Here is a 56,355-nt window from a genome sequence, read left to right on the forward strand (position 1 = left end):
CCGTGTTCTGACACCGCGCGCAGCCGCGACCGCGGCAGAGCCTCACCTCCGGCGGGAGCGCGGGGAGCCCGAGCGAGGCCAACTCCGACGCGCTCACCTCGTGCGGCTCGGCGCACTCGGTGCACACCTTGCGAACGAGCCGCTGCGCGACGACTCCCATCAGGGCCGGAGCGACGAGGCATGGCTCGATCCCCATCTCCGTCAGGCGCATGATCGCGCTCGGCGCGTCATTGGTGTGCAGGGAGGCCATGACCAGGTGGCCGGTGAGCGAGGCCTCGACGGCGATGGCCCCCGTCTCCCGATCCCGGATCTCCCCCACCAGGATCACGTTCGGATCCTGGCGGAGGATGGAGCGCAGCGCGAGCGCGAAGGTCAGCCCACGCCGGGTGTTCACCTGGACCTGGTTGATCCCCGGCAGCTGGTACTCGACCGGATCCTCTACGGAGACGATGTTGACCTCCGGGCTGCGCACCGTGTTGAGCGCCCCGTACAGCGTGGTGCTCTTGCCGCTCCCGGTGGGGCCGGTGACGAGGAGCAGCCCGAATGGCATCCGCAACAACCGCTCGAAGGTGGCCATCTGGCCCGGCTCGAACCCGAGCTCGCTCAGGGGCAGACAGGCCCTCGAGTTGTCGAGGATGCGGCAGCAGACCTTCTCGCCGAAGTAGGTCGGCAGGATCGAGACGCGCAGGTCGATGTCGTTGGTGGTCCGCTGAAGCTTGATCCGACCATCCTGCGGCACGTTGCGCTCGGAGATGTCGAGCTGCGCCATGACCTTGATGCGCGAGACGATGGCCGCGTGCCGCTCCAGGGGGATGGTCTGATCGACGCGCAGCATTCCGTCGATGCGGTAGCGGATGCAGGTCTCCTTCTCGCCAGCCTCGATGTGGATGTCGCTGGCGCGCAGCTCCACCGCCCGGAGGATGACGTGGTTCACGAAGGCCACCGCCTGCTGGGCGGCCACCAGGCTGACGCTGAGCGCCTCTTCCCTGGCCTGCTCGAGGACCCGAAGCGGCTCGTAGAGCCGCTTGATGCCACGGACGATCTCCTGCGGAGACGAGACGACGGTGATGACCTGCCGCTTCAGCTCGTGGGAGAGCCAGTCGAACAGCTCGAGGCGGGCGGGCTCCGCCGTGGCGATGGTGACCTCGTCCTCGGAGACGAAGACGGGAACCAGCTTGTGACGCTCCGCGAGCGGGCGCGGGATGACCTCGGCCAGCGAGGGCACCAGGTCCACCTGATCCAGCTCCAGCCTTGGCAGCTTGAGCTGCTCGGCGACGTAGCGCGCTACCTCTTCCGTGCTCTCGAACCCCAGGGAGCGCAGATCCGCGATGGGGATCTCGTCGCACCGCTTCAGCAAGGCGAGCGCCGTCGCCTTCGCGGAGGTGGCGCTCACGGCTCATCCCCGAAGAGCTTGTCCAGCTCGCTCTGGGACACCTCCCCCTGGAGGGGCTGTGGAGGCTGGGGTGTCGACGTGACCAGCAGATCGCGCATCTCGAGGAAGCTGAGATTCCGGATGGCTTCCATCTTCTCGGAGCCCGAGCGGAGCTCGGCCGGAGCCTGACTCGCTCGCACCTCCACGATCTTCTGGCCGCAGCCCCCACAGAAGAGGTCCGAGGGCGTGTTGAAGAAGGAGCAGCGCGAGCAGGCACTGGCGAGCGTGCCCCCACACCGGCCGCAGTAGCGGCGGGAATTGGCGTTCTGAGCCTGACAGCCGCGACAGGTGATCATGAGCTCAGTCCTCCGCCAGCTGGGGCTGAGCGAGCTCCAGGCCGAAGACCCTGCGCACCATGGTGGCGAGGCTCTCGGCGGTGAAGGGCTTGAGGATGAAGTACTTCACCCCGGCGGCCCGGCACGCGAGGATCTTGTCGCGCGCGGTCAGCGAGCTGCACATGACCACGGTGGCCTCGGGGTGCTTCTGGAGCAGCTGGGTGGCGGCCGTCACCCCGTCCATCTCCGGCAGGATGATGTCCAGCATCACCAGGGCGGGGCGATGCTTCTCGTACAGCTCCAGCGCCTGGTCTCCCCTCTCGGCCTCGGCGACGACCTGAAAGCCCAGATTCGTCAGCTCGGTCCTGAGGCGAATCCGAATCACCCTGGAATCATCGATCACGACGGCGGTGCGTCTCATGTGCAGGCTCCATCGTTGTGGTATCAAGCACGACCTGTCCCAATGCCTTGCATCGAGCAAGCCAGTCTCGGAACAGCGACTCCCGAGCGGTTGGCCACCACGGAGCAGACGGAGCGCGTCGCGAAACACGACACCGTGGCGGAACCCCATGCGGCTGCGGGGCTCGGCGGACGAGCCCCGGCCGCCGCCGTCACGGACAGAGGGTGCGCTCGTTCAACGGCTTGATGCGACCCGCGGCCGTGCCCGTCAGCGAGACGGCATAGACGGCACCTTCCCAGTTGCCGTTGCTGAACGACATCCGGGCATAGGGCGCCAGCACCGTCCCCTGGAAGCCGAAGCTGGAGGCGGAGATCGCCGTGGTGTCCACGAAGTTGTAGAGGATGTTGGACGCGTCGACGCCGCTGAGCGAGTAGCCGAAGTTCTGGAACGTGGCCGAGGCGCCGCGGATGTTGATCAGCACGAACGAGCCGGCCGGCACGTCGATGGTGAACCGCGCCGCGCCCGTGAATCCGCTGGCGGGCACGTTGAAGACGTTCACCCCCGTACGCGTGCCGGTCAGCTTGATGCCGCCCCAGGACTCACGCGTGTAGGTGCCATTGGCCGTCAGGCCGGCGAGCTGCGCGGACAGACTGCGCAGCTGGGTGAACCGGGCCGCGAAGTCGATGGGCGTGCCCCGGGACGCGGCGCCGCGAACGAAGGAGACGGTCTGGTTGGTGGTGTAGGTGCCCCCATAGTGGGCGTTGCCATAGACGCTGCCGTTGGAGAGCGTGAGGTTCTTGCCGGCCACCAGCACGTTGGAGGTGTCGCTGGCCAGCAGGTGGCTGCCCACCGAGAAGCTCTGCAGGGAGATGTTGCCTCCCGCCGCCACCTTGCCCCGCACGTCCGGGCCCAGGTTGTAGTCCTCGAGGAGGAAGAGGTTGTAGTCGTTCAGCCGCACGGAGACGCAGGTGGTGCAGGGGCCGACCACCGAGAGCGGGCGGGTCGCGGTCCCGACGTTGCCGGCGGCATCCGTCACCCGGTAGGTGACCGTGTACTGGCCGATGCGCGTCTGGTCCAGGTTGCTGGAGGCCGTGATGCTCGAGGTCAGGGTGCCCGCGCACGTATCAGTGGCCGTGGCTCCCGGGTCCACGTACGGCGTGCCATTGCACTGCACGGAGGACGGCCCCGAGACCACCTGGATCCGCGGCGCCACCGTATCGCGCACCGTCACGATACGCTCGGCCGTGGCGGAGCGCCCCCGCCCGTCGTCGACACTGTAGCGGAGCGTCTGGGCGCCGAGCGCCTTGTTGTTGAGGGTCCCCGTCTTCACGATGGAAGCAGTGCGGCTGCCAGCACACTGATCCGTGGCCGTGGCTCCCGGGTCGGTGAACAGCAGGCCGCACTCCAGGGTCTGCGTGGCCGAGCCATTGAGCGTCAGAACCGGATCCAGAGTGTCGGCCACGGTCACCGTGCGCGTCATGGGCTGTGACACGTTGCCGAACGCGTCGGTCGCGACGTAGGTGAGCGGATAGGAGCCCGGCGTCCCGATGGTCACCGCTCCGCTCCGCTGGACACTGCCTGCCGACAGCGGCCCCTCGCATGAATCGCTCGCGGTCGCGCCCGGATCGGCATAGGAGCCCCCCGCCATGCACTCCAGCTGGAGGGCAGCCGGGCCGTTGAGGGCCACCACCGGCGGCACGACGTCCGTCACCGTCACCACGCTGGTACATGAGGCCACGTGGTTGGCTTGGTCCAGGCACGTCAACATCACCGTCGTGCTGCCGATGTCGTACGGGCCGGCCGGGCTCTGCGTGCACTCCACCAGGTCGCCATCTGGATCGAAGGAGCCGTCGTTGATGCTGGCGGAAGCACCACAGGCCAGATCGGCGACCACCGTCACGTCCTGGCAGCGCGCCTCCGGCGGCTGGCCGGAGCCGGCGGGCGACAGATTGGGAATCTTGCAGAACGCGGTGCAGGTGCCCAGGGAGCCGGCGCTGTCCTGGGCGCGGCCGTTGCCGATTCCGAGATCGCACTCCTCCCCCCACTCCGCATCCACATGGCCATCGCCACACCACTGGCGGTGGCACGACCAGGAGCAGGTGTTCGCGCCTTGTTCCTGCCTCATCGCGGGCTGGCCGTTGAGCCAGTCCCCGTTGTCGCACTCCTCACCCTCCGGCGGAGCTTCGGGGTAGCCACACCCCGCTCCCAGCGGCATGGCCCCACTCACGAGAATGTATGGGGTGCCCACGAAGTGCGTCTCCTCCTCCGGAATGAAGGTGAAGTCCGAGTAGCTCCGCTGGCCAGGAACCGACGCCACGGAGGAGTTCATCGCGATCGCCGCGAACGAGAAGTTGCGGCGCGGATAGGAGGTGAAGACCGAGCGTGCCGCGCACCCTCCGGAGCCAACGAGCAACTCATCCCAGAAGTCGCGCGAGAGCATGTTGTTGTTCATCTCGAACATGTGCGCGGAGTCGGCGCAGCCCGGCAGGCCCTGGACCTTGAAGGTGCCGAACGGCTCCAGCAGCGGCACGGGCGTGTCGGCCGGGGCGTTCTGGTACGCGCATCCCAGGGCGATGTACATGCCGGTCCGCCACTGCACGGAGTTGAGCGCGTATCGGACGCCATTCTCCACCAGCACAGGCGTGTCACTGGAGGTGGGATCCGAGGCGATGATGACGACATCGCCATCGACGACCGCGCCCCAGGTATCGCGGGTGTCGATGGCGGCCTGGAAGGCGGCGGTGCCACTCTGGCAGGCCGCGTCGCCGATGATGATGGCGCGGTAGGCCATGAACTGCTCGGCCGTCATCGCCTTCCAATGAGCCGGAGAGACCACGTCGATCTGCGTCTCCGGGCTGTAGGCCACCACGGCCTGCGCCTCGCGGCTGTTGCGTCCTCCCGAGACGCTGCTGGCCAGGATCAGCACCTTGTTGGAGCTTCGACTCGCCTGGTCAATCCCACCCGCGCCCGGAGTTGGCCCCCTGCCCCGTGCCTCTGCCTCGCCACAGCCCAGAATCACCGCCAGGGCAATTCCCAGCATCGAGAAACCTGCATACAGCCGTGACAAAGACATACCTCTCGGGTCAGCCCTCATCAGAACTCCTTGATAATTCTTTAGAAAATCAGTGGCCCCACCCCCTCCGGTGACTCACGAAAAGAAATGTCCGTGAGGCAGTAGAAATTCAACATGAATCAAAAAACATGTATCGGCAGATGTCTCAGCGTGAGACATGGTCGGACGACCACTTGTCACAGGCTCACGAATGCGTGGGAGGGCTTCAGGAGAGCGCCATGAGCTCACTCACGAGGCGCTTCGCAGAGACCCGGCGGACATGACACGGCCCTGCCTCGGGGCCATGGGCTCCGAGTGCAGGGCCGCTTGAAGCGAGATGCGTGGTCCGGCTACCCCGGACCCGAGGCGCGCTTGTGCTCCTCTTCCTTGAAGAAGATGTCCTTCACCAGCACCTTGGTCACCTCGCGGTTCATCACCGCGATGGACGAGGTGAGGGGGATCTCCTTCGGGCACACCTTCACGCAGTTCTGTGCCTTGCCGCAGTCCTGGATGCCACCCGGCCCCATCAGCGACCGGGTGCGCTCCTCGGCGTTCATCTTCCCCGTGGGGTGCATGTTGAAGAGCCGCGCCTGGCTGATCGCCGCCGCTCCCACGAAGTCGTTGTCGATCGTCACCTGCGGGCACGCCTCCAGGCAGCTCCCGCACGTGATGCACGTGGACAGCACGTACGTCGTCGCCTGATCGTGCGGAGACTGCCGCGGGCCCGGCCCCAGGTTGTGCGTGCCGTCCACCGGGATCCACGCCTTCACCCGCTTGAGCGCCTCGAACATCCGGTGGCGGTCCACCGTGAGATCCCTCACCACCGGGAACTTCTTCATCGGCTCCAGGGTGATGGGGTGCTCCAGCTTGTCGATCAGCGCCGAGCAGGCCATCCGCACCCGCCCGTTGATGTTCATCGCGCAGCTGCCGCACACCTCCTCGAGGCATGCCGCGTCCCACACCACCGGGGCTACCTTCTTGCCCTGCACGGTGGTGGGGTTGCGCTGGATCTCCATCAGGCACGAAACCACGTTCGCGCCCTTGGTGTACGGAATGCGGAACTCGTCATAGTGGCCCTCCCCGTTCGGCCCATCCTGGCGCCAGATGCGGAAGGTCACGGTCTTGGTGGTAGCGCTTGCCTGTGCGGTGTCCATGATGAGTTCCCCTGACTACGCGTACCAGCGCGGCTCCGGATCCAACACCGGCGTGGCGATGGGCTCGTAGGAGATCTTCGGCCCCTCTCCGGTGTACGCCGCCATCGTCGTCTTCGCCCACTTCTCGTGGCGCTTCTTCCACAGCTCCATCCACGCCGGATCCTCGGTCGGGTTCACCGTCTTCGGCTCCGGCAGCGAGAACTCGGGCTTGTAGTGCGCGCCCCGGCTCTCGTCGCGCAGCAGCGCGCTGGTGGCGATCACCTCGCCCAGCTCCAGCATGTTCCACAGCTGGTTGGTGAAGGACAGCGAGCGGTTCGCCAGGTTGCCCGTGTCGAGCACGTTGCAGTTCTTCCAGCGCTCCTTCATCTCGCGGATCTTCTCGACCGACTTCTTCAGCCTGTCGTTGTAGCGGACGACGGTGCAGTTCTCCGTCATCAGCTCGCCCAGCTCCTTGGAGATCTGGTACGGGTTCTCCGAGCCGGCCATCTTCTTGATGGTGGCGAAGCGGTCCTCCCAGTACTTCTTCGCGTCGTTGAAGTACTTGTCCGCCCGGTCCGCCGCCTTGGCCTCCTTGCTCTTGGCGTAGTTCGCCATGGCCGGCCCGCCGATCATCCCCGAGTAGATGCAGGACAACAGCGAGTTCGCACCCAGCCGGTTGGCGCCGTGGAAGGCGTAGTCCGCCTCGCCCGCGGCGTACAGGCCCGGGATGTTGGTGGACTGGTTCTTCGGGCTGCCCTCGGCCGGCGTCTGCGTCTTCGAGTCCGCCTCGAACGTCACATACAGGCCGCCCATCGAGTAGTGCATGCCCGGGAAGATGATCATCGGCGTGTGGCGCGGATCGTCTCCCACGAACTTCTCGTAGATCTCCATCACGCCCTTGATCTTCGCGTCGAGCGTGGGCGCGGGGATGTGCGTCACGTCCAGGTACACGCCGTCCCGGCCGCCGATGCCCATGCCCAGATCCCGGCAGACCATGAAGATCTCACGGGTGGCCACGTCGCGCGGCACCAGGTTCTTGTACTTGGGGTACTTCTCCTCGAGGAAGTACCAGCGCTCGCTCTCGGGGATGTCCCGCGGCCCGCGCGTGTCGCCCTTCTTCTTCGGCACCCACACGCGGCCGCCCTCGCCACGCACCGACTCGCTCATCAGGCGCAGCTTGTCCTCACCCGGAATCGAGGTGGGGTGCACCTGGATGAACTCGCCGTTGGCGTAGATGGCGCCCTCCATGTAGGCGCGACCCGCCGCGGTGCCCGTGTTGATGATGGAGTTCGTCGAGCGCCCGAAGACGATGCCCGGACCACCCGTGGCCAGGCACACCGCCTCGGCCGGGAACGTCCGGATCTCCATGGTGCGCAGGTCCAACGCCACGCTGCCGATGCAGCGGCCGTCCGAGTTCTTCACCGTCCCGAGCCACTCCCAGTACTCGTACTTGGTGACCTTGCCCTCGGACTCGTAGCGGCGCACCTGCTCGTCCAGCGCGTACAGGAGCTGCTGGCCGGTGGTGGCGCCCGCGAAGGCCGTGCGGTGGTGGAGCGTGCCGCCGAAGCGCCGGAAGTCCAGCAGGCCCTCGGAGGTGCGGTTGAACGTCACCCCCATGCGGTCCAGCATGTAGATGATGCCCGGGGCCGCGTAGCACATGCCCTTCACGGACACCTGCTCGGCCAGGAAGTCGCCGCCGCGCAGCGTGTCCTTCACGTGGATGTCCGGGTGGTCACCCTCGCCCTTGGTGTTCACCGCGCCGTTGATGCCGCCCTGGGCGCAGACCGAGTGAGAGCGCTTCACCGGAACGATCGAGAGGACATCGACCTGGTGGCCGGCCTCGGCCAGCTTGATGGTCGTCATCAACCCCGCCAGCCCACCACCCACCACTGTGAACCGCGCTGCTGCTGCCATGCATCGTCTCCTTCACTGCCAGGAGCCAGGGGGCCGCCGGCTCACCAGGAGCGGCGAGCGCACCACCCCGACCCCCGGTGCGGGTTCTTCAGGCTAGATAACTTGGCGGAATTCCGCCGCAATCTCGGAGGCACGCGCGATAAGCGCACGCCATTCCGGACATAAGGCCCGCCCTACCCAGGAAGTCCCGGGCGGGCAGGCCTCGGCTGCTGGACTACAGCTTCACGCTGTCGACCGTCTTCTTCACGGACTGGAAGGACTTCTCCAGGCCCGCCTTCTCCGTGTCATCCAGCTGCACGGTGATGACCTTCTCCACGCCGCCCGCGCCGATCTGCAGCGGAGCGCCGAAGAAGTAGCCGTTGATGCCGTACTGGCCCTCGAGCAGGGCGGCGCCCGGCAGGACGCGCTTGCGGTCCAGCAGGAAGCTCTCCGCCATGGCGATGGAGCTGGCCGCCGGGCCGAAGTAGGCGCTGCCCGTCTTGTAGAGCGCCACCAGCTCGGCGCCGCCCTCGCGGGTGCGCTTGACGATGGCCTCCAGCTTGTCCTTGGCGATGAGCTCGGTGAGGGGCACGCCGCCCACGGTGCTGTGGCGCACCAGGGGCACCATGTCGTCACCGTGGCCGCCGAGCACCAGGGCCTCCACGTCACGGATGGAGCAGTTGAGCGCCTCGGCGACGAAGCACTTGAAGCGGCTGGTGTCCAGCACGCCGGCCATGCCCACCACCATGTGCTTGGGCAGCTCGGCGATCTTGTAGAGCGCGAACACCATCGCGTCGAGCGGGTTGGCCACGTTGATCACGAAGGCGTTGGGGGCGTGCTGCTTGATGTTGGCCGCCACGTCCTTCATGATCTTCAGGTTGATGTCGAGCAGGTCCTCGCGGCTCATGCCCGGCTTGCGGGGCACGCCGGCCGTGATGATGATCACGTCCGAGCCCGCCACGTCCTTCCAGTCCGTGGAGCCGGTGACGCGGCAGTCATAGCCGTCCACCGCGGACAGCTGGTTGATGTCCAGCGCCTTGCCCTTGACCAGGCCCTCCTGCTGGGGGATGTCGTAGAGCACCACGTCGCCCAGGTTCTTCTGCACGGCGAGCAGGGCCAGGTTGCCGCCGATCTGGCCACCGCCGATGAGACCAATCTTCTTCTTGCGCGTCTGAGCCATTTGAGTCGTCTCCCGAATCACTACATGTTCTTGATGATGGCCTGACCGAACTCGGAGCACTTCACCTCGGTCACGCTGCCCTGGTTCTCCAGCTTCATCAGGCGGGCGAAGTCGTAGGTGACGGTCTTCTGGGCAATGGCCTTGTCCATGCCCTGGATGATGAGGTCCGCCGCCTCGTTCCAGCCCAGGTGGCGGAACATCATCTCACCCGAGAGGATCACCGAGCCCGGGTTCACCTTGTCCTGGTCCGCGTACTTGGGCGCCGTGCCGTGAGTGGCCTCGAAGACGGCGTGGCCGGACACGTAGTTGATGTTGCCGCCCGGCGCGATGCCGATGCCGCCCACCTGCGCCGCCAGCGCGTCCGACAGGTAGTCGCCGTTGAGGTTCAGCGTGGCGATCACGTCGAACTCGTCCGGACGCGTGAGCACCTGCTGCAGGGTGATGTCCGCGATGGAGTCCTTGATGAGGATCTTCCCACCGGCCAGCGCGGCCTTCTGCTCGGCGTTGGCGGCCTCCTCACCCTTGGCGGCCTTGGTGGCCTCCCACTGATCCCAGGTGTAGACCTTGTTGCCGAACTCGCGAGCCGCCAGGTCGTAGCCCCACTTGCGGAAGGCGCCCTCGGTGAACTTCATGATGTTGCCCTTGTGGACGAACGTCACGCTCTTGCGCTTCTGGTCCACGGCGTACTGGATGGCGGCGCGGATGAGCCGCTCGCTGCCCTCCTGCGACACGGGCTTGATGCCGATGCCCACGTTCTTCGGGAACCGGATCTTCTTGAAGTCCTTCTCGTACTCCTTCTGCAGCAGGCCCAGGAACTTGTCGGCCGCCGGGGTGCCCGCCTCGAACTCGATGCCGGCGTAGATGTCCTCCGTGTTCTCACGGAAGATCACCATGTCCACCTTCTCGGGCGCCTTCACGGGGCTGGGCACGCCCTTGAAGTAGCGGACCGGACGCAGGCACACGTACAGGTCCAGCAGCTGGCGCAGCGCCACGTTGAGCGAGCGGATGCCGCCACCCACCGGCGTGGTCAGCGGGCCCTTGATGCCCACCAGGTACTCGCGGAACGCCTCGACGGTGGCGTCCGGCAGCCAGTTGTTCACCTGCTTGAAGGCCTTCTCGCCGGCCAGCACCTCGTACCAGGCGATCTTCTTCTTGCCCTTGTAGGCCTTCTCCACCGCCGCGTCGAAGACGGCCTGCGAGGCACGCCAGATGTCTCGGCCCGTTCCGTCTCCCTCGATGTAGGGGAGGATCGGGTTGTCCGGCACGTTCAGCTTGCCGTTCTGAAGGGTGATCTTCTGGCCAGACGGAGGCGCCATCTTGGAGAGCTCCTGGATAGGTGTGACCGTGTATGCAGGGGGGCGGATAGTCCGGAACCCGCCCCCTCCAGTCAAGCTGTTTGGCCGCTGACCAGACGGCTCTGGCTTATCGAAGCCAGAGCCCTGACGCAGGTTGACCGGGTCCCCCCGGGCCGGCCGTGGTTTCATGCCGCCGGGAGGATGGTTCATGACACGTACGGCTTCGAAGGCGCTGTTCCTGGCTCTGGCGATGGCTCTCGGGGCGCTGCCCACCTCGAGCGAGGCCCTCTCGCCCGCCATCCCGGATGAGACGTTGATCCGCCAGCTCATCGATCAGCAGACCCGCGCCTGGAACGACCATGACGCGACGGCCTGGAGCAAGGACTTCGCCCCGGACGCGGACTTCGTGAACATCGTCGGGACCGTCTTCTCGGGACGGGCAGAGATCGAGAAGCGTCACGCGGGCATCTTCGCCAGCATCTTCAAGACCAGTCAGTCGCGGGTGACGGTGCGCCGGCTCGTGTTCGTGGGGCCCGACGTCGCCGTGGTCGACATGGACCACGAGGTGACCGGGCACAGCGGGCTGCCTCCCGGCGTGCAGAACACGGATGAGTCCGGAGTGCTGCGTACCCGGATGAAGTACGTGCTGCGCAAGAGCGACGGGAAGTGGCAGATCGTCTCGGGACAGAACACGGACGTGAAGCCCGCTCCCAAGAGCCCGAAGAAGTAGCCGCCCGGCACCGCGACGCGTCATGGGCCGTGCCGAGGATGCGTTCGATTGCCTGCAGGGAGAACGTCCGGAAGACGTCAGGCCCCCCGTGTATCAACGCGAGGCGTCGTGATTTCTGGAGATCCCTGAATCATCATGCCGCGCTCACGTGTTCTCAAACGGGGGTGCTGTCCCATGGAATGGCTCGAGTTCAATCGGTGGTCACAGGAAGTGCAGAAGCGCCTCGCGGCCCAGGCCGCTCGCCTGCACGAAGTCTCGCAGCACCTGCCCACGCCGCACGTCACCGCGGCGCAGGCCTACCACCTGCAGTCCATGCTGCGGCGGCACTCGCCCACCAATCCCTGGGGACACCCGTCCGCCGAGTGCTGAGTCGTGGCACCCCAGCGCGCCTCAGCCGTTCGTGGCGCGCTGCCGGAGCACCGTGCGCTCCACCTTGCCCATCGCGTTGCGGGGCAGTGCATCGATCGCCAGGAAGCGCGCGGGGACCTTGAAGCCCGCGAGTGAGCGCCGGCACCAGCCGTCGAGATCCGCCGGGAATGCGTGCCCGGCACGGAGCGCGACGAAGGCCACGGGCACCTCGCCCCAGCGCGCGTCCGCCACTCCCACCACCGCGACCTCCTGCACCGCCGGGTGCGCGGCAATCACCGTCTCGATCTCCATCGGGTAGAGGTTCTCCCCTCCCCGGAGGATGAGGTCCGTGCGGCGGGAGAGCACCGTCAGGCGCCCGCGCTCGTCCAGCATCCCCACATCCCGGGTGCGCAGCCAGCCGTCCCGGAACGCCTCGCGCGTTGCCTCCGGGCGGTTCAGGTAGCCCGCCATCACCGTGGGGCCGTGAACTTCGATGTCCCCTTCCCTCCCTGTTCCCAGTACTTCTCCCTCGGGACCGACGATGCGCACCGACAGGCCGGGCAGCGGTGGGCCCGCCGTGCGCCCGTCGGCCTCGGAAGGACGCTCGGTCGTCACCTGGGAGCAGGCCTCCGTCAGCCCGTAGGTCTGCAGTGCCAGCAGCCTCGCCGCGCGGGCCCGCTCCAGCAGCGGCGTTGGCACCGGGCCTCCGCCAATCAGTGCCAGTCGGAAGGACTCGGGAAGCGGTCGGTCCTGGCGATCCTCGAGGACCCGCTCCAGCGTGGTGGCCACGAAGCTGGCATGCGTGGCGCCCTCGGCGTCGATGGCCCGGTTCACGGCCGTCGCGTCGAAGCGGTCGTGCAGCAGCAGGCAGCCTCCGTCGTAGGCGCAGCGCGTGAGCATCGCCAGGCCTCCGACGTGGAAGAGCGGCAGCGTGCCCAGCCAGCGTGGCGCGGGGTGGGCTCCCAGGTTCGCCGCCGAACAGCGAGCGGACGCGCGAAAGTTTCCCTCCGTGAGCACGGCCCCCTTGGGGCGTCCCGTCGTCCCGGAGGTGAAGAGCACCACACGCGGAGCCGAGTCCTCCAGCGGCTCGCACGTTGGCGAGGGTTCACGCACGGACTCCGCCCAGGTCTCCAGGGGCTCGGCACCGGGGAGCCGCTCCTTCAGCGAGCTCAACGCCAGCGTCAGACGTGGAGAGATGTCCTCGATCAGCGGCGCGAGCTCCGCGGCGGTCAGCCGGGCATTGAGCGGCGCGAGCAGCGCTCCCAGCCTGCCGAGGGCGAAGAACAGGAACACGCAGCTCGCGTGATTGCTCGAGAGCAGGGCGACTCGATCCCCCGCTCCGATGCCGCGAGCCTGGAGCGCGGCCACCCAGCGACCGATCTCCGCGTCCAGCGTCCGGTACGTCCAGCTTCGGCCGGCGAAGGTCAGGGCCTCGGTGTCGGGCCAGCGCGAGGCGCCTTCGCGGACGGGACAGCTTCCCTTCATCTCGGAAGCCCAAGCCCGGGCGCGTCCGGCAGTTGGATGCGGCCTCCCACGGGGCGGTAGAGCGCCTCCGCCGGATCCTCCGCCTTGAAGAGCTTCCCCACCCCGAGCCCCGCGGCGAGCTTCCCTGACGGCAGCGCCGCCGCCAGGTGGGCCGCGCCCGCGCGCGAGACGATCCCATCGAGCGAGCTCGTCACGAACGCCTCCAGGCCTCGCTGGTGCGCCTGGCGGGCGAACATCAGCGCGGGCAGCAGCCCTCCGAGCACCATCGGCTTGAGGACGAAGGCCCTGGCGGCCGGCATCCGCTCCTCGGAACCTCCCAGCAGGACGGGGATGGCCTCCGGATTCGCGAGCGCCTCATCGGCGGCAAGGGGGAACGGGGCGCGCCGCTGCAGCCGCCACAGCGCTCGCAGATCCCCCGGCGCGACGGGCTGCTCGCACAGCTCGAGCCCGTACCAGCCCAGCCGATCCACCGCGAGCAGGGCCTCCTGCTCCGACCATCCACCGTTGGCGTCCACCCGGATGTTCACCTCGGGGCCCACGGCCTCGCGGACCGCACGAAGGCGCGCCTCGTCCTCATCGAGCGGCCGGCCCGCCACCTTCAGCTTGAGCGTCCGATAGCCCTCGGCCACGGCCTTGCGGGCCTCTTCGGCCAGCTCCCGCGGGTCCTCCGCCGTGAGCAGCGCGTTGACCTGGACCTCCGAGCGCGCGGCCCGGTTGAGCAGCCGGCTCAGCGGAATCTCCCGGCGCTGCGCGAGCAGATCCAGCAGCGCCAGCTCCACCGCGTGATCCGCCGCCGGAGCCTCCGGGAGATCGTCCTCCACGCGCAGGCAGACGCCCCGCCACTGCGACGGCTCTCCCCGGGGAACGGCGAAGGCATCCTCGATGGCGTCCAGGCTGTCGCTGAGCACCTGATCCCTGAGCGCCTTGAGGTGGCTGCGTATCACCTGCTCGCTCGTCTCGAGCGACTCGGTGCCGAACTCCGGCAGAGGCATCGCCTCGCCCAGCCCCACCCGCCCCTCTTCGTCCACGAGCTTGACGAGGAAGCCCTGCCGCTCCGTGTAGGTGGCTCGAGCCGTCTTGAGTGGACGGATGAGTTCCAGCCTCGACGGCGTCAGCCTCGTCTCGGTGATGTGCATCCGCTACTCACCTCAGGTAGAGACCCAAGGCGAAGAGTAGCCCGAACACGAGCTGAAGGCGCGCCGTTCCCCCGAGCGCCGCGTTCAGCGCCGCCCCCTCGGCCCTCAGCACGAGTTTCAACGGACCCACCCCCAGCGGAGCACTGAGGAGTGCGAGAAACACCCACGCGCTGGCCAGCCCGAGCCCGAAGAGGATGAACGGGGTGGCGAACGAGGCGGCCAGCAGCACCAGGTACTCCACCTTCCCCGCCCGGGTGCCCAGGCGCACGATCAGGGTGCGCTTGTTGGCCTTCACGTCCGTGTGCGCGTCGCGCAGGTTGTTGACGACGAGCAGCGCCGTGCCCAGCGCGCCCACGGGGATGGCGGCCCACCACGCCGCCGGGCTCACGGTGAGGGCCTGCACGTAATAGGTGCCCGTCACCGCCACGAGCCCGAAGAAGACGAAGACGAACACGTCTCCCAGCCCGTGGTAGGCCAGGGGCACCGGCCCGCCCGTATAGGCATAGCCGCACAGCACCGACGTCAGGCCGATGGCCACGATGGGCCACCCTCCCACCCACACCAGGTAGATGCCCGAGAGGATGGCCAGCCCGAAGCAGGCCATCGCCCCCGCCAGCACCGTGCCCGGGGAGATGAGCCCGCTCTGCGTGACGCGCACGGGCCCCAGGCGCTCGGCGGTGTCCGCGCCCTTCTTGAAGTCGTAGTAGTCGTTGGTGAGGTTGGTGCCGATCTGGATCAGCAGCGCCCCCACGAGCGCCGCGATCGCCGGCAGCCACCGCCCCACCTGCTCGCCGAAGGCCAGCCCCGTGCCCACCGACACCGGCATCAGCGAGGCCGTCAGCGTCTTGGGGCGGACAGCCATCACCCATGCCTTGAGCGTGGGGCGAGGACGGCCCTCGGATCCCAGCACGGGGGCGGTCGGGCTCAGGGAGGGCGCGGCGGCGTCGGGCTTCATGGGGTGACTCACAGGTGGACTTCGAAATCGGGCGCTTCGTACCAGGGGGTCTGCAGGAAGGAGCGCACCTCGCGCGCGTAGTCCTCCGGCGCCTCCAGGTGCGGCGCGTGCCCGCAGTTCGGGAAGGTGTGCCGCCAGACCACGGGCAGCTCGGTCGCCATCTTGCGCGCGATGTGCGTGAACTTGTCGTCCAGCCCGCCGGTGAGCAGCAGCGTGGGCAGGCGCTGGCGGTGCAGCTCCGGCCAGTAGTCTGGCTGGAAGCCGAGCCCCAGGCGCCCCAGCGCGCCCACGAGCCCGTCGGCCGTGCACTGCCTGCGGCGCTCTCTCAGGGCCGAGAGCCGCTCTGGAGGCAGCCGCTTGAGGCTGTCGAACAGGGGCTGGGACTCCCAGTGCTCCACGAAGGCCTCGACGCCCTTGGAGCGCAGCAGCGTCGCCAGCCGGCCGTCCGACTCGCGTCGCTCGGCGCGCTCCATGCGGCGGTGCAGGCCCGGCGAGCCGCTCTCCAGGATGACGCGGCCGAAGCGCACCGGCGTGTGGAGCGCGGCCGCGAGCGCGATGCGCGCCCCCATCGAGTAGCCCAGCACATCCACCGAGGGCACACCGAGCTCCTGCACCAGCTTGACGACCGCCTCCACCGTCTCGATGAAGCCCTCGCGGCCCTTGCGCTGGGGCAGCGGCGTCTCGCCATGGCCCGGCAGATCCACCGCGATCGCCTTCACCGCGCCGCCCAGCAACGGGCGCAGGTGATCGAAGGAGGAACGGTTGCCCGTGAAGCCGTGCAGGAGCACGAGAGGCCGAGAGCCCTCTCCCCAGGTGCTGTATGCCAGGGTCACGCCCATGGATCTTCTCCCAGCGCGGTCGCGATCCGCGCGAAGAGCTGCCGATGCTGTTCCACGTTGCGGGCCCGGTCAGTCCGAACCTCGATGAGGTGCAGCCCGCCCTCCAAGCCTACCTTGACCGAGGCGCGAAGTGCCGGCGGCGAGTCGGGACGGTGGAATTCCGCACCATAGAGTGACGCGGCGTGCGAGAGGTCCAGGCCGTGCGGGGTGCCGAAGAGGGGCTCGAAGTGCTCCGTGGCCTGGGCGATGGGCAGGAAGGAGAAGATGCCGCCCCCGTCGTTGTTCACCACCACCACGGTGAGCGAGAGCTCATGGCGGCGCGCGGTGAGCAGGCCGCCCACGTCGTGCAGGAAGGCCAGATCGCCCGTGAGCAGCACCGTCGGCCGCCCCGAGGACGCCGCCACCCCGAGCGCGCTGGACACGATGCCGTCGATGCCGTTGGCCCCGCGGTTGGCCAGGACGCGCAGCGGCATGGCGCTCCCCGGCGCGAAGGCGTCCACGTCCCGGATGGGCATGCTGCTGGAGACGAAGAGATTCGCGCCTGAAGGGAGCGCGGCCACCACCTCGCGGGCGATGCGCGGCTCGGTCAGCTCCGGCTGCTCGGCGAACGCGGCCTCGAGGGCGTTGCGGGCCTGCCGCTCGGCGTGGAGGAAGATCTGGGCCCAGCGCCCCATGCCGCGAGACACCCCGCGCGAGAGCGCCTCGCACGCGGCCACGGCCGAGCCCTCGATGACCTGCGAGGCCCGGTGGGCCGGATCGAAGAGCGAGCCGTCGTCGCTGAAGAGGACGATGTGCGCTCCGGTGGCATCGAGCCACTGCTGCGGCCCCTTGGGCGTCAGCCCGCCACCGAAGCGCAGCACCAGGTCCGGCTTGTGCGTCTGGGCGAAGGGGACGTGCCGGAGGATCGCGTCATACATGGAGAGCGTCGCGGCGCCTCCTCCATAGCGGGCCTGCGAGGCCGCCTCGGCGATGACCGGATACCCCGTGGCATGCGAGAGCGCGGTGATGGCCTCGGCGAAGCCGTCCTCCTCGTCGCGAGGGCCACAGACGATGAGCCCCCGCTCCACGTCGGCGATGCGGCGGCGCACCTCATCGATGGCATGCGGCGCCGGCTGGCGAGCGGACGGAGCGATGGCGGTCAGCGGCGCCCCGGCACGCCCCTCCTTCGAGAGCACGGACAGGCGCTCCTCGCCGAAGGACTCCGGCAGCGGAGCCAGCGGCTCCCGGAAGGGGACATTCAGGTGCACGGCCCCGCGAGGCGCCCGAAGCGCCGCCCCCACGGCCCGAGCCGCGGTGGCGCGCAGGTGCAGCAGGGCCACGTCGCTCGCCTCGGGCAGGCCCACGTCCGCGAAGAGGCGGGAGAAGTCACCGAACAGGCGCCCCTGGGGAATCGTCTGCGGCGCGCCCCACCCCTGCAGCTCCAGCGGCCGGTCCGCGGTGAGGACGATGAGCGGCACGTTGGACATCGCCGCCTCGATCACCGCCGGATAGAAGTGCGCTCCGGCCGTGCCGCTGGTGGCCACCAGCACCGCCGGCGCGCGCGAGTGCTTGCCCACGCCCAGCGCGAAGAAGCCGGCGCTGCGCTCGTCGATGATGGACCAGGTCTTCAGCCCTTCCACCCGCTGGCACGCCACCGCCAGCGGCGAGGAGCGCGAGCCCGGACACACCACGGCGTGACGTACGCCGCCGCGCACCAGTTCCTCCAGCAGGGCCCGAGCCCAGAGCTGGTTAAGGTTCGCGTCGGACATCTCCGCCTCCGAGAGCCCGGAGCATCGCCAAGCTCTTCATCTCCGTCTCACGCCACTCGGCCGCCGCGCTGGAGCCCTGGACGATTCCCGCGCCCACGAAGAGCCGCGCATGCGCGCCTCGCACCAGCGCCGAGCGCAGCGCCACCGCGAAGTGCGCTCCGGACGGCCCGATCCATCCCACCGGCCCCGCGTACCAGCCCCGATCCAGCGCCTCGTGCTCGTGCAGGAAGCCCAGGGAGTGGTCCCTCGGGACACCGCCCACCGCGGGCGTGGGGTGCAGCGCCGCCACCACCTGTGCCGGGCTCACGCCCTCGTGCAGCTCCGCGCGGATGCCCGTGCGCAGGTGAACGACATTCTTCAGCGTCAGCAGCGCGGGCTCGGCATCCGCCGTCGTTCGCTCGGCGATGGGCCGCAGCGCCGAGAGGATGAAGCGCACCACCGAGTCGTGCTCGCGGCGATCCTTGTCGCTCCCGCCCAGCCCCTCGGCCTGCCCGGGTGCCGCGGAGCCCGCCAGCGCCTCCGTCTCCAGCACCCGCCCCTGGACGCGGCAGAGCGTCTCCGGCGTGGCGCCCAGGAAGGCCACGCCTCCCGGCGCTCTAAAGAGGAAGGTGACGCAGCGCGGGTTCTGCTCGCGCAGGCGGGCCAGCACATCCACCAGCTCGAACGGGCGAGGCCCCTCGGCCTCCACGGCCCGCGCCATCACCACCTTCTGCAGCCGCCCGGCGGAGATGGCCTCCAGCGCCCGATCCACTCGCGTCTCGAAGTCCCGGCGAGACGAGGAGAGCTTGAGCGAGACGGCCCCCCCCCGCGGATGGCGGTACTCGCTCGGGAAGTTCGCGCCCACCCGCTCCAGCCGGGAGCGCACCAGATCCTCGCCCCCCGCCTCCTCCGGAGCGAAGGCGGCCACCACCACACCCTTGTCGACACGCCAGGCCAGCAGCTCCGGCAGCGTCCAGCGGCCAAAGCCGTGCGCCTGCCAGTCCGCATCCGAAGGAGCCGTCGAGGCGAAGCGCATGCCTCCGAACCACGGCCCGGGCAGCCATTCGGGGGCCTCGCCCAGCCAGCGCAGCTCCACCTGCGAGGCGAGCGTGCCGAGCACCTCCGCCGCCTCGGCGGCGCTGTGGGCCTCCATCACCGCGGCCTCGCCCCAGCCCGCGATGGCCTCCTGCGCCAGCGGCCGCTCCCAGTACAGGGACGGCACACCCAGGAGGTTCGCTCCCGCAAGCGGATCCGCCGAGGCCAGCAACATCATCCTGGCCACCCAGCGCTGCCCCTTAGCGGGATTGAGCGTCGTCATCAGCATCTCTCATCGGGGGTGGTGCACCCATCACCCCAGGTTGTCTTCTACGCGATTCCGGATATACATGCACACGGAGTTCAAAACCATGTGAACTCGACTGCGGAGGCCATGTGGGCGGAAGGCGGACCGAGGAGGCTGCGCACGGGAATGCGCCCCCCAAGCCAGGGCCGAGCCGCGTCCAGCGAGACGCGCGTCCCGAGGGGACCTGTATCCAGGTGGGCCGGGTGGAAGTTGGAGGGCCAGGCTTCGTGGTGATGGCCGGACCGTGCGCCGTGGAGGACGCGGAGCAGACGGAGCGGACAGCGGCGGCGGTGGCGGCGGCCGGAGCCCATGTCCTGCGAGGGGGCGTCTTCAAGCCCCGCACGAGCCCCTACTCCTTCCAGGGACTGGGTGAGCCGGGGCTGCATCTGCTGGCCGAAGCGGGCCGGCGCCACGGGCTGCCGCTCATCAGCGAGGTGATGGATGCCTCGCAGTTGCCGCTCATGGCGGAGTACGCGGACATCCTCCAGGTGGGCGCGCGCAACATGCAGAACTTCACCCTGCTGCGCGCGCTGGGGAAGGTGCGCAGGCCGGTGCTGCTCAAGCGAGGGCTGGCCGCCACCATCGAGGAGTGGCTGATGGCCGCCGAGTACGTGCTGGACGGTGGCAACGAACAGGTGATGCTCTGCGAGCGCGGCATCCGCACCTTCGAGCCGGCCATGCGCAACACGCTGGATCTGGCGGCGGTGGCCTATGTGAAGGAGCGCACGCACCTGCCGGTCATCGTGGACCCCTCGCACGCGACGGGAGACCCGAAGCTGGTGGTGCCCATGTCCCTGGCGGCGGCGGCGGCGGGCGCGGACGGGCTGCTGGTGGAGGTCCACCCGTGGCCGGAGCGCGCGCTGTGTGATGGGGCGCAGGCGCTCACGCCCGAGCGCTTCCAGGAGTTGATGCGGCGGCTCCCCGCGGTGCTGCAGGCGGTGGATCGTCATCTCTGGCGGCCGGAGAGCCCGGCTCAGTTGGTGGGGGTAAGATGAGCACGGAAGTCCGGCAGATGTTCTCCTCGATCGCGCCGCGCTACGACGTGACGAACGAGGTGCTGTCCCTCGGCGTCCATCGGGTGTGGCGCCGCGCCGCCGTGCGCTACAGCGGCGCCAAGGAGGGCGACCGCGTCCTCGACTGCGCCACCGGCACGGGGGATCTCGCGCTGGTGTTCAAGCGGAAGGTCGGCGTGTCCGGCACCGTCGTCGGCACGGACTTCTGCCCGGAGATGCTGCAGGCCGCGCCCGCGAAGGCCTCACAGGCGGGGCTCGCGGTGGACTTCCAGGTGGCAGATGCGATGGCGCTCCCCTTCGCCGATGCCTCCTTCGACGTGGCCTCGATCGCCTTCGGCATCCGCAACGTGGATGACCCGGTGAAGTGCCTGAAGGAGATGGGGCGGGTGGTGAAGCCGGGCGGGCGCGTGGTGGTGCTCGAGTTCGGCCAGCCCTCGGGGCTCTTCGGCGCCCTCTTCCGCTTCTACAGCAGGACGATCATGCCGGCCATCGGCGGCCTGCTCACCGGAAACCGCGCGGCCTACGAGTACCTGCCTCGCACCGCGGCGGCCTTTCCCTCGGGGGAGCGATTCCTTGCGCTCATGGATCAGGCCGGGGTGTATCGCGAACGTGTAGCCCATCCGCTGACGTTTGGGACATCCTACGTCTATGTCGGAACTGTCCGCTGACGCACGGCGCCACCTCCTCGAACAGCTCATCGACAGTCTGGATCCGCGCCTCCAGCCGCAGCTGAGGGAGGCGCTCGCCGCGCCGACTCCCGGTGCCCTGCCGGCTCCAGGGCAGACGGTGGTGATCGCCGGCCACCGCGCCGCCGGCAAGACACGGGTGCTGCCCCTGGTCGGGCGGCTGCTCGGCCGGACCGGGCTGGACCTGGACCGGGAGCTGGAGTCGGCCACCGGCCGCTCGCTGCGCACCTGGGTCGCCGAGGATCCCCAGGCATTCCGAGCCGCCGAGCGCCAGGCGCTCCTGGCCGTCCCTCCGGGGAGCCTGGTGGCCGTGGGAGGCGGGTTCCTCTCGCACCACCCGGAGGCGCTGGCGGGAATGTTCACCCTGGTCGTCCCGGTCTCCTTCGAGACCTACCGGGAGCGCCTGCTGGCGGATACGTCCCGGCCCCGGCTCCGGCCCGGCGTTACCTTGGAGGAGGAGATCGCCCACGTGTTCCACGAGCGCGAAGCCCTGCACTCCCGCGTCCCGACCGTGCCCCTGGTGGACTTCCTCCGGGCCCTCTGGCGAGAGGTGACGCCATGAATTCCGCCCGACGCGTCGTCACGCTGCCTCCCACGCTCCAGGGCGCGGAGGCCGTGCGCTTCGCCGAAGAGGTGCGCCGCCGGGGAGCGAACATCCTGGAGGTGCGGACGGATCTGCACGCGCCCGAGGCCGTGGACGTCGCCGCGCTGGCCCGCGTGCTGCCGCTGCTCGTGTCCGAGCGAGGCCGTCCCCTCCCCTCCGTCTGGGTGGAGACCTCCACCTATGTGGACCGGGACGTGACGGTCTCCGTGGACGCGCCGGCCACGAAGCTGGTGGCCTCGCACCACGCCGAGCGCCCGCTCTCCACCGAGGAGGCCCTGAAGCTCTGGGCGCAGGACCTGCCCGCCACGGCCTGGGTGAAGCACGTCGAGCCGCTCGGGGAGCCCTCGCAAGCAGAGCGGCTCTTCGAGACCCAGGCGCGCCTCATCGAGCGCTTCGGCGCGGGGCGCGTGACGGTGCTCGGCATGGGCCCTACGGCGCTCCCCTTCCGGGCCGTGCTGGCTCGCAAGAACGCCCTGGACTACGTGGCGGCAGGAGGAAGCTGGAGCGCGGCCCCCGGCCAGCGGCTCCTGGATGATGCGTTCCGCGAGGCGCGTGCCCCCGGAGGAGCCACGGGCCTGCGCCGGGGCATCCTCGGGACGTCGATCCCCCACTCGCGCTCACCGCGCATCCACCGTCAGCCCTTCGACCGCATCGATCTGCCCGAGGACTCGCCCCTCGAGGCGCTCGTCGAGGCGCTGCGCCCCCACTACGCGGGCTTCGCCGTCACCAGCCCCTTCAAGAAGCGCCTGGCCGAGCACACGAAGTCGCCGCTGGAGGCCATCAACACGCTGGTCCGCCGAGGCAACCGCTGGGAGTCCTTCAACACCGACGTCGAGGGCGCGCGCGCCGTCCTCAAGCGGCTCGGGACGCCCCGTGAGGCCTTCGTGCTGGGGGATGGTGGCTCGACCGCCGCGCTCCGTGCTGTCTCGGACGAGCTGGGCTGCAAGCTGCGCGTCCTCAAGCGGGCGGAGATCGACAAGCCGCTCTCGGGAGTCGGCGTGTGGACCTGGCCGGACCGGATCCCCCCGCCCGAGGGGCTGCGCTTCGATGGGGCCCGCGTGGCCATCATTGCCTACGGCGCCCCAGGGCGACACATCGCCAAGGAGATCTCGCGCCGAGGGGGCACTCCGGTCATGCTGGGCGCGGCGTGGTTCATCGCGCAGGCCCGTCGACAGCGCGAACTCTGGGAGACAGCGACATGAACACTCTGGGAGTCCTCTTCCGTCTCACCACCTTCGGCGAGAGCCACGGGCCCGCGCTGGGCTCGATCATCGATGGTTGCCCCGCCGGAGTCCCGCTGACGCGCGAGCAGATCCAGGCCGCGCTGGACCGCCGCCGTCCGGGCCAGTCCGCCATCACCACCGCCCGCGCCGAGCCGGACCAGGTGGAGATCCTCTCGGGCGTCTTCGAGAACAAGACGCTGGGCACGCCCATCGCGGCCATCGTCCGCAACACGAACCAGCGCTCGGGCGACTACGACAAGCTGAAGACGGAGGACCGGCCCGGCCACGCGGACGCGGTGTGGCGCGAGCGCTACAAGCACCGCGACCACCGCGGCGGCGGGCGCACGAGCGGCCGTGAAACCCTCTGCCGCGTCATCGGAGGAGCCATCGCCGAGGCGTACCTGGCGCGGGATCTGCCCCGGGTCCGCACGGTGGGCTGGGTCTCCCAGGTGGGAAACCTCGTGGCGGCGGTGCCCGAGTCCGGCCTCACGCGAGCCCAGGTGGACGAGCACGCCACGCGCTGCCCGGACCCGGTGGTGCGTGAGGAGATGTCCCGGCGCATCCTCGCGGCGAAGGAGGCCGGCGACAGCCTGGGAGGCTCCATCGACATCCGCGTCGAGGGCCTGCCGGTCGGCCTCGGAGAGCCCATCTTCGGCAAGCTCAAGGCGCTCATCGCCCAGGCACTGGGCAGCGTGGGCGCGGTGACGGGCGTCGTCTGGGGCCCGCCGGACCTGCTCGCCCGGATCGAGCAGCCCGGGACCGTCTTCCACTCCAAGAAGGAGACGTACGGAGGCATCCAGGGCGGCCTGGCCAACGGCGAGCCCATGCAGGTGCGCGCATTCTTCAAGCCTCCCGCCACGCTCGCGGACCACGCGAAGGGCGGGCGTCATGATCCGTGCATCATGCCCCGCGCCGTCCCCGTGCTCGAGGCGATGGTGTCCCTGGTGATCGCCGATCTCGTCCTGCAGATGAACGCCTTCCCCCACACAGCATGAGCTTCCTTCCACCCGGCGCGTACAAGCCCGCAACCGATCACTGGGGCTCCTTCCCGAAGCTGTCGCAGCGGCTGCCCGAGGGCAGCGTCGCCGTCGTGGACAAGACGGTGGCCCGACACCACCCCGGCCTCATCCCGGCGCTCGAGGCGCGCAACCCTCGCGCCATCGTCCAGATCACCGGAGGCGAGCGGGCCAAGAACTTCGCCTCCCTGGAGAAGGTGCTCTCCGGAGGGCTCACCCTGCCCCGCTCCGGGACGCTGCTGGCCGTGGGCGGTGGCACCATCGGCGACGTCGTCACCGTGGCCGCGCACCTGCTCAAGCGCGGGGTGCGGCTGGTGCAGGTGCCCACCACCCTGCTGGCGGCGGTGGACAGCAGCCTGGGCGGCAAGGGCGCGGTGGACCTCATCCTGCGCGGGCGCGTGGTGAAGAACCCCGCGGGCGTCTTCCACTACGCGGACGAGTCGTGGATCTGCCCGGAGCTGTTCACCTCGCTCTCCGAGGCCCAGCACCGCGAGGGCGCCATCGAGGCCTGGAAGATGGTGGTCTGCCTCGACGGTCCCCTCTTCCGCCGCTACATGCGCAAGCCGCCCGCGCTGGACAAGCTCGTGAAGGACGCGCGGCGCCTCAAGGAGAGCGTCTGCGCGCAGGACCCCTATGAGCAGACCGGCCTGCGCCGCGTGCTCAACTTCGGCCACAGCTTCGGCCACGTGCTGGAGAGCCTGTCCCGCTTCAAGCTGTCCCACGGGGACGCGGTGGGCCTGGGCATGCTCTGCGCGCTGGATGTCGGCCGGGCCATGGGCGTGACGCCCGAGAAGGTGGCCACCCAGGTCGAGGAGGCCCTGCGCCAGGGCCCCGGCGTGCTCGGTCGAGACCGGATCGCCGCCCTGCTCCGCCGCGCGCCCGTCCAGGACGTGGTGGAGCTGCTCGCCGCCGACAAGAAGGCCGGCAGGTCGGGCGAGCTGCGCATGGTGCTCCTCACCGCCATCGGCGCCTTCGAGATCCTGGACGTCGCCGAGGCCACCTGGCGCAACCTCTGGCCCGCCTGGAAGCAGGGAACCCGCCCATGAGTCAGCTCCACGTCGACCCCTCCCACCTGAAGGCCGCGAGCCTCATCCCTCCCGTCTCCAAGTCGGACGCCCAGCGCGCCATGGTGCTGGCGCACCTCACGGGCCACTGGCCCCTGGCCGCGCTCCAGTCCGAGGCGGAGACAGACCTGCCCGCGGACGTCCGCGTCCTCAAGCGAGGCGTGGAGGCCCTGCGCCAGCCCGCCGGCCCCCTGCGGGACGTGGACTGCGCGGACGGAGGCGCCCCGTTCCGCATCCTCGTCACCCAGTCGGCGGTGACGCCGGGCGTCCACGTGCGCCTCACCGGTACCCCGCGCCTGGGCGAGCGCCCCCACGGCCCGCTCTTCAAGTCCCTCCGCGAGGCCCTGGGCCCCTCGGGGCTCTCGCTCACCGAGGGCTCCCCCTGGCCCGTGGAGATCCGCGCCCCCACCAAGACAGGTGAGCCCGTCTTCCGAGTGCCCGGAGACCAGAGCAGCCAGTACGCCTCCAGCCTCCTCCTGGGCTGCGCGGCCCTCTTCCTGCGCGAGCACCGCCCCTGGAGCGTGGAGATTCAAGGCACGCTGACGAGCGCCGGCTACCTGGAGCTCACCGTCTCGTGGCTGCGGCGCTTCGGCTTCACCGTGGAGGAGAGCGGCTCGCGCTTCACGGTGACGGCCCACCAGGCCTCCAAGAGCGCCCCGCCCATGCCGGGAGACTGGTCCTCGCTGGGCTACCTGCTCCTCATCGCCTGGCGTACCGGCGGCAGCGTGGAGCGGGCCGACCCCTCCAGCGCCCACCCGGACCAGGCCATCCTGCGCCTGGTGCAGCCCGCGGGCCTCACTCCCGTCCCGGGGCCGGACCTGTCCATGCGCATGGAGGGGCAGGCGCGCGACGGGCTGGTGGCCTCCGGCAAGGAGTGCCCGGACCTGCTCCCCACCCTGGCCGCGCTCGCCTGCGTGCTGCCGCGCCCGTCCACCCTGACGGACGTGGGCATCCTCCGCCTCAAGGAGAGTGACCGGCTGGAGGGCATCCGCACCCTGGTGTCCGCCTACGGGGGAACCACCACCCTGGAGGGTGAGACGCTGACCATCACGCCTCCCAAGGCCCCTCCGGCCCACTTCGCCATGGACAGCCGAGGCGACCACCGGCTCGCCATGGTGTCCGCCACCCTCTCCATCCTCTCGGGAGCCCGCCTGACGCTCACCGGACCCGAGTGCGTGGAGAAGAGCTTTCCCGGTTTCTGGAGGCAGGTGGAACGGGTGGGTGTACGCCTATCTGAATGATCCTTCAAGTCGCAGTGTCGGGAGCAGGCAAGGGGTGATCTTTTTTGTTGAAAGCACTTGGGTCCCCGTGAAATCTCCCGCCCATGCCCAAGGACACGCTGACGATCACGGACAACCGGACCGGGAAGACGTACGAAGTCCCGATCGAGAATGGCTGTATTCGCACTCACGCGCTCAGGCAGATCAAGGTCAGTGAGGAAGACTTCGGTCTGATGGGTTACGACCCGGCGTTCCTGAACACCGCCAACTGTCGCAGCGCCATCACGTACATCGACGGCGACAAGGGCATCCTGGAGTACCGCGGCTACCCCATCGAGCAGCTCGCGGAGAAGTCATCCTTCCTCGAGGTGGCCTACCTGCTGCTCAACGGCGAGCTGCCCACCCCGAAGGAGCTCGAGCAGTTCATCCACCTCGTGACGCACCACACGTACGTGCACGAGAACATCAAGACCTTCATGGACGGGTTCCGCTACGACGCGCACCCCATGTCCATGCTGGCCTCCACGGTGGCGGCGCTCTCCGGCTTCTACCCGGACGCCAAGAACACCAAGGACGAGCAGAGCCGCCGCATCCAGATCACCCGGCTCATCGCCAAGATGCCCACCATTGCCGCCTTCTCGTTCCGGCACAGCATGGGCCTGCCCTACATCTACCCGGACAATGATCTGTCCTACGTCGCCAACTTCCTGGCGATGATCCGCCGCATCGGCACGGCCACCTACAAGGTGCACCCGACGCTGGAGCGCGCGCTCGACCTGCTCTTCATCCTCCACGCCGACCACGAGCAGAACTGCTCCACCACCTCGGTGCGCACGGTGGGCTCCTCCGAGGTGGATCCGTACTCGGCGGTGAGCGCGGGCATCGGCGCGCTCTACGGCCCGCTGCACGGCGGCGCCAACGAGGCCGTGCTCCGCATGCTGCGCGAGATCGGCCACGTCTCGAAGATCCCCGACTTCATCAAGGCGGTGAAGAGCGGCGAGGGCGAGAAGAAGCTGATGGGCTTCGGCCACCGCGTCTACAAGTCGTACGACCCGCGCGCCAAGGTCATCAAGCGCGTGGCGGACGAGGTGTTCGACGTGACGGGCAAGAACCCGCTGCTGGACATCGCCGTGGAGCTCGAGCGCATCGCCCTGCAGGACGAGTACTTCGTCAAGCGCAAGCTCTACCCGAACGTGGACTTCTACTCGGGCCTCATCTACGAGGCGATGGGCTTCCCGGTGGAGATGTTCCCCGTCCTCTTCGCCATCCCGCGCACGGTCGGCTGGTGCGCCCAGTGGGAGGAGATGGTGAAGGATCCGGAGCAGAAGATCGCCCGGCCGCGCCAGGTCTACACGGGCTCCAAGCGCCGCGACTACGTCTCCATGGACAAGCGCACCGCCACCAAGTAGTGCCGGCGCGCCAGGCCACGGCCTGAGGCACGAGAGGGGCGAGGGACTTCGGTCCCCCGCCCCTTTTGCTTTCAGGGCCCTCAGCCCGCCTGGGCCTCGGAGGAAGCGCTCTCCGCGTACAGGGACTCGATGTCGGCGGCGTACTTCTTCTCCACGATGCCGCGGCGGACCTTCAGGCTGGGCGTCATCTCCCCCGCGTCGATGGAGAAGTCCTTCGGGAGGATCTTGAAGCGCTTGATCGTCTCGAAGCGGGCCAGCTTCGGGTTGACGTCCCGCTCGATGGCCTGCTCCAGGTACTGGTGCAGCCGCGGCTCGTTGGCCAGCGCGGCCGGCTCCGTGGGCCAGCCCTTCTCCCGGGCCAGCGCCTGCGCGGCCTCCGCGTCCAGCGTCAGCAGCGCCACCAGGTAGTTGCGCCGATCACCAATCACCACGGCCTGGCTCACCGGCGGCACGGCCTTGAGCAGCGTCTCGATGTTGCCGGGCGCCGACTTCTTCCCGCCGGAGGTGACGATGATCTCCTTCTTGCGGCCGGTGATGTGGGCATAGCCCTCGCCGTCCAGCATGCCCACGTCCCCGGTGTGCAGCCACCCATCCTCCAGCAGCTCCGCGGTGGCGTTGGCGTCCTTGTAGTAGCCGTGGCACACGTTGCCGCCGCGCACGAGGATCTCCCCATCCTCGGCGATGCGGACCTCCACGCCCACCATGGGCCGCCCCACGCTGCCCAGCTTGGTGGCCTCCACGGTGTTGATCGTCGCGGGGCCCGTCAGCTCGGACATGCCCCACACCTCGCGGATGACGATGTCGATGGAGGCGAAGAAGTCCAGCACGTCCCGCCCGATGGGCGCCGCGCCCACGGAGAAGTACTCCACCTTGTCGAAGCCGATGCGCTGGTGCAGCGGCGCGAACACCAGGCGCTGGGCCAGCCGGTACTGCGCCTCCAGCGCCAGGGGCACCTTCTCGTGGCGCAGCGCCAGCGTGTGGTAGCGCGTGGCCACGCCGCGCGCCCACGCCAGCACCTTCTGGCGCACCGCCGGCTGCTCCTGCATCCCCTTCTCCGCCTTCGCCTTGAACTTCTCCCACACGCGGGGCACGCCGAAGAAGAAGGTGGGCCGCGCCTCCTTCAGGTTCTCCGGCACCGCCTCGAAGGAGTCCGCGAAGAACACCTGCGCTCCCAGCAGCAGCGGGCCGTGGAGCGACAGCACCTGCTCGGCGATGTGCGATAGCGGCAGATACGAGAGCATCCGCCGCTCCTCGCCGAAGTGCACCGCCTGGACGAGCTTCTCCGCCGTCCACACCAGGTTGTGGTGGGTGAGCATCACCCCCTTGGGGTTTCCCGTCGTCCCCGAGGTGTAGATGAGGGTGGCCAGCCCCTCACTCTTCAGCGCGTTGACGCGCTCCCAGTAGGGCCCCTCGTCCGCGCCGGTGCCCAGCTCCAGCACCTCCGAGTAGCGCAGCACGCCCTCCGGCAGCTTCTCGGGCGGATCCATGACGATGATGTGGCGCAGCCGGGGCAGCCGCTCCCGGAGCGCCATCATCCCGGAGAGGTACTTCTCGTTCTGCACCAGGACGAACTCCGCCTCGGAGTGCTGGAGGATGTACTCGATCTGCTCCGCGCTGCTGGTGGTGTAGATGCCCATGGGCACCCCGCCGAGCGCCATCGCGGCCAGATCCGCCACCAGCCACTCCTCGCGATTGAAGCTCTGGATGGCCAGCACCCCCTGGGGCTTGAAGCCCAGCGAGTGCAGCCCCAGCGCGAACCGGGTGACGCGCTGGGCGTACTCCCGCCAGGAGGTGGGCACATACGTCCTGCCTCGCCGTCTCCAGAGCGCCGGGCGATGTTCGTGCCGCGTGGCCTGCTCGTGGAGCACATGCACCATCGTCTTGGGCTGTTCCATGGAGGCGGCAGGCTACAGAAACCGGGAGGCGGGGACCATGTCATCCGGACCACCTGGAGCGTCTCGGACGTTGACAGGCGACTGGGGGGCTATGTATTCCGCGCAACGACCATGAGCATCGACTTCACCTGTCAGAAGTGCGAGGCGAGCTTCGAGCTGGACGCGCAGGATCTCATCGAGGGGACGGAGAAGCTGGTCTGCCCTCACTGCGACGCGAAGGCCCCCGCCAACCTCTCCGAGGACTTCGTCGCGGCGCTCACGGAGATGCGCGCTCAGATCGCCGTCATGAGCAAGAAGTTCTCCGTCAGCATGACGCTCGAATCCGAGGATCTCGAGGACGAGCTCGAGGACGAGGAGGAGGACGACGAGGAGGAGGAGTCCGAGGAGGATGATGACGAGCTCGACTTCGACGAGGACGAGGACGTCGAGGACGACGAGGACTACGACGAGGACGAGGACGACGAGCGCTAGAGCGCCGTGCCTGCCTGCCTGCCCTCCGTCCCAGTTGGCTGACTGACAGGCCGTAGAGCGACCGGGCACGTTTCGTGCCCTCGCCGTCGGGGACGCGGTGCGTACGTTTGGAGTGTGAAAACACCCAACCGCGCCAGTCTGTTTCTCGCTCCCATCTCCGCCGTGGTGCTGGCGCTGGTGGGCCTGTTATTCCTTCCCGCATTCTCCGCCCAACCGGCGCATGCCGCACCGCCGCCCCTGACTGGCGCGGAGCCCTGCATCACCGAGGAGGGCGGCGATCCCGCCGCGTGCAAGGAGCTCGTCGAGCTCGTGGTTCGTGACGTGGTGCCCCTGGAGGAGGCCCAGACGCACGCCGTGGTGCTCTCCACGGAGGACGGCCAGATCGTCCTGCCCGTCTTCGTGGACGAGGCGGCGGCCGTGGCCATCGCCTTCCGCCTGGCTCACATGGAGCCCCCGCAGCCGCTCGCCCAGGATCTGCTGGACGACGTGGTCGTCAAGCTGGGCGCGCACGTGACGGAGGTCCGCATCGACGACCTGCGAGGCGACATCTACACCGGCCGCGTGTTCCTCCAGCAGGGCAAGAAGCGCCTGGAGCTGGATGCGCGCCCGGCGGACTCCATCGCCATGGCGCTGGACGGTAAGGCCCGCATCCGCGTCACGCGCAAGGTGCTCTCGCAGGCCGGCATCAACCGCGACGACATCGACTCGCTGCACGGGGACCAGGGCCCTGGCGTCGGCGGCAGCGGCCCGGTCGAGCCCGAGCTCGAGCCTGTGCCCATGGGGCATCCCCCCATCAAGAGCAAGGAGATCAGCCTCTAAACAGCCCGCTTCACCCGAGCGGCGCGACACACGAAAGCCCGGCCCCCCCTCCCAGGGAAGCCGGGCTTTCTTTTTCCTTCAAAGACGTGACACGTGTAGCCACGCGCAGACCGCATTCCCGTGGCGCCCGCGTGAGGCGAACATTCGCCTCCCGCGATCCTGGCTGTCAAGGGACCCTCCCCCCGCCTAGGATGCGGCGCCCATGCACAAGGCGAAAATCATCTGCACGCTGGGCCCCTCGTCGGATACGCCGGAAGTCATCGAAGGGCTCATCCGGGTGGGCATGAACGTGGCCCGTCTCAACTTCTCGCACGGGACGCACGAGGAGCATCGGCGCCGGGTGAACACGATCCGCAAGGTCTCCCGCAAGCTCGGGCTCCCCGTGGCCATCCTCCAGGACGTGCAGGGGCCGAAGATCCGCCTGGGCAGGTTCGAGGGCGGGCAGCTCATCGTGAAGACCGGGCAGACCGTCACCGTCACCACGCGCGCCGTGCTGGGCCAGGGGACGATCATCCCGACGCCGATCCGCTCGCTGCCGAAGGATGTGGAGCGGGGGGACGCCATCCTGCTGGACGACGGGCGCGTGCGCCTGCGGGTGCTGCGGGTGGCGGGCCGGGACGTCACCGCGAAGGTGGAGGTGGGCGGGCTGCTGAAGGACCACAAGGGCCTCAACCTGCCCGGGGCCGCCATCTCGGTGCCCACCATCACGGAGAAGGACGCGGTGGACCTGGCGTTCGGCCAGGAGGTCGGCGTGGACTACGTGGCCCTGTCCTTCGTGCGCACGGCGGACGACATCAAGCAGGCCCGCGAGCACGTGGCGAAGCTGAACACGCCGCTCATCGCGAAGATCGAGAAGCCGCAGGCGGTGGCGAACCTGGAGGCCATCGCGGCGGTGGCGGACGGGGTGATGATCGCCCGGGGCGATCTGGGCGTGGAGATGCCCCTGGAGCAGCTGCCAGGCATCCAGAAGAAGGCGGTGGCCGAGGTCAACCGCATGGGTGGCCTGGTCATCGTGGCCACCGAGATGCTGGAGAGCATGGTGGGCAACCCCCGCCCCACGCGCGCCGAGGTGTCCGACGTGGCCAACGCCATCCTGGACGGCGCGGACGCGGTCATGCTCTCGGGAGAGACGGCCGCGGGCCGCTACCCGATCGACTCGGCGGCCACCATGGCGCGCATCGTGGAGGAGACCGAGCGCGGCGTGGGCGCGCGCCTGCGTCCCCCGCGGATCCCCGAGCGCCGGGATGACCTGTCCACGGGCGTGGCGGCGGCGGCGGTGGCGGCGGCCGAGCAGCTCGGCATCGACACGATCGTCACCTACACCGAGCGCGGCCACACCGCGCGGCTGGTGGCGGAGTTCCGCCCCCGGGCCCAGATCATCGGCCTGACGCCCAACCCGGAGACGGTGAACCGGATGGCGCTCTACTGGGGTGTGAAGGGGATACAGGTGGGGCGGCTGCAGAGCACCGACGCGATGCTCAAGCAGGTGCGCCGGCTGTGCCGTGAAGACGGGCTGTGCAAGGTGGGTCAGCCCGTGGTGATCGTCGCGGGCGTGCCGCTCAACGAGCCCGGGCGGACGAACATGATGACCATCCACCGCATCTGAGCGTCACAGCGTCTTGTTCTGGAAGTCGTAGAGCTTCTCGACGGAGATCTGCCGGTAGCGCTCGACCTTGAGCGCTCGCATGGCGCAGTCCCAGACCAGCTCCTTGGCGGGCCGATCCGGCTCCTTCTTCTTGCGGCGCTTCACCTCGGCCTTGATGGCCTTCACCGCCACCTTCGGGTGGTAGCAGAAGGCCGCCGAGAACAGCAGGTGCCCGCCGAAGGGGATCAGCCGGGCCTCGATGACGTCGCCTGCCTCCAGGCCGGCGATGTTGCGCCGCTCAGTGACGTCGAAGTCCTTGCCGGAGAACAGCTCGCGCAGGCGGATGACGCCCTTGCCCAGCTTGCGGACCTCGAACAGCCCGTGGACCGTCTCGGTGAAGCTGCGGAAGGCGTTGGCCTCCTCGGGCGGCGCGGCCTGCAGCCGCTGCTCGTACAGCTCCACGGCGGGCGTCTTCCCCGTCAGCGGCGAGACGCGATCGTAGAGGTAGTAGTCCAGGAAGGACGCCATCCGGAGCTCGAAGATCTTGTCGTCCTCGAACACCTCGCCCGTGAGGCGGAAGTACTCCGCCTTCGCCTCGAGGAGGTCCGGCTTGCGGGACTCCTGGCTCCCGAAGGCGGTGAGCTGGTCCAGATAGGGCTGATACGAGAGCGGCGAGGCTGAAGGAGCGTCCATGGGGCGCGGAGATCCTACTCTGCCATCAGTCGGGCGAAACGCTTGAACAGATAGCGCGCGTCGTGCGGACCGGGCGAGGACTCAGGGTGGTACTGGACGCTGAAGGCCCGGGCGTCGGGGATGGACAAACCCTCGACGGTGCCATCGTTCAGGTTGATGTGGGTGACCACGGCGCCGCCCTTGAGGCTGGCGTCATCCACGGCGAAGCCGTGGTTCTGCGCGGTGATCTCCACCTTCCCGGTTGTCAGATCCTTCACGGGTTGGTTGGCGCCACGGTGGCCGAACTTCATCTTGTAGGTGCGCCCACCCAGCGCGAGCGCGAGGATCTGGTGGCCCAGGCAGATGCCGAACACCGGCACCTTGCCCAGCAGCTTGGCCACCGTCTTGTCCGCGCCCTTCACCGCGGCGGGATCTCCGGGGCCGTTGGCCAGGAAGACGCCGTGCGGCTTGCGCGCGAGCACCTCCTCGGCCGGGGTGTGGGCGGGCACCACCGTCACCCGCATGCCCTCGTCCACCAGGAACTGGAGCATGGAGCGCTTGAGGCCGTAGTCGTAGGCCACCACGTCGAAGCGCAGCTCCGGCGCGGCGCGCGGCGGGCCGCCGAACACGTCCGGAGACGGCGTGGTGAAGGTGTACGGCTCCTTGGTGGAGACGCCGGTGGCCAGGTCCAGGCCCTCCATGCCGGGCGCGTTCTTCGCGCGCTCCACGAGCGCCGCCGGGGAGTGGTTCTCCGACGAGATGACGCCCATCTGCGCGCCGTGCGTGCGCAGGTGCCGCACCAGCCGCCGGGTGTCCAGGCCCTGGATGCCCGCCACGCCGTGGCGCTTCAGGTACTCATCCAGCGGCGCCTTGGAGCGCCAGTTGGAGGGCTGCTCCGTGTTGGAGCGCACCACCATGCCCACCGCGTGCGGGCGGAAGGACTCCTCGTCCTCGGGCGTGGTCCCCACGTTCCCCATCTCGGGGTAGGCCATGGTGACGATCTGCCCCACGTAGGAGGGATCCGTGAGGATCTCCTGGTAGCCGAACATGGAGGTGTTGAAGACCACCTCGCCAACCATCTCTCCGGTGGCGCCAAAAGAGCGCCCCTCGAAGATGGTGCCATCCGCCAATGCGAGCACCGCCCGCTTCATCACCGGGCCTCCTGGATCTGACCGTTCGAGAACACGAGCCGCCCGCCCACCCACGTCTGCGTGACGCAGCCCTTGAGCAGACGGCCATTGAAGGGGGTATTCCGGCTCTTGGAGAAGAACCGCTCCGCGTCCACCGCCCACTCCGCCGCCGGGTCGACGAGCGTGACGTCCGCTGGGGCCCCGACCGCCAGGTGGCCGCCCGGCAGGCCGAACGCCCTCGCCGGCCCGTGCGTCAGCAGCTCCACGGCCTTGCTGGGGCTGAGCACGCCGTCGTGCACCAGGGCCAGCGTCAGGCCGAGCGCCGTCTCCAGGCCGACCACGCCGTTGATGCCCTTCTCGAACTCCACCTGCTTGTCGAGCACCCCGTGCGGGGCGTGGTCGGTGGCGATGGCGTCGATCGTGCCGTCGGCCAGGGCCTCGCGCAGCGCCTCCACGTCGCGGCGCAGGCGCAGCGGCGGGTTCATCTTGGCGTGGGTGTCGTACTGGCCCACCGCCGTGTCATCGAGCGTGAAGTGGTGCGGGGTGGCCTCGGCGGTGACGTTGAGGCCGCGCCGCTTCGCCTCGCGGACCATGCGCACGCTGCCCTCGCAGGAGATGTGGGCGATGTGCAGGCGCCCGCCCGTCTCCTCCAGCAGCACCAGATCCCGCGCCACCATGGCCACCTCGGCCGAGGGCGGGATGGGCAGCAGCCCGAGCCGCGTGGCGGTGGGCCCCTCCGTCATCGCGCCCTTGCCGGAGAGCGTGAGGTCCTCCTCGTGGACCATGACGGGGATGTCGAAGAGCGTGGCGTACTGGAGCGAGCGCCGCATCAGCGAGGCGTTCATCACCGGGCGGCCGTCGTCGGTGATGCAGACGCAGCCGGCGGAGACCAGCTCGCCCATCTCCGCCAGCTCCTCGCCCTTGAGGCCCTTGGTGATGGCCCCCGCGGGGTAGACGTGGCAGAGCCGGGCCGCCCGGGCGCGCGAGAGCACCAGCTCCGTCACCAGCGCGCTGTCGTTGACGAGCTTGGTGTTGGGCATGGCCACCACGGCGGTGAAGCCGCCCGCCACGGCCGCGCGGCACCCGGTGAGGATGGTCTCCTTGCCCTCCTCGCCCGGCTCGCGCAGGTGCACGTGCAGATCGATGAAGCCTGGCAGCACCCACCTGCCCTGGGCGTCCACCACCTCGGCGCCGGACACCTGGAGCGGCGCCTCGGACACCTCCGCCACCTTCCCGTCCCGGACGAGGACGTCCCGCACACCGTCGATGCCATGGCGCGGATCGATGACCCGACCGCGACGGAAGAGCACCAGGCCGCTCACGAGCACACCTCCAGGATGGCCCGGCGCACGGCGACCCCGTTGGCCACCTGCTCCAGGATGACGCTGCGCGCCCCGTCCGCCACCGCCGGAGCCAGCTCCACGCCGCGGTTGATGGGCCCGGGGTGCATGACGAGCGCGTCGGGCTTCATCTTCTCGGCGCGCGCGGCGGTGAGGCCGAAGAGGCGGGCGAACTCGCGCGTGGAGGGGAAGAAGGACTCCGTCTGGCGCTCGAGCTGGAGCCGCAGGCACATCACCGCGTCCGCGTGGGGCAGCGCCGCGTCCAGCTTCGTCGTCACCTCCGCGCCCAGCTCCTTCAGGCCCACGGGCAGCAGCGTGGGCGGGCCGCACACCACCACCCGGGCCCCGAGCGCCCTCAGGCACAGGATGTTCGAGCGCGCCACGCGGCTGTGGAGGATGTCTCCGACGATGAGCACCGTGCGCCCGTCCAGCGGCCCCCAGTGCCGCCGCAGCGTGAAGGCGTCCAGCAGGGCCTGCGAGGGGTGCTCGTGGGTGCCATCCCCGGCGTTGATGACGGCGCAGCGCACGTGCCGCGCCACCAGGTGGGGCGCGCCCGAGGAGCGGTGACGGATGACGAGCGCCACCGGGCCCGTGGCCTCGATGTTGCGCACCGTGTCCAGCAGCGTCTCCCCCTTGGACACCGAGGAGCCCTGCGCCGTCCAGTTGAGCACCTGGGCGCCCAGCGTCTTGGCGGCCATCTCGAAGGAGGTGCGGGTGCGGGTGGAGTCCTCGAAGAAGAGGTTGGCCACCACCTTCCCCTGGAGCACCGGGGTGCTGGCCGAGCCCCCTGGAAGGTGGGCCTCGGCCCGATCGAGCAACGTCTCGATCTCCTCTCGCCGCCAGCCGTCGATTCCGAGCAGGTGTCGCATAGAGCCGGGTCGCGCCCTAGCAGCGCCACCCTGGAGCGTCAAGCGTCAGGGGGGCCATCACCGCACGGGCTCGAAGAACCGGTCCAGCCGCAGGCCGGTTCCGTCGAAGAAGCCACTGAACAGGCCGCCATATCCCAGGGACAGCCACACCACCATCGCCTTGCCCTTGATGTGGCCAATCGGCACATAGGCCGCGGGGTGCCCCTGGCCGATGAAGCCGACGCGGCTGTCGGAGCTGTTGTCCCGGTTGTCGCCCATGACGAAGACGTGGCCCTCGGGGACGAAGAAGGGGCCCTCGGAGCGCGGGCCGCGCGGGTACGGAGACTGGAGCACCGCGTGGTTCACGCTGTCCAGGTTCTCCCGGTAGTACATCACCTGATCGTCGGTCCACTCCCCGTTTTCCATGTTGCGGACGATGAAGTCCTTGGCGACGAGCGTGCGGTCCTGCAGCTCCCCGTTGACGTAGACCTTCTCGTTGACGACGTCGACGCGGTCCCCGGCGATGCCGACGATGCGCTTGATGAAGTCCTTGTCCGTCTCCACGGGGTTGTTGAAGACGATCACGTCCCCGCGAGCCGGCGCCCGGACGATCTGGAACGGCACCACGTTCATGAACGGGATGCGCACCCCGTAGATGAACTTGTTGACGAAGACCTGGTCGCCGATCTCCAGCGTAGGGAGCATGGAGCCAGAGGGGATGCGGTACGGCTCGATGAAGATGGTGCGGATGAGCAGCGCGATGGCCAGCGCCTTGGTGAAGCCGGAGACCGTCTCCCAGCCGGACTGCTTGCGCCAGGCGCCCAGGAGCTCCTCGTGGAGCTTGTCGAGCGCCCTCACCTCCTTGTCCAGCCGGGCCACGTCCGCGGCCAGCGAGGCATCCTCCACGCGCAGGGCCTGCTCGGCGATGCGCTCGGCGGCGTTGGCCGGGAGCTTGTCGGGCACGCGCTTGAAGATGCGCTCGGCCTCGTGGAACAGCTCGCGCGCCTCGTGGCGGAGCTTGCGCAGCGCCTGCTCGCGCTTGGAGACCAGCCGCCACACCAGCAGCGCCACCCAGGCGAAGAACATGGCCGCGCCGAAGAACTGCATGGCGGGCTTGGCCCAGGAGGCGGAGGCCGGCAGGTTCTCGATGACGAACAGGTACGGGATGAAGACGATGCCGACGAGCGTCAGTGGCGCCCAGAGGCTGGTGAGGAGCTGCCGCCAGACCAGCAGCCGCCGGGCCCGGAGCTGCTCCGGGGTGCGGCGGGCATCGATCGCCTCTCCCAGCTTCAACGGCGTGGTCGCGGCGGTCATCTACTCCTCCGTCTTGAGCACCGCCAGGAAGGCCTCCTGGGGGATCTCCACCGAGCCGACCTGCTTCATGCGCTTCTTGCCCTCCTTCTGCTTCTCGAGCAGCTTGCGCTTGCGGCTGATGTCACCACCGTAGCACTTGGCGAGCACGTTCTTGCGCATGGCGGAGATCGTCTCTCGGGCGATGATCTTCGCGCCGATGGCCGCCTGGATGGCCACCTCGTACATCTGCTTGGGGATGACTTCCTTGAGCTTCTCGCACACCTCGCGGCCGCGCAGGTAGGCGCGCTCGCGGTGGACGATCACGCTCAGGGCGTCCACCGGCTCGCCGTTGATGAGGATGTCCAGCCGCGCCAGATCGGCCTCCACGTAGCCGGCCAGCTCGTAGTCGAGGCTGGCGTAGCCGCGCGACACGCTCTTGAGCTTGTCGAAGAAGTCGAAGACCACCTCGGCCAGCGGCATCTCGTACGTCACCTGCACGCGCTGGCCGCTGGAGCCCAGGTACTTCATGTCCTTCTGCACGCCGCGCCGGTCCTGGCACAGCTTGAGGATGGCGCCCAGGTGCTCGTTGGGCACGTGGATGTGGCAGGTGAGGATGGGCTCCTCGAACTTCTCGATGTTCTGCACCGGCGGCAGCTTGGCCGGGTTGTCGATGAGGAGCGTCTCCCCCTTGCTGGTGGTGATGCGGTACACCACCGAGGGCGCCGTGGTGATGAGGTTGAGGTTGTACTCGCGCTCCAGCCGCTCCTGGACGATCTCCATGTGGAGCAGGCCCAGGTAGCCGCAGCGGAACCCGAAGCCCAGCGCCGTGGAGGACTCGGGCTCGTAGGTGAAGGCCGAGTCGTTCAGCGTGAGCTTGGCCAGCGCGTCGCGCAGGTTCTCGTACTCCGCGGAGTCCACCGGGAAGATGCCGCTGAACACCATGGGCTTGACTTCCTTGAAGCCCGGGAAGGGAGCGTCCGTGGGGCGCGCCTCCTCGGTGACGGTGTCACCCACCTTGGCGTCCTGCAGCTCCTTGACGTTGGCCACCAGCACGCCCACCTCGCCGGCCATCAGCTGCGGCACCGGCCGGGAGAACGGGCTGAACACGCCCAGCTCCTGCACCTCGAAGACCTTGTTGTTGCTCCACAGCTTGATCTTCTGCTTGAGCTTGAGCGTGCCCTCCAGCACGCGCACCAGCGTCACCACGCCGCGGTAGTTGTCATACCAGCTGTCGAAGATGAGGGCCCTGAGCGGCGCGGACGGCTCACCCTTGGGCGGCGGCACGCGCTGGACGACCGCCTCGAGGATGTCCTGGATGCCGATGCCCTCCTTGGCGGAGGCCGGCACGGCCACGGAGGCGTCGATGCCGATCACGTCCTCGATCTCGTCCCGGGTGCGCTGCACGTCCGCGCTCGGCAGGTCGATCTTGTTGATGACCGGGATGATCTCCAGGTTGTGGTCCAGCGCCATGTAGACGTTGGCCAGCGTCTGCGCCTCGACGCCCTGGCTGGCATCCACCACGAGCAGGCAGCCCTCGCACGCGGCCAGCGAGCGGCTGACCTCGTAGGCGAAGTCCACGTGTCCCGGGGTGTCGATGAGGTTGAGGACGTACTGCTTGCCGTCCTTGGCCGTGTAGCTCATGCGAACGGACTGGGCCTTGATGGTGATGCCCCGTTCGCGCTCGATGTCCATGTTGTCCAGGAACTGGGCCTGGGCCTCGCGCTTGGTCAGCGTCCCGGTCTTCTCGAGGAGACGGTCCGCCAGCGTCGACTTGCCATGGTCGATATGGGCGATGATGCAGAAGTTGCGAATATGGGCGTTCTCGGCCGGCATGGATTCAGGGCTCTTCGCAGGACGTCAAAGCGCGCGTGAGTAACACCGAACCCGTTGAAAATCCATGCATCCGCGCGTCCGCTGACCAGCCTCCCGGTCAGCGGCGTGCCTGTCCTGTCGGGCACTTAGCCCGATACCCCGTCCGGCCGGCGCCCTAGCCGTGGGCGCGGGCGGGCTCGCGGGCCTTGGCGCGGAAGAACTCCACCGTCTTGCGCAGCCCGTCGGCCACGCCCACGCTCGGCTGCCAGCCGAGCACCTTCTGCGCCAGCGCCGGGTTGATGCAGGAGCGGCGCTGCTCGCCCGGCTTGCCCGGAGCGTGGGTGACCGGGAGGGTGGAGCCAGCGGCCTCGGCCAGCAGGGCGTAGAGGCGGTTGATGTCCGTCTCGATGCCGGTGCCGATGTTGACGGCGCCCACGTAGTCCTTCTCGAAGGCCAGCAGGTTGGCCCGAGCCACGTCCGGCCCGAAGACGAAGTCGCGCGTCTGCCCGCCGTCTCCGTAGATGGTGCACTCGCGGCCAGCCACCAGGCGTTGGGCGAAGATGGCCACCACGCCGGCCTCGCCGTGCGGGTTCTGCCGGGGGCCGTAGACGTTGGCGTAGCGCAGGGCCACGTAGTCCAGGCCGTACTGGGCCTTGTAGTAGCCCAGGTAGAGCTCACCCGAGGCCTTGGAGACGCCGTACGGGGACACCGGCCGCGTCGGGTGGGACTCGGGCGCGGGGAAGACGTCCTGCTCGCCGTAGATGGCGCCACCGGTGGAGCTGAAGATGACCTTCTTCACCCCGGCGACGCGCGCGGCCTCCAGCAGGTTGAGCATGCCCAGGATGTTGGCCTCCGCGTCGAAGCGCGGGTCCTCCACGCTGCGCCGCACATCCATCTGCGCGGCCAGGTGGCACATCACCTGCGGACGCTCGGAGCGGATGAGCTCCGCGGCCTCGGGGCTGCGGATGTCCAGCACCGCCAGCCGCACGCGGGGATCCAGGTTCTCCCGTCGACCACTCGACAGGTTGTCGAGCGCAATCACCTCGTGCCCCGCGCGCAGGAACTCATCGCACACGTGGGATCCGATGAAGCCTGCCCCTCCCGTCACCAGCACTTTCACGCTGACGCTCCCGCCACCGCCCGTGGCTCGCGAAAAATTCAGAAGTGCCGGCAACTTAAGAAGCGGTTCAGGTCCGGGCAACGGCGCGGAAGTAGGAAATGGTCTCCCGCAGACCTTCCTCCAGGGGCACCTTCGGCTCCCAGCCCAGCAGCGTGCGGGCCCGGGTGATGTCCGGCTGGCGCTGCTTGGGATCGTTCTGAGGCAGGGGGTGGTAGACGATCTTCCCTCCCCCACCGGCGGCGGCGCGCACCGCCTCGGCGAACTGGAGGATGGTCATCTCCCGGGGGTTGCCGATGTTCACCGGATCCGTCACGTCGGACAGCGCCAGCCGCACCAGCCCGTCCACCAGATCCTTCACGTAGCAGAACGAGCGCGTCTGCTTGCCATCTCCGAAGACGGAGAAGTCCTCGCCGCGCAGGGCCTGGCCCACGAAGGCCGGCACCACGCGGCCGTCGTTCAGGCGCATCCGCGGCCCGTAGGTGTTGAAGATGCGGACGATGCGCGTCTTCACCCCGCGCACGCGCGCGTAGGCGGAGGTGATGGCCTCCGCGTAGCGCTTGGCCTCGTCGTACACCGCGCGCGGCCCGATGGGGTTGACGTTGCCGTAGTAGCCCTCGTGCTGCGGGTGGACGAGCGGATCGCCGTACACCTCGGAGGTGGAGGCCTGGAGGAACACCGCGCCCCTGGCCTCGGCCAGCTTCAGCGCGTTCTCCGTGCCCAGCGAGCCCACCCGGAGCGTCTCCAGCGGCAATTGCGCGTAGTCGATGGGCGAGGCCGGAGAGGCCATGTTGAAGACGAAGTCCACGGGCCCCGGCACGGAGAGCCCCTCCACGATGTCCTGCTTCTGGAACTCGAACCCGGGCCGACCGCGCAGCGTCCGCAGGTTCTCCTCCGTGCCCGTGAGGAAGTTGTCCACCGCCACCACGGCGGCGCCGTCGTCCAGCAGCCGCTCGCAGAGATGGGAGCCCACGAAGCCCGCTCCGCCGAGCACCGCCGCCCGCTTGCCTCGCATGGACGTCATGCGCACCTCACTCAGTGAGCTCGTCGAACGTGGCCTGGCCGGGCAGCTGCGCCTTGTACTTGTCGAGCACCAGATCGATCCCCTGCCGGATGTACTCGGCCACGGGCACCTTGGTCTTCTGGTTCAGCGCCTTGAGGCGCTCGTTCTGCTCAGGGGTGATGTAGATGGTGGTGCTGATCTTCTTTCGGGCCATGGCGATATGTGAAACTATATGGAATGACGTGGCCCGTGAAGGAACTGGCCGCGCCCGTCATGGGCGCGTCGCTCGATCTCTCCGGGAGCAGGCATGTCTTCAATGAAATCATGTGCTTACGCGGGGCTCTTCGCACTCGCGGTGCTGGTGGGTTGTTCGGGCGACAAGGCGGGAAAACGGCCCGTCCCCCTGCCTGAGCCCATCGGCAACCAGCCCTCCGAGCGCGAGCCGATCCGGCCCCAGCGCGCCAAGAACGAGAAGGTGCAGGAGCTGGATCTCAACCGGGACTACAAGCCGGACGTGTGGACGTACACGGTGGAGGGCAAGGGCCCGGACGGGCAGCCGCGCGATCTCAAGGTGCGCAAGGAGATCGACTTCAACGGGGACGGCCGCATCGACATCACCCAGTACTTCGACGAGCGCGAGGAGAAGGCGCGCGAGGTGATGGATCAGGACTTCGACGGGAAGGTCGACTCGATCCTGCTCTTCGAGAAGGGAGTGAACGTGCGCACCGAGCGGGACGTGGACGGCAACGGGCGCACGGACGTGTGGCTGTACTACGAGAAGGGAAAGCTGGCGCGCAAGGAGCGCGACACCAACGGCGACGGCAAGGTGGACAACTGGGAGTACTGGGAGAACGGCCAGGTGGACCGGATTGGCGACGATCTGGACAGCGACGGCAACGTCGACCGGTGGACCAAGAACCCGAACTCCCAGTAGGCCCGGGGGCTACGCCTTGCTGGTGCCGGCGCGGCCGTAGGAGTCCTCGAGCCGCACCACGTCATCGAGCTCGGGGGTGCTGACCTCGAGGATGTCGCAGTCGGTGAGGGCCACCATGCGGTGCTTGGTGAGCGGCTTGATGTGGTAGCTCTCGCCGGGGTTCATCACCTTCTCGATGAGCCCCTGGCCCTCGTCGACGACGAAGAGCAGCTTGCCGCTCTGGACGTGGATCGTCTCGTCCTTCTTGTTGTGGTACTGCAGGCTGAGCTTGTGCCCCTGCTTCACGTGCAGGAGCTTGCCCACGTAGCGCTCGGTGTGAGCCCAGATGAGTTCATGGCCCCAGGGCTTCTCCACCCGCCTCGTCGCCGTCATGTCGCTTCCCGTTCTTCCTGCCCCGCTCTAGTTCGTACCGGCCACGAACGCGTTGAGCTGGGTCTCGCGCTTGAAATCCGTCAGATACCGCGTGGCCGCGTCCTTGGTGGGGAAGCTCCCCATGCGGACGCGATACCAGGTGCCCTTGTTGGGAACCTCGGCGGCGACGATATACGGGGCATAGCCCCGGTCGCGCAACCGGGCGGCGAAGCGATCGGCCTCCTCCCGGGTCTGGAAGGCGGAGAGCTGGAGCGTGAAGGCGCCGCCGGGAGCGGCCTCGGTGGGGCGCTGGGTGGCGCGAGCGATGGCCTCCTTCAGGCCACCACCGGCCGGAGTGGCCGTGCGGGTGGGGACCGTCTCCTCGGCGACCGGGCCCGGAGCGGGCTTCGGCGTGGCCACGGCCGCGGGCGCGGACGGGGGCGTGGCCTTCTCGGAGGGAGCGGCAGCGGCAGGCTGGGAGCGCTTCGCACCGGCCAGCGCGGCCAGCTCCTCGTCGGCGGGGCTGAGGCCCGTGGCCGGGTTCTCGGCGGCAGGCTCCGCGGGCTTCTCGGCGGGAGCGGCCGGGGCGGGCTTCGCAGCCGGGGTGGCGGCGGCGGTGGTCGTGGGCTTGGGCGCCGGGGTGGCGGCGGCGGTGGCGGCCGGGGCGGGCTTCGGGGCCGCGGGCTTCGCGGGCTTCGGCTCGGCCGCGGAGGGCTCGGCGGCCTTGCGGGTCAGCTCGTCCTGGAAGGTGAGCGGCGGCTCCTTCTGGACCTCCTGGAGCGCCTGGGCATTGGCATCGAGCGCCGAGAGCAGATCCGGCGCCTCGGAGGCCTGGGCGTTGCCGGCGAGCTTCTTGCCCACGACGACGCCGAGCACGAAGACGGCACCCATCACGACAATCCCCGCGATCAGCAAGCTGACGATCTGCCGGTTGTCGAGGGAGACGTCGAACTTCTCCTTCATCCGATGAGCATCCCGCATGGTCGTGGCGTTCCTCGTGCGCTGGCGATGCGGCCGGACTCATTCCGTGTTGCGGCCTGTAGCGCCAACGCTCCGGAAGGTACGCCCCCCCTCCGGGTCGGTCAAATTCGCGGAGCCACCCCACCTCCGGCGCCTGGGTGCGAGGCGAGCGCCGACGTTCCCAGCAGGGAGGAGGAAGGCAGCCGGAGCGGGACGTGAGGGCCGGGCTCCGCCAGCGGCCGCGCGCGGTTGATGCGCTCACGCAGCTCCTTGCCCGCGGCGAACGACACGGCGACCCGGCGTGGGAGCGCCACGGGAGCGCCCGTCTTGGGGTTGCGACCGATGCGGGCGGGGCGGGACTTCACCACGAAGCAGCCGAACCCGCGCAGCTCGATGCGCTCTCCGGCCTTCAGCGCCTGGGTGAGCTGCTCGAGGATGGCGTTGACGGTGGCCTCGATCTGCCGGGGATGGAGGTGGGGTGCCTTCTCCGCGATGCGTGCGATCAGCTGGCTCTTGGTCATGTCCGCCCACTCTACAGTCGAGGGGTGACACGAACCGGAAGCCGCCTGGAGCGGATCAGCGGAAGCGCAGATCCACGGGGCCTTCGAGCTCCAGCTCGTTGCCCGCGCCGGTGTGGATCGTCACCTCGGCGCCCTTGGGGAGGATCAGCCGCACCGTGCGCCCCATGGGGATCTCGCGGTCCTCGAGCAGCACCGCCGTGGCGAGATCATCGGTCTCGGCGACGGCGAAGCCATCGGTCACCTCGACGACGAGTCCCCCCTCCCCCAGGTGTCCGGCGTGGATGTACGGCACCTTGGGACGGAAGGGAGGCGCGGGCAGCGGCTTGGAAGGCCCATCGGGTCGAGGGCCTCCGGTGAGCTTGTCCATTCCGTTGGGTGTGAAGAAGGCCTTGAAGTAGTCGGCCGTGGTGAGCTCGGTGTCCGCCGTGGGCGGGGTGAACGCGACGTTGGTGTAGCGCGCCGCCACGAGCCGCTGCGCGGGGGGGACTTCCTGGATGACGCCCTCCGTCCACCGCCGGGTGGGGATGTTGGAGCCGAGCAGCTTCGCCTCGTCCACATCCCCCACGTCGAACTCGTCCCCGCTGTCGAGGAAGCGCATACCACCGCCGAAGTACTCCAGGAGCGCGGGGCCGGTGGCGATGATGTGCTCATCGGCGCGCAGGTGGGAGCCCACGGCGATGGGCAGCTTGTCCTTCTCCGTCACGCGCAGCACCGGAGCGCCGGCGGCGTGCAGTCCCGCGAGGGGCTTGTCCGAGGGCTTCTTGCAGCCCCCGGCGAGGGCGAGCACCGCGATCACGAGAATGCCTGGGCGACGCGCCATGCTCACCTCTCCTGCCCGGTCAGACGATCCAGCCTCCGCCGAGCACGCGGTCCCGATCGTAGACCACGGCGGCCTGTCCTGGCGTCACCGCTCGCGCCGGCTCGTCGAGCTTCACGGAGACCAGCCCGTGGGGGGAGATCTCCACGCGCCCGGGAGCGCCCGCGTGGCGGTGGCGGATGCGAACCTCGACGGGCTGGTCCGCCGGCGGCGGTGCATCCACCCAGTGCGGCTGAAGCAGCCCGAACGAGTCTCGCCCCACGGCGGTGGCGGAGCCGACGACGACGCGGTTCGTCTCGGGCTCGATGCGCTGGACGTAGCGGACCTCTCCGCCTCCGAGGTTCAGCCCGCGCCGCTGGCCGACGGTGAAGCGGTGGATACCGCCGTGGGTGCCGAGCACCTGGCCCTCGGTGTCGACGATCTCACCTGCGGGCTGGGGCCCGGCCACCTTCTCCACGAAGCCCGCGTAGTCGCCATCCGGCACGAAGCAGATCTCCATGCTCTCCGGCTTCTGGCTGGTGGGCAGGTGGTGGCGCTCGGCCACGGCGCGGACCTCGGCCTTGGTCATGTCTCCGACGGGGAAGAGGATGTCGCGCAGCTCGCTCTGGCCGAGCGTGAAGAGGAAGTAGCTCTGGTCCTTGGCGAGATCCCGCGCGCGGCGCAGGACGTAGCGATCGTCCTGCTGCTCGACGCGGGCGTAGTGGCCGGTGGCGAGCCGGGCGCCCAGCGCGCGGGCCCGCTTGAGCAGGAAGTTGAACTTCACGTCCCGGTTGCAGGCCACGCAGGGGATGGGCGTGCGGCCGCCGAGGTAGGACTGGACGAAGGGGCTGATGACGCGGTCCTTGAAGATCTCCTCGGCGTTGGCCACGTAGAAGGGAATGCCGAGCGTCTGGGCGACGGCCCGCGCGTCATCGATGTCATCGGGGCTGCAGCAGCTGCCACACTGGGCCTTGCCCTCGTAGGACCAGACCCGCAGGGTGATGCCGATCACCTCGTGACCCTGCTCCTTGAGGAGCGCGGCGGCAGCCGAGGAGTCCACCCCACCGCTCATGGCAACGACGACTCGCATGACATCCTTCCTACACACCCACAGGCTGGGACGAGGGTTTAGCGCCCCTGTGCTCCACCGGGAAGTGGGGAACTCTGGGTCCTCATTCCCCGGACGGGTTCAGCGCCCCTTCCCTGCCTGCCAGGTTCGCAGCAGTTCCTTCAGCTTCTCGGGCTGGTTGAGAGCAGGCTCATCGAGCACGGTCTCGACGAGGTACCGGGTGGCCTCGCCCACGATGGGAGAGGGCCCGACGCCGAGGGTGGCCATGATGTCCCCGCCCGTGAGCGCCAGTTCCTTCGCGCTGAGCGGGGGCTTCGCGGCGGCCAGGGCGCGCAGCCGGTCCTGGAGCTTCAGGAAGTCCGGGAGGCGATCGGGTGCGCGGACCTGGATGCGGGCATGGGCGACCGCGAGCAAGGGCTCGAGCTGCCCGAGCCCTACCCGGGCGAGCAGGCGTCGGAGCGCCGGATCCGCGTCCGCGAAGCGCTTCTCGAGGGCCGCGTGCTCGACGAGGAGCCCCATCAGGTCGGCGACCTTGTTGGGGAACTTGAGCCGCATGCCGATGTCCCGGGCCTGGGGGCCGGTGACGAGATCGGCAAGCAGGGAGGCCAGCCGGATCTCGACCTCGGCCGGAGCCCCATGGGCGGCGGCGCGGGCCAGACGCGCGGCCTCGGCATCGGCTCGGGCCAGCTCGGGGAGGAAGACCTCCAGGAGCCCGGTCTCCGCCAGGAGCACGATGCCGGACTCGGCGCGCGGAGAGAGGAGCAGCTTGACGAGCTCCTCGCGGACGCGCTCGAGGGCGACCTTGCGGAACACGGGGAGCGTCGGCGGGATGGCGGCCCGGGTGGCGGACTCGAGCGTGAAGCCGAGCACGGCGGCGAAGCGCACGGCGCGCAAGGGGCGCAGGCCGTCCTCGGAGAAGCGCTCGTGGGCGTCCCGGACGCAGCGGATGACACGGGCCTGGAGGTCTGCCTGGCCACCGAACGGGTCCACGATCTCCTTGCTGATGGGATCGTAGGCCATCGCGTTGATGGTGAAGTCCCGGCGCGAGAGGTCCTCGGTAATGTCGCTCTCGAACTTGACGGAGCTGGGGCGGCGGCCGTCGTGGTAGTCGCCCTCGCTGCGGAAGGTGGTGACCTCCACGTGGGTGCCGCCGATGACGACGGTGACGGTGCCGTGCTGGATGCCGGTGGGGATGACCTTCTTGAACGCGCCCTGGACCTCATGGGGGTGGGCGCTGGTGGTCACGTCGAAGTCCTTGGGAGGAACGCCTCGGACCATGTCGCGGACGCAGCCGCCGACGAGGAATACGGCGAACCCCAGCTCGCGGAGGCGGCGGAGGACATCGAGGACCGGGCGCGGGATGTCCGCGTTGTGGAGGTTCGCGAGCATCGGCGCACTTCGGAGAAAAAGGAGTGGCCCCGGCTGGAATCGAACCAGCGGCCTGCGGTTTAGGAAACCGCCGCTCTATCCAACTGAGCTACGGGACCGGACGACGAGCGGTTTATAGCAGGTCGACTGCTGCGCGCAACGAAAGCCGGGCCCTCCCACAGGAGACGTTCAGGCCTCATCAGGTCGCCTACCCGACGAAGCTGGAGGCACAGGAGCCCCGGAGCGCCATCCTCCCTGGATCGACGTTTTCGTATGCTGACCCCTCCCCTTCCGGAAGGCGTCTCGTGACAGCACGGCTGACCATCGCCGCTCTTCTGCTGGCCCTGTCCACCACCTGCACCACCTCCACCGCGCGCGAGATACGCCTCGACACGGGGCAAGGCCCGCTCCGCCTCCACCTCCCCCGTGCGGATGAAGTCATGCCGGTGGAACTGGAGCAGGAGGAGTTCATCAAGGCCATCACGAAGGAGCTCCGGCAGAGGCGCCCCCCGGCCGATCCCGAGAAGGCCGCGAGGGAGCTGTTCGGAGTCCCCCCACGCAGTGGCTGGTACCGATACACCCAGAGCGACGGGGTCGTTCCGCTGGATGCGCCGCCCCCGGCTGCGGAGTGGGCCGAGGTGGCTGCGCGAGTGACGCAGGAGTATTTGCAGTTCTGCGAGGCACTGGGGAAGCCCGGGGATTGCCGCAAGGCGCTGATGAACAACCCGGTCCTTACCGGGGATGGCCGCTACGCCCTGGCCATGTCCTTCGCCATCGAAGAAATCGTTCCGGAGATGATGCAGTCCTTCAAGGACATGGCCGACCCGGAGGCACTCAAGGCCTCGCTCTACTGGACGATGGCCATCTATGCCGCGATGTGGCTGGCGCCCGAGCCGGTGTTCTCCAAGGGACTGGCGACGGTCCTTACGGCCACCTTCGTCTGCTACATCGGGGTGGACACCTTCTGGACACTCATCCAGGGCTTCAGGCGGATGGTCGAGGAGTTGGATCACTCCACCTCGTTCGCGGCGATCCGCGCGTCCGGCAGGAAGTACGGCCAGGTGATGGGGAAGAATGCGGCGAGGGCATTTGCCCTGCTGCTGGCGGCCGCCATCGGCCAGACGGCCGCCAGCTTCTCAGCCAAGGTGCCCACGCTGCCCGGCTCGGCTCAAGCGTCAGCCGCAGGCGCGGCGCGGGTGGGAGTCCGACTGACCGAGGTGGCGCAGGTGGAAGCCGTGACTGTCACTGCCGACACGATCACCATCGCCCTGGCCCCCAACGCGGTCGCCGCGACGGCTCAGAGCTTGAGCGGTGCAGCTTCCAGCCCGGTAGACATGGAGGGGCATGATCACCACATCGCCACGGATAAGTGGACCGAGGCCACCCACAGCGGTGGTCCGTGGACGCCGAAGTTCCAGAGAATCTTTGATCGGGCAGGCATGTCGCTGAACGACCCGGCAAACAAGGTCCGCGTCAAGGGCCACCAAGGACCGCACCCACAGGAGTACCACGAGCGGATCTACAAGCGACTGGATGAAGTGACCAAGGGCTGTAGCAGCATCGAACAGTGCCGGAAGGTGCTGACGGCGGAACTCGAACGGTTGGCAAAACAGATCTCGACGGAGGGCACCTCTCTCAACAAGCTGGTGACCCGGAGGCAGTGACGGAGAGGACCATCATCCCGATGAAGTATTTCGAGCTGTCCCAAGAGGTTGAGGGCTCTGAGGGATGGGATCTTGGCAGCCCTACGGATCCACAGGGCCGGGAGGTAGAAAACCCATGGATGTTCAGAGAGGGCATGCCGGTCCCGGACCCGGGACGATGGATGATTCCCATCGGCCGTCCGGGCAGGGCTCTCGACTTCACCCTCGCAGGCTTCAGCATCCCGGTCGTTCACGTCAGGGTGGCTTCCGTCTTTACCGAGCTGGCCCCACGTGACGTTCAGGTTCTTCCGGTGGACATCCAAGGTCAGCCAGACCAGTTCTGCATCCTCGTTGTCACACGGCTTGTCCGGTGTATCGATGACAAGGCCTCGGAGGAGGTGGAGTACTGGACGCCAGAAGATGGAAGACCCGAGAAAGTCGGGCAGTACCGAGACGTGTATGGCATGCGCATCGACCCCTCGAAGGTAGGTGACGCCAAGATCTTCCGGACCTGGGGCTGGACGGTGGCGCTCATCGTCTCCGAGGACATCAAGCAGGCGCTGGAGCGCGCGGGCGTCACGGGCGTGAAGTTCAAGGAGGTCACCGGCCCGAGTTCCATCAGTCCGGCGGAGCGTGAACGAAACCAGCGTCTCATCGAGCTGCGGAAGCAGACGGACGCCGCCCGCGAAGCCTTCTGGCGCACCCTGGGAAGACTGGACGAGGAAGCCATCATCCCTATCGTCGTGGGTGGCTCATGGCCCGCCCGACGCCAGGTCTGGCGCATCATCCATCGTCCAGGTGGGCGCACCCTGCTGGTGACGGACGGACTCTCGGACTTCTTCGTGGACCGCCCCGAGCCGTCCGTGGGCTTCGGCCTGGAGTTGGCCCTGGAGACAAATGAGCCCCTCCAGGAGGCCGAGAAGAGCTGGCCCCTGCTGCTCCTGGAGCGGGTGGCGGATGAAGTGGCGGAGCACGAGCACGTTCGCGAGAAGATGAAGACGGGCTTGATGTCCATGGAGGTCTCCGGCAAGGGCATGCCCCAGTCACTCGTCACCCAGAATGGCAGGGTGGGTGTGCTGCTGGGCATGGAGCCAAGCGCGCTCCCCCGGGACTTCACCATGCCTTCCGGGGAGGTGCGGCTCGTTACCGTCAAGGCGCTGCTGCCGACAGAGCTGGCCTACCTCCTGGAGCACGGCAAGAACGGTCGGGACGAGCTGCTTCGGCGATTCGACGCGGCGGGCCACGGACACCTGTCCCTCGTAGGGCGAAGCCCGGTGGTGTAATCCGGCGACGCCTGTCCGACAGAAGCCGAGGCTGCTGAGCCGGCCAAACCGGTATCCTCCCTTGCCCGGCCCCGCTCCCCATGAACCTGCTGCTCGCGATCATCGCCCTGCTCGTCCTCCTCGTGTCGGCTACCGCGGCCACACGTCAGATACAGCGGCTCCGGCTCCGCAAGGCCTGGCAGAAGCTGGCGCCCCGGCTGGAGCTGTCGCTCACCGACGCCAGGCGCTTGTCCGGGCGCTTCAAGGGCATGCCCCTCGAAGTCATCCTCACGGGCAGCTCCTCCCAGATGCGGATGGCCGTCCAGGCCGAGCTGCCTCCCGGCCTCCACCTCTCGCGCCAGAAACCCGGTGCCCGCCGGCTCCGCGGCGTGCGTGACATCCAGATCGGTGACAAGCCCCTGGACGATGCCGCCCTCATCCAGTCGGAGAACCCCGCGGCCACCATCCGTCTGCTGCGCGAGCCCGCTGTCCGGGATGCCCTCCTGGAGTTCCTCACCGAGCACCCCAATGCCGTCGTCACCGGCAATGAGGTCGTCGTCCCGCTGGAGAAGAAACCCGACGAAGAGCTCGGCCGGCGCGTCCTCCGCTCCCAGCAGCGCCTCGCCGCCGCGATCGAAGCCTCCGCCAACCACCTCCGACAGCAGGCCCTCGAAGCGCGCGAGCAGACACTCCTCGAGGCCGCCCCCTCGGACCGGCAGCTCCCGGAGCGCCCGCAGATCAAGTCTCCCCCTTCCCCCTCCCTTCGCTCCCTCCGTGAGATCTTCCGCATCCGCCGGTGGATCCATGGGCTCACCTCCTACCCAGCCCTCTTCGGAGGCCTGCTGCTGATCGCCGCAACCGGCGGTCGCAAAGGTCCCATGGCCGTCGTTGGCTTCATCCTGGCCATCACGGGCCTGGTGGCCCAGTCCCTCGGGGGCTATTTCATCCTCCGCTGTCCCGCCTGTGGCGGCGCCCTGATGAAGAACACCGGCGGCAAGGCCGCCGACTTCGAGACCAAGGTCTGCCCCCACTGCCAGATGCGGCTCTCGTGAGCACGCAGTCCTTGCGCTGCCCTGCCCCACCGCGCAGCCCTTGCGTCGCTCGGGCCCCTCCCACTCGCGGTGGGCCCGGTATGCGACTTGCTCATGTACCGGGGCATGCCCACCCAGGCCCCCTTCCTGGCAGTGCTCACGCTGCTGTCGCTCTCAGGCCTGGCCCATGCCGAGCCCCCCAGGCTCGCGGCGGATGCGCCCGTCGCCTCGCCCGACTCCTCCACCCACGCGGGTGAAGTCACCGCCACGAACCCGACGGAGCCGTCTCCCGTGCGGCGAACCTGGAACGCCGTGGGACAGGTGACGGGCATCAACGTGGCCGTGTGGACGCTGGACCGGTACATCCTGGGTCGCGAGTGGGCTCGCATCAGCCCCGACTCCTGGGAGCGCAACCTCCAGGAAGGCTTCGTCTGGGACCAGGACGACTTCGGCACCAACCAGTTCGCCCACCCCTACCACGGCAGCCTCTACTACAACGCCGCGCGCTACCACGGCTTCGGCTATCTCGGCGCCAGCCTCCTCACCATCCTCGGCAGCCTCGAGTGGGAGCTGTTCGCCGAGACGGAGTACCCGTCCGCCAATGATCTCGCCAACACCAGCCTCGGCGGCATCGCCCTGGGCGAGGTCATGCACCGACTCTCCCTCCAGGTGCTCGACAACCGCGCCCGGGGCACGCAGCGGATCGGTCGCGAGCTGCTCGGCGCGTTCCTGAGTCCCGCTCGCGGCTTCAACCGGCTCGTGGCCGGAGAGTCCTGGCGCATCAGCTCCACGACGTCCGAGCGCCGCGCTCCCCCCATCCGAGTCTCCACCCGGACGGGCTACCTGAAGCTCTCGGATGGCGACCCGATGACGCACGGCTCGGATCAGCTCTTCGTGCAGGTCTCCTTCCTGTCCGGAGACCCCGTCTACGACGTCATCCGCGAGCCGTTCGATGCCTTCCAGGCCGCCGTGCAGTTCAACACCAACAAGGAATATCAGCTCATCAGCCACGCCGAGGTGCAGGCCACGCTCGCCACCACCCCGCTGGCGAGCACCGAGCACTCCCGGCTCGTGCTGGGGCTCATGCAGTACTTCTATTACACGAACATCCAGGCCTACTCGATTGGCGCCCAGTCCTTCAGCGCCAGCCTCCTCTACGGGCGTGAGTTCTCACCCGGTTCGGGGCTGCGCATGGGCCTCCATCTGCGTGGCGTGGTGCTCGGGAGCCTCTCCAGCGAGCACTCCCGATCCGTCGGCCGCGACTATGACTACGGCCCCGGCGTGGATCTCGCGCTCGAAGCCACGTATCAGCGCGGGCAGTGGGCGCTCGCCAGTGCCCAGCTGGACATGGCCTGGATGCACACCGTCAATGGTTCGATCAGCAACCACCTGGTCAGCGCCGGCCGGTTCCAGGTGGATGTCCCCGTCTACCGAGCCCTGGGCATGGGCCTGGGCGTCGTCGTCTTCCGCCGCGACAGCTTCTACGAGGAGTTCGACGACACCACCCAGTACGCCTCGCAGTTCCGGGCGTTCATTTCGATGCACTGACCCCGGGGCCACCGTCCGGAGCCTGCTCCAGCCGCACGTCCGCGATCACCGGGTAGTGGTCGGAGGCCTCCACCCGCGGCACCCGACTCGCCAGCGGCGTGAAGGCATCCGAGGCCAGCACGTAGTCGATGCGCACCGACGGCAGGAACGGCAACGGCAGCTGGAACGTGCCGGAGGGCCCCGAGCCACTCGCGTCGAAGACATCCACCATCCGTCGCCGCAGCAACCTCACCGTCAGCGAGTCCGGCCCGTCGTTGAAGTCCCCCATCAGGATCCTGGGCCGCGAGTCCCTCTCGAGCAACCCGGCAATGAGCACACCCTGGCGCAGGCGGATGCGGCTCCGGAACGGGGAGTGGATGAGGTGCGTCAGGTAGACGCTGACCTCGCGCCCCTCCACCCGAAGGACCGCGTGCACCACCGTCCGAGGCTCCCCACCCTCGTTCACCGGTAGCGCGTACTGCGCCAACGACTCCACCGGAAAGCGCGACAGCAGGGCGATGCCATAGGCGCCGCCGTACATGTCTCGCGTCCGGAAGTGCCCGTGGTACGACAACCCCACGCGCTCGGCGAGCACCGCCGCCTGATCCAGTCTTCCCGCGCGGCGGCTGCGGCAGTCCACCTCCTGCAGCGCGACGATGTCGGGCCGAGCCGAGCGGATCACCTCCACCACATCATCCAGCCCCCTCGTGGCGGACTTGATGTTGTAGGTCATCAAGCGCAGGTGCCCGGACTCGCGGGCCTCCTCCGGCGCACGTGCTCCCGCGGCGTGCCCCGGCTGAGCTGTCGTCGCGCAGGCGAGCGTCGTCGCGAGTAGCGCAAGCGGGATGAGCGAGGCGAGTCTCATGAGGCACCTCTCCGATCGGCCTCGAGGCTCTCGCAAGGTAACGCAGCCGCGCAAGCAGGCGAGCGTACCCTTTTGTCGGATTCGCACCGGCTCCGAGCCCGGCGCGAGCGCCCAGCCGCGTCCTCAGCTCCGGGGACGCTCGGTGTACGCGACGCCGTCCTTCACGCTGTCCCCCGGGTGGACGATCACCCGCTCTCCCGGCGCGAGCCCCTCCATCACCTGCGCCTTGAAGCCGTTGCGCTGGCCCACCTGGATCGGACGCAGCCGCACCCGCCCCTCCTGCGCCAGGAACACCGCCCACCCCGCGCCCTGGCGGAACAGGGCGCTCTCTGGCACCTGCACCACGTCCGCGCCGTCCCACAGCGTGACGCGCGCCTCCACGCGGTATCCGTCTCCCAGTGCCTTGCGCCGCTCCACGGGCTCCTCGAGCGTCATGAGCACGTTCACCCGCTGCTCCTCCACGCCCAGCGCGGACGTCCGGGTGAAGGCCGCAGGCTCCACCCGCCGCACCCGCCCCTCTAGCGGATAGTCTCCACCCCAGTTCTCGATCCGCGCACGCGCGCCGGGACGGATGCGCACCGCGTCCTGCGAGAGCACATCCACCACCACCTCCAGGACCTCCGGATCGCCGATCTCCATCAGCGGCACTCCCGGAGCCACGGCGCCCTCGCTCTCCTGCATCACGCGCAACACCCAGCCCCGCACGGGCGCCCGGATCTCCAGACGCTCGTGCTCCGCAGGCCGCCGCTCCATCCGCCCTCGGGCCGCGCGCGCCATCTCGAGCTGCTGCTCGGCGATGCGCACGGCGGACTGCGCCGAGGCCAGCTCCTGCGCGCGGCTGCGCTCCTCGAAGCGGGCCGTCTCCAGGCTCTGCGCGCTGGCGCTCCCGCCCGCCGCGAGCTTCTCCTGCCGGGCCACCTCGGAGCGGGCGAACTCCAGCGCCGTCTGCGCGCGCTTCACCCCCGCCTCCGCCTGATCCCGGCCCGCCAGCGCCGCTCGCACCTGCGCGTCCGCCTGGGCCCTCGAGCGCGCATCCAGCAGCGGCGGATCCAACGAGCCGAGCTGGGCGAGCACCTGCCCCTCCGTCACGGCGTCCCCCGGCTTCAGCGAGATGCGATCCAGGTACCCGCCCACCGGCGCGGAGATGATGTAGCGATCCTTCACCCGAGTCTTGCCGGGCTCCGTCACCGTCACCTCGAAGGGGCCTCGGGTCACCTCCTCGACATCCACCGCCACGGGCCGGGGCCGGTACGCCGAGGCGATGGCTCCCACCAGGGCGAGGGCCAGCAGGGCGAGCAGCGCTCTCTTCAGCCATTTCTTCATGGTCTCTATTCCCGTGTCTTGAGCACGCCGATGAGGTCCAGGTGATCCAGCCGCCGGCGGACGAGTAGCGCGCTCACCACGCCAGCCACCAGCACGACGATGACCGCGAAGGCGTAGGTGCGTGGATCGATGATCGCGGGCAGGCGGAACAGCTCGGTGTCCACCGCGGCGCCGGCGACCCAGATGGCGAACAGCCTGCCGAGCACCAGCCCCATGGGCAGCGCCAGCAACAGGCTCGTGGCGATCTCACTCAGCAGGATGACGGAGATCTCCCGGCGGGTGAACCCCAGCACCCGCAGGCTGGCGAGATCCCTCGAGCGCACCGCCAGCGCGATCCGCGCGTTGTTGTAGACGATGCCCACCGCGATGGCCGCCGCGAAGGCCGCGAGCACCACGGTGAAGACGACCATCACCTCCGCGATCTGCTTCTCGAACTGCATCTTGAAGAGATCCGAGCGCCCCACCCCCGCCACCAGCGGCAGCTCCTTGAGGCGCGCGTAGATCTCGTCCATCCGCGCCGGATCCACCGTGAGCGTGGCGCCCGTGATGACGCCATCATCCCCGAGCAGCCGCTCCAGCGACTCGAGCTCCATGTACGCCGAGAGCCCGATCAGATCGTCCACCAGGAAGGCCACCCGCGCCTCGCGAACGGGCCGGCTCCCGTCCTGCACCTCGAGGCGGACGGTGTCTCCCAGGCCGACGCCCAGGCGCCGTGCCAGCTCGCGGCCGACCATCAACCCCCCGGCCTTCAGCGCGACAGGCCGCAGCTTCGCGTCCAGCACCTGCCGGTGTACCCCGTCCGAGGGCAGGCCCTGAATGGCCGTCTCGTAGCTCCGAGGCCCCGCCACCAGCCGCACCGGCACCATGCGCAGCGGCTCGGTGTGCAGCACGCCGGGGATCTGCTCCACCTCGCGCCGGGCGCGATCCGGCACGGACCTGGAGAAGGCCAGCGAGATCGCCTCGCGCTGGGCCAGCCCGTACTGCACGCCGATGACGTAGCGGACCGAGTCGATGGAGAAGCTGCCCACGATGAGGATGGCCACCGCCAGCCCGATCCCCAGCGACGAGAACAGCAACCGCCACGGGCGCCGCTCGAGATCCCTCAGCACCATGCGCCCGGCCTGCGAGAACAGCCGATGGAAGCCGCTGCGCTCCAGGAGCGTGGGCCGGTAGGTGGGAGGCGACGCGGGGCGCATGGCCTCCGCCGGAGGCAGCCGAGCCACCTGGCGCACCGAGGCGAGCGCTCCCACCACCGCCGAGGCG

The 56,355-nt window shown here is 69.0% G+C and carries 51 protein-coding genes and 1 tRNA gene (2 of these 52 only partly in view); 18 read left to right on the plus strand and 34 right to left on the minus strand.

Annotated features, from left to right (window positions below; translation table 11 throughout):
- From KY572_RS28490 to icd, 8 genes are all read right to left on the minus strand, one after another.
- Nucleotides 1-1,393, minus strand: the 5' portion of a protein-coding gene (locus KY572_RS28490; protein ID WP_224246136.1) for a GspE/PulE family protein. 203 nt of this gene lie to the left of the window's left edge; the window shows 1,393 of its 1,596 coding nt (coding positions 1-1,393); the start codon lies at nt 1,391-1,393; its stop codon lies beyond the left edge, outside the window.
- Nucleotides 1,390-1,728, minus strand: coding sequence for a double zinc ribbon domain-containing protein (locus KY572_RS28495; RefSeq protein WP_224246137.1), 339 nt, complete (start codon nt 1,726-1,728; stop codon nt 1,390-1,392). The genes KY572_RS28490 and KY572_RS28495 overlap by 4 nt, the downstream gene beginning before the upstream one ends.
- A 4-nt stretch (nt 1,729-1,732) precedes the next feature.
- Nucleotides 1,733-2,128: a response regulator gene (locus KY572_RS28500; RefSeq protein ID WP_224246138.1), complete on the minus strand. Its 396-nt coding sequence runs from the start codon at nt 2,126-2,128 to the stop codon at nt 1,733-1,735.
- 190 nt (nt 2,129-2,318) lie between these two features.
- Entirely contained in the window at nt 2,319-5,147 is a 2,829-nt protein-coding gene (locus KY572_RS28505; protein ID WP_224246139.1) for a choice-of-anchor A family protein, read from the minus strand.
- Nucleotides 5,148-5,509: 362 nt separating this feature from the next.
- On the minus strand, nt 5,510-6,313 hold the full coding sequence (sdhB, locus tag KY572_RS28510; RefSeq protein ID WP_224246140.1) for a succinate dehydrogenase iron-sulfur subunit: 804 nt from the start codon (nt 6,311-6,313) through the stop codon (nt 5,510-5,512).
- Between the two features lie 15 nt (nt 6,314-6,328).
- Nucleotides 6,329-8,206 carry a succinate dehydrogenase flavoprotein subunit gene (gene sdhA, locus KY572_RS28515; protein WP_224246141.1) on the minus strand — a complete coding sequence of 626 codons (1,878 nt, stop codon included), beginning with the start codon at nt 8,204-8,206 and terminating at the stop codon, nt 6,329-6,331.
- A 214-nt stretch (nt 8,207-8,420) separates the two neighbouring features.
- The gene (gene mdh, locus KY572_RS28520; RefSeq protein WP_224246142.1) at nt 8,421-9,365 is read right to left on the minus strand and encodes a malate dehydrogenase; all 945 of its coding nucleotides are present in this window, start codon (nt 9,363-9,365) and stop codon (nt 8,421-8,423) included.
- A gap of 20 nt (nt 9,366-9,385) precedes the next feature.
- Nucleotides 9,386-10,681 carry an NADP-dependent isocitrate dehydrogenase gene (gene icd, locus KY572_RS28525; protein WP_224246143.1) on the minus strand — a complete coding sequence of 432 codons (1,296 nt, stop codon included), beginning with the start codon at nt 10,679-10,681 and terminating at the stop codon, nt 9,386-9,388.
- Between the two features lie 187 nt (nt 10,682-10,868).
- Here icd and KY572_RS28530 point away from each other — a divergent pair, with 187 nt between their 5' ends.
- Both KY572_RS28530 and KY572_RS28535 read left to right on the plus strand, forming a co-directional pair.
- On the plus strand, nt 10,869-11,390 hold the full coding sequence (locus tag KY572_RS28530; RefSeq protein WP_407660010.1) for an SgcJ/EcaC family oxidoreductase: 522 nt from the start codon (nt 10,869-10,871) through the stop codon (nt 11,388-11,390).
- Between the two features lie 174 nt (nt 11,391-11,564).
- Complete coding sequence (locus tag KY572_RS28535; protein ID WP_224246144.1) at nt 11,565-11,759, plus strand: hypothetical protein; 195 nt, start codon at nt 11,565-11,567, stop codon at nt 11,757-11,759.
- Between the two features lie 21 nt (nt 11,760-11,780).
- Here the strand turns inward: KY572_RS28535 and menE are convergent, their stop codons facing one another.
- Genes menE through KY572_RS28565 form a run of 6 tightly spaced genes read right to left on the minus strand, consistent with a single transcriptional unit; the run spans nt 11,781 to nt 19,198 of the window.
- Nucleotides 11,781-13,223 carry an o-succinylbenzoate--CoA ligase gene (menE, locus tag KY572_RS28540; RefSeq protein ID WP_224246145.1) on the minus strand — a complete coding sequence of 481 codons (1,443 nt, stop codon included), beginning with the start codon at nt 13,221-13,223 and terminating at the stop codon, nt 11,781-11,783.
- The gene (menC, locus tag KY572_RS28545; protein ID WP_224246146.1) at nt 13,220-14,359 is read right to left on the minus strand and encodes an o-succinylbenzoate synthase; all 1,140 of its coding nucleotides are present in this window, start codon (nt 14,357-14,359) and stop codon (nt 13,220-13,222) included. Before menC ends, menE begins: the two co-directional genes overlap by 4 nt.
- A gap of 7 nt (nt 14,360-14,366) precedes the next feature.
- Nucleotides 14,367-15,314, minus strand: a complete 948-nt coding sequence (locus tag KY572_RS28550; protein ID WP_224246147.1) for a 1,4-dihydroxy-2-naphthoate polyprenyltransferase — start codon at nt 15,312-15,314, stop codon at nt 14,367-14,369.
- Nucleotides 15,315-15,322: 8 nt separating this feature from the next.
- Nucleotides 15,323-16,153 carry a 2-succinyl-6-hydroxy-2,4-cyclohexadiene-1-carboxylate synthase gene (gene menH, locus KY572_RS28555; protein ID WP_224246148.1) on the minus strand — a complete coding sequence of 277 codons (831 nt, stop codon included), beginning with the start codon at nt 16,151-16,153 and terminating at the stop codon, nt 15,323-15,325.
- Entirely contained in the window at nt 16,144-17,901 is a 1,758-nt protein-coding gene (gene menD / locus KY572_RS28560) for a 2-succinyl-5-enolpyruvyl-6-hydroxy-3-cyclohexene-1-carboxylic-acid synthase (RefSeq protein ID WP_224246149.1), read from the minus strand. Before menD ends, menH begins: the two co-directional genes overlap by 10 nt.
- A complete protein-coding gene (locus tag KY572_RS28565; RefSeq protein ID WP_224246150.1) occupies nt 17,882-19,198 on the minus strand; it encodes an isochorismate synthase in 1,317 nt (438 codons plus the stop codon). Before KY572_RS28565 ends, menD begins: the two co-directional genes overlap by 20 nt.
- Nucleotides 19,199-19,311: 113 nt before the next feature.
- On the opposite strand from KY572_RS28565, the gene aroF reads away from it, so the two are divergent.
- The 8 genes from aroF (at nt 19,312) to KY572_RS28605 (ending at nt 27,457) form a co-directional block, all read left to right on the plus strand.
- Entirely contained in the window at nt 19,312-20,217 is a 906-nt protein-coding gene (gene aroF, locus KY572_RS28570) for a 3-deoxy-7-phosphoheptulonate synthase (protein WP_224246151.1), read from the plus strand.
- The gene (ubiE, locus tag KY572_RS28575) at nt 20,214-20,903 is read left to right on the plus strand and encodes a bifunctional demethylmenaquinone methyltransferase/2-methoxy-6-polyprenyl-1,4-benzoquinol methylase UbiE (protein WP_224246152.1); all 690 of its coding nucleotides are present in this window, start codon (nt 20,214-20,216) and stop codon (nt 20,901-20,903) included. The genes aroF and ubiE overlap by 4 nt, the downstream gene beginning before the upstream one ends.
- Complete coding sequence (locus tag KY572_RS28580) at nt 20,884-21,483, plus strand: shikimate kinase (RefSeq protein WP_224246153.1); 600 nt, start codon at nt 20,884-20,886, stop codon at nt 21,481-21,483. Before ubiE ends, KY572_RS28580 begins: the two co-directional genes overlap by 20 nt.
- Entirely contained in the window at nt 21,480-22,727 is a 1,248-nt protein-coding gene (locus tag KY572_RS28585) for a shikimate dehydrogenase (RefSeq protein ID WP_224246154.1), read from the plus strand. The genes KY572_RS28580 and KY572_RS28585 overlap by 4 nt, the downstream gene beginning before the upstream one ends.
- The gene (gene aroC / locus KY572_RS28590; protein ID WP_224246155.1) at nt 22,724-23,743 is read left to right on the plus strand and encodes a chorismate synthase; all 1,020 of its coding nucleotides are present in this window, start codon (nt 22,724-22,726) and stop codon (nt 23,741-23,743) included. Before KY572_RS28585 ends, aroC begins: the two co-directional genes overlap by 4 nt.
- Nucleotides 23,740-24,810 (plus strand): 3-dehydroquinate synthase, encoded by a 1,071-nt coding sequence (locus tag KY572_RS28595; RefSeq protein ID WP_224246156.1) that lies wholly within the window; start codon nt 23,740-23,742, stop codon nt 24,808-24,810. Before aroC ends, KY572_RS28595 begins: the two co-directional genes overlap by 4 nt.
- Entirely contained in the window at nt 24,807-26,069 is a 1,263-nt protein-coding gene (locus tag KY572_RS28600; RefSeq protein ID WP_224246157.1) for a 3-phosphoshikimate 1-carboxyvinyltransferase, read from the plus strand. Before KY572_RS28595 ends, KY572_RS28600 begins: the two co-directional genes overlap by 4 nt.
- Nucleotides 26,070-26,152: 83 nt before the next feature.
- A complete protein-coding gene (locus tag KY572_RS28605; protein WP_224246158.1) occupies nt 26,153-27,457 on the plus strand; it encodes a citrate synthase in 1,305 nt (434 codons plus the stop codon).
- 80 nt (nt 27,458-27,537) lie between these two features.
- On the opposite strand, the gene KY572_RS28610 is transcribed toward KY572_RS28605, so the two are convergent.
- The gene (locus tag KY572_RS28610; protein WP_224246159.1) at nt 27,538-29,352 is read right to left on the minus strand and encodes an AMP-dependent synthetase/ligase; all 1,815 of its coding nucleotides are present in this window, start codon (nt 29,350-29,352) and stop codon (nt 27,538-27,540) included.
- A 111-nt stretch (nt 29,353-29,463) separates the two neighbouring features.
- Here KY572_RS28610 and KY572_RS28615 point away from each other — a divergent pair, with 111 nt between their 5' ends.
- The 3 genes from KY572_RS28615 to pyk all read left to right on the plus strand — a co-directional run bounded on the left by KY572_RS28615 (nt 29,464) and on the right by pyk (nt 32,248).
- Entirely contained in the window at nt 29,464-29,823 is a 360-nt protein-coding gene (locus KY572_RS28615; RefSeq protein ID WP_224246160.1) for a hypothetical protein, read from the plus strand.
- Between the two features lie 114 nt (nt 29,824-29,937).
- A complete protein-coding gene (locus tag KY572_RS28620) occupies nt 29,938-30,642 on the plus strand; it encodes a bifunctional nuclease family protein (RefSeq protein WP_224246161.1) in 705 nt (234 codons plus the stop codon).
- A gap of 202 nt (nt 30,643-30,844) precedes the next feature.
- Nucleotides 30,845-32,248, plus strand: a complete 1,404-nt coding sequence (gene pyk, locus KY572_RS28625; RefSeq protein WP_224246162.1) for a pyruvate kinase — start codon at nt 30,845-30,847, stop codon at nt 32,246-32,248.
- Between the two features lie 3 nt (nt 32,249-32,251).
- Here pyk and KY572_RS28630 read toward each other — a convergent pair whose 3' ends face one another.
- The 9 genes from KY572_RS28630 to KY572_RS28670 all read right to left on the minus strand — a co-directional run bounded on the left by KY572_RS28630 (nt 32,252) and on the right by KY572_RS28670 (nt 41,656).
- A complete protein-coding gene (locus tag KY572_RS28630) occupies nt 32,252-32,920 on the minus strand; it encodes a hypothetical protein (RefSeq protein WP_224246163.1) in 669 nt (222 codons plus the stop codon).
- 14 nt (nt 32,921-32,934) lie between these two features.
- The gene (gene carA / locus KY572_RS28635) at nt 32,935-34,050 is read right to left on the minus strand and encodes a glutamine-hydrolyzing carbamoyl-phosphate synthase small subunit (protein ID WP_224246164.1); all 1,116 of its coding nucleotides are present in this window, start codon (nt 34,048-34,050) and stop codon (nt 32,935-32,937) included.
- On the minus strand, nt 34,050-35,351 hold the full coding sequence (locus KY572_RS28640; RefSeq protein ID WP_224246165.1) for a dihydroorotase: 1,302 nt from the start codon (nt 35,349-35,351) through the stop codon (nt 34,050-34,052). Before KY572_RS28640 ends, carA begins: the two co-directional genes overlap by 1 nt.
- On the minus strand, nt 35,348-36,238 hold the full coding sequence (locus KY572_RS28645; RefSeq protein WP_224246166.1) for an aspartate carbamoyltransferase catalytic subunit: 891 nt from the start codon (nt 36,236-36,238) through the stop codon (nt 35,348-35,350). Before KY572_RS28645 ends, KY572_RS28640 begins: the two co-directional genes overlap by 4 nt.
- A 57-nt stretch (nt 36,239-36,295) precedes the next feature.
- Entirely contained in the window at nt 36,296-37,531 is a 1,236-nt protein-coding gene (gene lepB, locus KY572_RS28650) for a signal peptidase I (protein ID WP_224246167.1), read from the minus strand.
- A complete protein-coding gene (gene lepA, locus KY572_RS28655) occupies nt 37,532-39,343 on the minus strand; it encodes a translation elongation factor 4 (protein ID WP_224246168.1) in 1,812 nt (603 codons plus the stop codon).
- Between the two features lie 154 nt (nt 39,344-39,497).
- On the minus strand, nt 39,498-40,442 hold the full coding sequence (locus tag KY572_RS28660; protein ID WP_224246169.1) for an NAD-dependent epimerase/dehydratase family protein: 945 nt from the start codon (nt 40,440-40,442) through the stop codon (nt 39,498-39,500).
- 67 nt (nt 40,443-40,509) lie between these two features.
- Entirely contained in the window at nt 40,510-41,454 is a 945-nt protein-coding gene (locus tag KY572_RS28665; protein WP_224246216.1) for a UDP-glucuronic acid decarboxylase family protein, read from the minus strand.
- A 16-nt stretch (nt 41,455-41,470) separates the two neighbouring features.
- Complete coding sequence (locus KY572_RS28670) at nt 41,471-41,656, minus strand: ribbon-helix-helix domain-containing protein (RefSeq protein ID WP_224246170.1); 186 nt, start codon at nt 41,654-41,656, stop codon at nt 41,471-41,473.
- Nucleotides 41,657-41,758: 102 nt separating this feature from the next.
- On the opposite strand from KY572_RS28670, the gene KY572_RS28675 reads away from it, so the two are divergent.
- Nucleotides 41,759-42,376, plus strand: coding sequence for a hypothetical protein (locus tag KY572_RS28675; protein ID WP_224246171.1), 618 nt, complete (start codon nt 41,759-41,761; stop codon nt 42,374-42,376).
- 9 nt (nt 42,377-42,385) lie between these two features.
- Here the strand turns inward: KY572_RS28675 and KY572_RS28680 are convergent, their stop codons facing one another.
- From KY572_RS28680 to KY572_RS28710, 7 genes are all read right to left on the minus strand, one after another.
- Nucleotides 42,386-42,748: a cupin domain-containing protein gene (locus tag KY572_RS28680; RefSeq protein WP_224246172.1), complete on the minus strand. Its 363-nt coding sequence runs from the start codon at nt 42,746-42,748 to the stop codon at nt 42,386-42,388.
- 27 nt (nt 42,749-42,775) lie between these two features.
- The gene (locus KY572_RS28685; protein ID WP_224246173.1) at nt 42,776-43,708 is read right to left on the minus strand and encodes an SPOR domain-containing protein; all 933 of its coding nucleotides are present in this window, start codon (nt 43,706-43,708) and stop codon (nt 42,776-42,778) included.
- A gap of 101 nt (nt 43,709-43,809) precedes the next feature.
- On the minus strand, nt 43,810-44,280 hold the full coding sequence (locus tag KY572_RS28690) for an integration host factor subunit beta (RefSeq protein ID WP_224246217.1): 471 nt from the start codon (nt 44,278-44,280) through the stop codon (nt 43,810-43,812).
- Nucleotides 44,264-45,028: a hypothetical protein gene (locus KY572_RS28695; RefSeq protein WP_224246174.1), complete on the minus strand. Its 765-nt coding sequence runs from the start codon at nt 45,026-45,028 to the stop codon at nt 44,264-44,266. Before KY572_RS28695 ends, KY572_RS28690 begins: the two co-directional genes overlap by 17 nt.
- Before the next feature lie 19 nt (nt 45,029-45,047).
- Nucleotides 45,048-46,094, minus strand: coding sequence for a tRNA 2-thiouridine(34) synthase MnmA (gene mnmA / locus KY572_RS28700; RefSeq protein ID WP_224246175.1), 1,047 nt, complete (start codon nt 46,092-46,094; stop codon nt 45,048-45,050).
- 99 nt (nt 46,095-46,193) lie between these two features.
- Nucleotides 46,194-47,462 (minus strand): CCA tRNA nucleotidyltransferase, encoded by a 1,269-nt coding sequence (locus KY572_RS28705; protein WP_224246176.1) that lies wholly within the window; start codon nt 47,460-47,462, stop codon nt 46,194-46,196.
- Between the two features lie 24 nt (nt 47,463-47,486).
- A tRNA-Arg gene (locus KY572_RS28710) sits at nt 47,487-47,560 on the minus strand.
- A gap of 186 nt (nt 47,561-47,746) precedes the next feature.
- Between KY572_RS28710 and KY572_RS47900 the strand changes: the two genes are divergently transcribed.
- From KY572_RS47900 to KY572_RS28730, 4 genes are all read left to right on the plus strand, one after another.
- Entirely contained in the window at nt 47,747-49,105 is a 1,359-nt protein-coding gene (locus tag KY572_RS47900) for an AHH domain-containing protein (protein ID WP_456077671.1), read from the plus strand.
- 161 nt (nt 49,106-49,266) lie between these two features.
- Nucleotides 49,267-50,367, plus strand: coding sequence for an imm11 family protein (locus KY572_RS28720; protein ID WP_407660012.1), 1,101 nt, complete (start codon nt 49,267-49,269; stop codon nt 50,365-50,367).
- An 80-nt stretch (nt 50,368-50,447) separates the two neighbouring features.
- On the plus strand, nt 50,448-51,398 hold the full coding sequence (locus tag KY572_RS28725; RefSeq protein ID WP_224246178.1) for a hypothetical protein: 951 nt from the start codon (nt 50,448-50,450) through the stop codon (nt 51,396-51,398).
- A gap of 105 nt (nt 51,399-51,503) precedes the next feature.
- Nucleotides 51,504-52,925, plus strand: a complete 1,422-nt coding sequence (locus tag KY572_RS28730; protein ID WP_224246179.1) for a DUF3943 domain-containing protein — start codon at nt 51,504-51,506, stop codon at nt 52,923-52,925.
- Here the strand turns inward: KY572_RS28730 and KY572_RS28735 are convergent.
- The 3 genes from KY572_RS28735 to KY572_RS28745 form a co-directional block, all read right to left on the minus strand.
- Nucleotides 52,909-53,769: an endonuclease/exonuclease/phosphatase family protein gene (locus KY572_RS28735; protein WP_224246180.1), complete on the minus strand. Its 861-nt coding sequence runs from the start codon at nt 53,767-53,769 to the stop codon at nt 52,909-52,911. The two genes, KY572_RS28730 and KY572_RS28735, sit on opposite strands and share 17 nt — an antisense overlap.
- A gap of 123 nt (nt 53,770-53,892) precedes the next feature.
- Complete coding sequence (locus KY572_RS28740) at nt 53,893-55,092, minus strand: efflux RND transporter periplasmic adaptor subunit (protein WP_224246181.1); 1,200 nt, start codon at nt 55,090-55,092, stop codon at nt 53,893-53,895.
- 5 nt (nt 55,093-55,097) lie between these two features.
- Nucleotides 55,098-56,355: the 3' portion of an ABC transporter permease gene (locus KY572_RS28745; RefSeq protein WP_224246182.1), read on the minus strand. It continues 1,112 nt past the right edge of the window; the window shows 1,258 of its 2,370 coding nt (coding positions 1,113-2,370); the start codon falls outside the window, past its right edge; it ends in the stop codon at nt 55,098-55,100.

The sequence above is a fragment of the Hyalangium gracile genome (genome assembly GCF_020103725.1).
GTDB classification, from domain to species: domain Bacteria; phylum Myxococcota; class Myxococcia; order Myxococcales; family Myxococcaceae; genus Hyalangium; species Hyalangium gracile.

Coding starts and splice junctions, on each gene's coding strand:
- carA (WP_224246164.1), bottom strand. CDS start 34,050: ATGAAGCGGGCGGTGCTCGCATTGGCGGATGGCACCATCTTCGAGGGG.
- KY572_RS28670 (WP_224246170.1), bottom strand. CDS start 41,656: ATGGCCCGAAAGAAGATCAGCACCACCATCTACATCACCCCTGAGCAG.
- KY572_RS28630 (WP_224246163.1), bottom strand. CDS start 32,920: ATGGACGCTCCTTCAGCCTCGCCGCTCTCGTATCAGCCCTATCTGGAC.
- KY572_RS28705 (WP_224246176.1), bottom strand. CDS start 47,462: ATGCTCGCGAACCTCCACAACGCGGACATCCCGCGCCCGGTCCTCGAT.
- KY572_RS28580 (WP_224246153.1), top strand. CDS start 20,884: ATGTCGGAACTGTCCGCTGACGCACGGCGCCACCTCCTCGAACAGCTC.
- lepB (WP_224246167.1), bottom strand. CDS start 37,531: ATGACCGCCGCGACCACGCCGTTGAAGCTGGGAGAGGCGATCGATGCC.
- KY572_RS28695 (WP_224246174.1), bottom strand. CDS start 45,028: ATGGCGCGTCGCCCAGGCATTCTCGTGATCGCGGTGCTCGCCCTCGCC.
- KY572_RS28535 (WP_224246144.1), top strand. CDS start 11,565: ATGGAATGGCTCGAGTTCAATCGGTGGTCACAGGAAGTGCAGAAGCGC.
- KY572_RS28530 (WP_407660010.1), top strand. CDS start 10,869: ATGACACGTACGGCTTCGAAGGCGCTGTTCCTGGCTCTGGCGATGGCT.
- menE (WP_224246145.1), bottom strand. CDS start 13,223: ATGAAGGGAAGCTGTCCCGTCCGCGAAGGCGCCTCGCGCTGGCCCGAC.
- KY572_RS28595 (WP_224246156.1), top strand. CDS start 23,740: ATGAGCTTCCTTCCACCCGGCGCGTACAAGCCCGCAACCGATCACTGG.
- KY572_RS28565 (WP_224246150.1), bottom strand. CDS start 19,198: ATGACGACGCTCAATCCCGCTAAGGGGCAGCGCTGGGTGGCCAGGATG.
- aroC (WP_224246155.1), top strand. CDS start 22,724: ATGAACACTCTGGGAGTCCTCTTCCGTCTCACCACCTTCGGCGAGAGC.
- KY572_RS28730 (WP_224246179.1), top strand. CDS start 51,504: ATGCCCACCCAGGCCCCCTTCCTGGCAGTGCTCACGCTGCTGTCGCTC.
- KY572_RS28600 (WP_224246157.1), top strand. CDS start 24,807: ATGAGTCAGCTCCACGTCGACCCCTCCCACCTGAAGGCCGCGAGCCTC.
- sdhA (WP_224246141.1), bottom strand. CDS start 8,206: ATGGCAGCAGCAGCGCGGTTCACAGTGGTGGGTGGTGGGCTGGCGGGG.
- KY572_RS28740 (WP_224246181.1), bottom strand. CDS start 55,092: ATGAAGAAATGGCTGAAGAGAGCGCTGCTCGCCCTGCTGGCCCTCGCC.
- KY572_RS28550 (WP_224246147.1), bottom strand. CDS start 15,314: ATGAAGCCCGACGCCGCCGCGCCCTCCCTGAGCCCGACCGCCCCCGTG.
- pyk (WP_224246162.1), top strand. CDS start 30,845: ATGCACAAGGCGAAAATCATCTGCACGCTGGGCCCCTCGTCGGATACG.
- KY572_RS28495 (WP_224246137.1), bottom strand. CDS start 1,728: ATGATCACCTGTCGCGGCTGTCAGGCTCAGAACGCCAATTCCCGCCGC.
- KY572_RS28725 (WP_224246178.1), top strand. CDS start 50,448: ATGAACCTGCTGCTCGCGATCATCGCCCTGCTCGTCCTCCTCGTGTCG.
- icd (WP_224246143.1), bottom strand. CDS start 10,681: ATGGCGCCTCCGTCTGGCCAGAAGATCACCCTTCAGAACGGCAAGCTG.
- KY572_RS28605 (WP_224246158.1), top strand. CDS start 26,153: ATGCCCAAGGACACGCTGACGATCACGGACAACCGGACCGGGAAGACG.
- KY572_RS28720 (WP_407660012.1), top strand. CDS start 49,267: ATGATTCCCATCGGCCGTCCGGGCAGGGCTCTCGACTTCACCCTCGCA.
- lepA (WP_224246168.1), bottom strand. CDS start 39,343: ATGCCGGCCGAGAACGCCCATATTCGCAACTTCTGCATCATCGCCCAT.
- mnmA (WP_224246175.1), bottom strand. CDS start 46,094: ATGCGAGTCGTCGTTGCCATGAGCGGTGGGGTGGACTCCTCGGCTGCC.
- KY572_RS28675 (WP_224246171.1), top strand. CDS start 41,759: ATGAAATCATGTGCTTACGCGGGGCTCTTCGCACTCGCGGTGCTGGTG.
- KY572_RS28735 (WP_224246180.1), bottom strand. CDS start 53,769: ATGAGACTCGCCTCGCTCATCCCGCTTGCGCTACTCGCGACGACGCTC.
- KY572_RS28645 (WP_224246166.1), bottom strand. CDS start 36,238: ATGCGACACCTGCTCGGAATCGACGGCTGGCGGCGAGAGGAGATCGAG.
- sdhB (WP_224246140.1), bottom strand. CDS start 6,313: ATGGACACCGCACAGGCAAGCGCTACCACCAAGACCGTGACCTTCCGC.
- menH (WP_224246148.1), bottom strand. CDS start 16,153: ATGGGCGTGACCCTGGCATACAGCACCTGGGGAGAGGGCTCTCGGCCT.
- KY572_RS28505 (WP_224246139.1), bottom strand. CDS start 5,147: ATGCTGGGAATTGCCCTGGCGGTGATTCTGGGCTGTGGCGAGGCAGAG.
- KY572_RS28615 (WP_224246160.1), top strand. CDS start 29,464: ATGAGCATCGACTTCACCTGTCAGAAGTGCGAGGCGAGCTTCGAGCTG.
- KY572_RS28610 (WP_224246159.1), bottom strand. CDS start 29,352: ATGGAACAGCCCAAGACGATGGTGCATGTGCTCCACGAGCAGGCCACG.
- KY572_RS28585 (WP_224246154.1), top strand. CDS start 21,480: ATGAATTCCGCCCGACGCGTCGTCACGCTGCCTCCCACGCTCCAGGGC.
- menD (WP_224246149.1), bottom strand. CDS start 17,901: ATGTCCGACGCGAACCTTAACCAGCTCTGGGCTCGGGCCCTGCTGGAG.
- menC (WP_224246146.1), bottom strand. CDS start 14,359: ATGCACATCACCGAGACGAGGCTGACGCCGTCGAGGCTGGAACTCATC.
- KY572_RS28680 (WP_224246172.1), bottom strand. CDS start 42,748: ATGACGGCGACGAGGCGGGTGGAGAAGCCCTGGGGCCATGAACTCATC.
- KY572_RS28685 (WP_224246173.1), bottom strand. CDS start 43,708: ATGCGGGATGCTCATCGGATGAAGGAGAAGTTCGACGTCTCCCTCGAC.
- KY572_RS28500 (WP_224246138.1), bottom strand. CDS start 2,128: ATGAGACGCACCGCCGTCGTGATCGATGATTCCAGGGTGATTCGGATT.
- KY572_RS28665 (WP_224246216.1), bottom strand. CDS start 41,454: ATGCGAGGCAAGCGGGCGGCGGTGCTCGGCGGAGCGGGCTTCGTGGGC.
- ubiE (WP_224246152.1), top strand. CDS start 20,214: ATGAGCACGGAAGTCCGGCAGATGTTCTCCTCGATCGCGCCGCGCTAC.
- mdh (WP_224246142.1), bottom strand. CDS start 9,365: ATGGCTCAGACGCGCAAGAAGAAGATTGGTCTCATCGGCGGTGGCCAG.